This is a genomic window from Microcoleus sp. CZ3-B2 (assembly GCF_036705055.1).
Classification (GTDB): Bacteria; Cyanobacteriota; Cyanobacteriia; order Cyanobacteriales; family Microcoleaceae; genus Microcoleus.
On sequence record NZ_JAUBTN010000016.1, the window covers coordinates 57,672 to 113,927 of the forward strand.

The 56,256-nt window shown below is 45.0% G+C and carries 43 protein-coding genes; 20 read left to right on the forward strand and 23 right to left on the reverse strand.

The window, feature by feature from the left end; translation table 11 throughout:
- Positions 1-133 precede the first annotated feature (133 nt).
- Together QUA97_RS09955 and QUA97_RS09960 are read left to right on the forward strand one after the other, a co-directional pair.
- On the forward strand, positions 134-877 hold the full coding sequence (locus tag QUA97_RS09955) for a winged helix-turn-helix domain-containing protein (RefSeq protein WP_194067669.1): 744 nt from the start codon (positions 134-136) through the stop codon (positions 875-877).
- A 63-nt stretch (positions 878-940) separates the two neighbouring features.
- Positions 941-1,072: a hypothetical protein gene (locus QUA97_RS09960; RefSeq protein ID WP_333194517.1), complete on the forward strand. Its 132-nt coding sequence runs from the start codon at positions 941-943 to the stop codon at positions 1,070-1,072.
- A gap of 553 nt (positions 1,073-1,625) precedes the next feature.
- On the opposite strand, the gene QUA97_RS09965 is transcribed toward QUA97_RS09960, so the two are convergent.
- The 4 genes from QUA97_RS09965 to QUA97_RS09980 form a co-directional block, all read right to left on the reverse strand.
- Positions 1,626-2,381: a 4'-phosphopantetheinyl transferase family protein gene (locus QUA97_RS09965; RefSeq protein WP_194067670.1), complete on the reverse strand. Its 756-nt coding sequence runs from the start codon at positions 2,379-2,381 to the stop codon at positions 1,626-1,628.
- Positions 2,382-2,506: 125 nt separating this feature from the next.
- Complete coding sequence (locus QUA97_RS09970) at positions 2,507-3,823, reverse strand: dihydroorotase (RefSeq protein ID WP_333194518.1); 1,317 nt, start codon at positions 3,821-3,823, stop codon at positions 2,507-2,509.
- A 256-nt stretch (positions 3,824-4,079) separates the two neighbouring features.
- Positions 4,080-5,441, reverse strand: a complete 1,362-nt coding sequence (locus tag QUA97_RS09975; protein ID WP_333194519.1) for a histidine phosphatase family protein — start codon at positions 5,439-5,441, stop codon at positions 4,080-4,082.
- Between the two features lie 33 nt (positions 5,442-5,474).
- Positions 5,475-5,606, reverse strand: coding sequence for a hypothetical protein (locus tag QUA97_RS09980; RefSeq protein WP_333194520.1), 132 nt, complete (start codon positions 5,604-5,606; stop codon positions 5,475-5,477).
- A gap of 293 nt (positions 5,607-5,899) precedes the next feature.
- On the opposite strand from QUA97_RS09980, the gene QUA97_RS09985 reads away from it, so the two are divergent.
- From QUA97_RS09985 to QUA97_RS10015, 7 genes are all read left to right on the forward strand, one after another.
- Positions 5,900-7,492: a CPBP family intramembrane glutamic endopeptidase gene (locus tag QUA97_RS09985; RefSeq protein ID WP_194067673.1), complete on the forward strand. Its 1,593-nt coding sequence runs from the start codon at positions 5,900-5,902 to the stop codon at positions 7,490-7,492.
- 186 nt (positions 7,493-7,678) lie between these two features.
- On the forward strand, positions 7,679-7,891 hold the full coding sequence (locus QUA97_RS09990; RefSeq protein WP_194009087.1) for a hypothetical protein: 213 nt from the start codon (positions 7,679-7,681) through the stop codon (positions 7,889-7,891).
- A 67-nt stretch (positions 7,892-7,958) separates the two neighbouring features.
- Positions 7,959-8,306 (forward strand): NINE protein, encoded by a 348-nt coding sequence (locus tag QUA97_RS09995; RefSeq protein WP_194009086.1) that lies wholly within the window; start codon positions 7,959-7,961, stop codon positions 8,304-8,306.
- A 214-nt stretch (positions 8,307-8,520) separates the two neighbouring features.
- Complete coding sequence (locus QUA97_RS10000) at positions 8,521-9,225, forward strand: helix-hairpin-helix domain-containing protein (protein ID WP_194067674.1); 705 nt, start codon at positions 8,521-8,523, stop codon at positions 9,223-9,225.
- Between the two features lie 217 nt (positions 9,226-9,442).
- Positions 9,443-9,925, forward strand: a complete 483-nt coding sequence (locus QUA97_RS10005; RefSeq protein ID WP_194067675.1) for a DUF29 domain-containing protein — start codon at positions 9,443-9,445, stop codon at positions 9,923-9,925.
- A gap of 296 nt (positions 9,926-10,221) precedes the next feature.
- The gene (gene chlG, locus QUA97_RS10010) at positions 10,222-11,232 is read left to right on the forward strand and encodes a chlorophyll synthase ChlG (RefSeq protein ID WP_333194521.1); all 1,011 of its coding nucleotides are present in this window, start codon (positions 10,222-10,224) and stop codon (positions 11,230-11,232) included.
- 157 nt (positions 11,233-11,389) lie between these two features.
- Complete coding sequence (locus tag QUA97_RS10015) at positions 11,390-13,921, forward strand: transglycosylase domain-containing protein (protein WP_333194522.1); 2,532 nt, start codon at positions 11,390-11,392, stop codon at positions 13,919-13,921.
- Positions 13,922-14,043: 122 nt separating this feature from the next.
- On the opposite strand, the gene QUA97_RS10020 is transcribed toward QUA97_RS10015, so the two are convergent.
- From QUA97_RS10020 to QUA97_RS10035, 4 genes are read right to left on the reverse strand one after another with little or no spacing between them, the layout of a single operon-like run.
- The gene (locus QUA97_RS10020) at positions 14,044-15,237 is read right to left on the reverse strand and encodes a tetratricopeptide repeat protein (protein ID WP_333194523.1); all 1,194 of its coding nucleotides are present in this window, start codon (positions 15,235-15,237) and stop codon (positions 14,044-14,046) included.
- Entirely contained in the window at positions 15,234-17,096 is a 1,863-nt protein-coding gene (locus QUA97_RS10025; RefSeq protein ID WP_333194524.1) for a CHAT domain-containing tetratricopeptide repeat protein, read from the reverse strand. The genes QUA97_RS10020 and QUA97_RS10025 overlap by 4 nt, the downstream gene beginning before the upstream one ends.
- Positions 17,097-17,126: 30 nt before the next feature.
- Positions 17,127-18,266 carry a DUF1822 family protein gene (locus QUA97_RS10030; RefSeq protein WP_194067680.1) on the reverse strand — a complete coding sequence of 380 codons (1,140 nt, stop codon included), beginning with the start codon at positions 18,264-18,266 and terminating at the stop codon, positions 17,127-17,129.
- Positions 18,263-19,042: a helix-turn-helix domain-containing protein gene (locus tag QUA97_RS10035; protein ID WP_333194525.1), complete on the reverse strand. Its 780-nt coding sequence runs from the start codon at positions 19,040-19,042 to the stop codon at positions 18,263-18,265. The genes QUA97_RS10030 and QUA97_RS10035 overlap by 4 nt, the downstream gene beginning before the upstream one ends.
- A 465-nt stretch (positions 19,043-19,507) precedes the next feature.
- Between QUA97_RS10035 and QUA97_RS10040 the strand changes: the two genes are divergently transcribed.
- A complete protein-coding gene (locus QUA97_RS10040; protein ID WP_333194526.1) occupies positions 19,508-20,617 on the forward strand; it encodes a hypothetical protein in 1,110 nt (369 codons plus the stop codon).
- A gap of 239 nt (positions 20,618-20,856) precedes the next feature.
- Here QUA97_RS10040 and QUA97_RS10045 read toward each other — a convergent pair whose 3' ends face one another.
- From QUA97_RS10045 to cobU, 3 genes are all read right to left on the reverse strand, one after another.
- A complete protein-coding gene (locus tag QUA97_RS10045; protein WP_194067685.1) occupies positions 20,857-22,929 on the reverse strand; it encodes an ABC1 kinase family protein in 2,073 nt (690 codons plus the stop codon).
- A 407-nt stretch (positions 22,930-23,336) separates the two neighbouring features.
- Complete coding sequence (locus tag QUA97_RS10050) at positions 23,337-23,759, reverse strand: hypothetical protein (protein WP_194069084.1); 423 nt, start codon at positions 23,757-23,759, stop codon at positions 23,337-23,339.
- 278 nt (positions 23,760-24,037) lie between these two features.
- Complete coding sequence (gene cobU, locus QUA97_RS10055; RefSeq protein WP_333194527.1) at positions 24,038-24,610, reverse strand: bifunctional adenosylcobinamide kinase/adenosylcobinamide-phosphate guanylyltransferase; 573 nt, start codon at positions 24,608-24,610, stop codon at positions 24,038-24,040.
- 410 nt (positions 24,611-25,020) lie between these two features.
- Between cobU and QUA97_RS10060 the strand changes: the two genes are divergently transcribed.
- Positions 25,021-25,992, forward strand: a complete 972-nt coding sequence (locus QUA97_RS10060) for a glycosyltransferase family 2 protein (RefSeq protein WP_194069086.1) — start codon at positions 25,021-25,023, stop codon at positions 25,990-25,992.
- A 1-nt stretch (position 25,993) separates the two neighbouring features.
- On the opposite strand, the gene QUA97_RS10065 is transcribed toward QUA97_RS10060, so the two are convergent.
- Positions 25,994-26,206, reverse strand: coding sequence for a hypothetical protein (locus QUA97_RS10065; RefSeq protein WP_333194537.1), 213 nt, complete (start codon positions 26,204-26,206; stop codon positions 25,994-25,996).
- On the opposite strand from QUA97_RS10065, the gene QUA97_RS10070 reads away from it, so the two are divergent.
- Entirely contained in the window at positions 26,133-27,050 is a 918-nt protein-coding gene (locus tag QUA97_RS10070) for a glycosyltransferase family 2 protein (protein WP_333194536.1), read from the forward strand. The two genes, QUA97_RS10065 and QUA97_RS10070, sit on opposite strands and share 74 nt — an antisense overlap.
- Before the next feature lie 279 nt (positions 27,051-27,329).
- On the opposite strand, the gene QUA97_RS10075 is transcribed toward QUA97_RS10070, so the two are convergent.
- The gene (locus QUA97_RS10075) at positions 27,330-28,130 is read right to left on the reverse strand and encodes a cation diffusion facilitator family transporter (RefSeq protein ID WP_194069088.1); all 801 of its coding nucleotides are present in this window, start codon (positions 28,128-28,130) and stop codon (positions 27,330-27,332) included.
- A gap of 55 nt (positions 28,131-28,185) precedes the next feature.
- Here QUA97_RS10075 and hpsU point away from each other — a divergent pair, with 55 nt between their 5' ends.
- Complete coding sequence (gene hpsU / locus QUA97_RS10080; RefSeq protein WP_194069089.1) at positions 28,186-28,914, forward strand: hormogonium polysaccharide biosynthesis acetyltransferase HpsU; 729 nt, start codon at positions 28,186-28,188, stop codon at positions 28,912-28,914.
- On the opposite strand, the gene QUA97_RS10085 is transcribed toward hpsU, so the two are convergent.
- Both QUA97_RS10085 and QUA97_RS10090 read right to left on the reverse strand, forming a co-directional pair.
- The gene (locus QUA97_RS10085; RefSeq protein ID WP_194069090.1) at positions 28,883-30,211 is read right to left on the reverse strand and encodes a hybrid sensor histidine kinase/response regulator; all 1,329 of its coding nucleotides are present in this window, start codon (positions 30,209-30,211) and stop codon (positions 28,883-28,885) included. The genes hpsU and QUA97_RS10085 overlap by 32 nt on opposite strands.
- Before the next feature lie 5 nt (positions 30,212-30,216).
- Positions 30,217-33,588 (reverse strand): PAS domain S-box protein, encoded by a 3,372-nt coding sequence (locus QUA97_RS10090; protein ID WP_333194528.1) that lies wholly within the window; start codon positions 33,586-33,588, stop codon positions 30,217-30,219.
- 265 nt (positions 33,589-33,853) lie between these two features.
- On the opposite strand from QUA97_RS10090, the gene QUA97_RS10095 reads away from it, so the two are divergent.
- A complete protein-coding gene (locus QUA97_RS10095; RefSeq protein ID WP_228050166.1) occupies positions 33,854-34,006 on the forward strand; it encodes a hypothetical protein in 153 nt (50 codons plus the stop codon).
- A gap of 574 nt (positions 34,007-34,580) precedes the next feature.
- Positions 34,581-36,116 (forward strand): mechanosensitive ion channel domain-containing protein, encoded by a 1,536-nt coding sequence (locus tag QUA97_RS10100; RefSeq protein WP_194069092.1) that lies wholly within the window; start codon positions 34,581-34,583, stop codon positions 36,114-36,116.
- 209 nt (positions 36,117-36,325) lie between these two features.
- Here QUA97_RS10100 and QUA97_RS10105 read toward each other — a convergent pair whose 3' ends face one another.
- Complete coding sequence (locus QUA97_RS10105; RefSeq protein WP_194069094.1) at positions 36,326-36,820, reverse strand: hypothetical protein; 495 nt, start codon at positions 36,818-36,820, stop codon at positions 36,326-36,328.
- A 292-nt stretch (positions 36,821-37,112) separates the two neighbouring features.
- Here QUA97_RS10105 and QUA97_RS10110 point away from each other — a divergent pair, with 292 nt between their 5' ends.
- Together QUA97_RS10110 and QUA97_RS10115 are read left to right on the forward strand one after the other, a co-directional pair.
- Positions 37,113-37,616 carry a hypothetical protein gene (locus QUA97_RS10110; protein WP_333194530.1) on the forward strand — a complete coding sequence of 168 codons (504 nt, stop codon included), beginning with the start codon at positions 37,113-37,115 and terminating at the stop codon, positions 37,614-37,616.
- 108 nt (positions 37,617-37,724) lie between these two features.
- Entirely contained in the window at positions 37,725-38,222 is a 498-nt protein-coding gene (locus tag QUA97_RS10115; protein ID WP_333194531.1) for a tetratricopeptide repeat protein, read from the forward strand.
- A gap of 242 nt (positions 38,223-38,464) precedes the next feature.
- Here QUA97_RS10115 and argZ read toward each other — a convergent pair whose 3' ends face one another.
- The 3 genes from argZ to QUA97_RS10130 form a co-directional block, all read right to left on the reverse strand.
- Positions 38,465-40,579: a bifunctional arginine dihydrolase/ornithine cyclodeaminase gene (argZ, locus tag QUA97_RS10120; protein ID WP_194069099.1), complete on the reverse strand. Its 2,115-nt coding sequence runs from the start codon at positions 40,577-40,579 to the stop codon at positions 38,465-38,467.
- Between the two features lie 283 nt (positions 40,580-40,862).
- Complete coding sequence (locus QUA97_RS10125) at positions 40,863-44,072, reverse strand: PAS domain-containing protein (RefSeq protein WP_194069101.1); 3,210 nt, start codon at positions 44,070-44,072, stop codon at positions 40,863-40,865.
- Positions 44,073-45,284: 1,212 nt separating this feature from the next.
- Positions 45,285-46,220: a glycosyltransferase family 2 protein gene (locus QUA97_RS10130; protein WP_194069103.1), complete on the reverse strand. Its 936-nt coding sequence runs from the start codon at positions 46,218-46,220 to the stop codon at positions 45,285-45,287.
- 340 nt (positions 46,221-46,560) lie between these two features.
- Here QUA97_RS10130 and QUA97_RS10135 point away from each other — a divergent pair, with 340 nt between their 5' ends.
- The gene (locus tag QUA97_RS10135) at positions 46,561-47,763 is read left to right on the forward strand and encodes an argininosuccinate synthase (RefSeq protein WP_194011473.1); all 1,203 of its coding nucleotides are present in this window, start codon (positions 46,561-46,563) and stop codon (positions 47,761-47,763) included.
- A 438-nt stretch (positions 47,764-48,201) separates the two neighbouring features.
- On the opposite strand, the gene QUA97_RS10140 is transcribed toward QUA97_RS10135, so the two are convergent.
- Positions 48,202-48,825: a DedA family protein gene (locus QUA97_RS10140; protein ID WP_194069111.1), complete on the reverse strand. Its 624-nt coding sequence runs from the start codon at positions 48,823-48,825 to the stop codon at positions 48,202-48,204.
- A gap of 326 nt (positions 48,826-49,151) precedes the next feature.
- On the opposite strand from QUA97_RS10140, the gene QUA97_RS10145 reads away from it, so the two are divergent.
- Positions 49,152-49,499 (forward strand): STAS domain-containing protein, encoded by a 348-nt coding sequence (locus QUA97_RS10145; RefSeq protein ID WP_194069106.1) that lies wholly within the window; start codon positions 49,152-49,154, stop codon positions 49,497-49,499.
- A 336-nt stretch (positions 49,500-49,835) separates the two neighbouring features.
- Here QUA97_RS10145 and clpB read toward each other — a convergent pair whose 3' ends face one another.
- The gene (gene clpB / locus QUA97_RS10150) at positions 49,836-52,451 is read right to left on the reverse strand and encodes an ATP-dependent chaperone ClpB (protein ID WP_194069107.1); all 2,616 of its coding nucleotides are present in this window, start codon (positions 52,449-52,451) and stop codon (positions 49,836-49,838) included.
- 1,006 nt (positions 52,452-53,457) lie between these two features.
- Positions 53,458-55,173, reverse strand: a complete 1,716-nt coding sequence (locus QUA97_RS10155; protein WP_333194532.1) for a sensor histidine kinase — start codon at positions 55,171-55,173, stop codon at positions 53,458-53,460.
- On the opposite strand from QUA97_RS10155, the gene QUA97_RS10160 reads away from it, so the two are divergent.
- Positions 55,172-55,312: a hypothetical protein gene (locus tag QUA97_RS10160; RefSeq protein WP_333194533.1), complete on the forward strand. Its 141-nt coding sequence runs from the start codon at positions 55,172-55,174 to the stop codon at positions 55,310-55,312. The two genes, QUA97_RS10155 and QUA97_RS10160, sit on opposite strands and share 2 nt — an antisense overlap.
- Before the next feature lie 233 nt (positions 55,313-55,545).
- On the opposite strand, the gene QUA97_RS10165 is transcribed toward QUA97_RS10160, so the two are convergent.
- Complete coding sequence (locus QUA97_RS10165; RefSeq protein WP_194069110.1) at positions 55,546-56,067, reverse strand: hypothetical protein; 522 nt, start codon at positions 56,065-56,067, stop codon at positions 55,546-55,548.
- Between the last annotated feature and the right edge of the window lie 189 nt (positions 56,068-56,256).

The following is a 56,256-nucleotide window of genomic DNA, read 5'->3' on the forward strand; positions in this document are numbered from 1 at the left end:
CAAGCGATCCTCTTCGAGGGCTTCGCTAACGAACAAATGGCGGTCGTATAGGCGATCGCAGCGCGAGAGGCCTCAGCTACTGAAGAAGGCACCTCACGCTAGCCACATACAAACATAACTCCCACTGATATTTATGTCTTCTGCTGAATTAAGCGAAAGTCCTTCAAGGTTGGCTGTTGGACAAGCCGGCCGCATCTTGTTATTGGAAGGTGAAGACCTGTTGCGGGAAATGCTAGCTTTAGCCCTTAAAGAACAGGGCTATGAGGTGGTGGTTACTAGCGACGGGCGTAACGCTCTGCCTACTGTGCAGGCTTCCTCGTCATACCACGGTGAATTTGCCTTTAACCTGTTAATTATGGATTCAATTAACGGTTTGGATCTGTGTCGAATGTTACGGCACCAAGGCAATCCAGTTCCTATTTTAATTATCGGCGCTAGAGGAAGTGCGAACAATTGCGCTTTTTATCTAGAAGCCGGCTCGGACGATTATCTAACCAAGCCTTTTGGGATGCGGGAATTTATCGCTCGCTGTCGGGCGCTGATGCGTCGCCAGCGCCTCGTCGGTCAGTTGTCGCAACCGGTGATGCTGCAATATAAGAGCATAACTTTGTATCCCGAAGAGTGCCGCGTATTGGTTCGCGGCATAGAAGTAAAATTTTCTCCTAAACAGTTTCGCTTACTGGAACTATTTATGAGTAATCCCCGGCGAGTTTGGTCTCGCGATCGGTTGTTGGAAAAAATTTGGGGTCAAGATTTTATCGGAGACAGCAAAACAGTTGACGTTCACATCCGCTGGCTGCGCGAAAAGTTGGAAATCGATCCCAGTCAACCGGAATATATCATTACGGTACGGGGATTCGGCTATCGATTTGGTTAAACTTTTAAATCTGCTGTACGGTTGCAAGTTGCAGCCAATATCACGTAAGGACACAACATAGTTGTGTCCTTATTTGTACCTGTACGGTACGCAAGTTTGGCGTGCGATCCACTTTCCCGCGATCGGGCTGAACCCGGAAGGAAAAAAACAAACATTTTTCGCCCCAAGATTCAAGAACAATTACCATCAATTTAGTTTCGATCCTGCGGATGCTCAGTCGTCAACCTTTGCTTAAGCTGTGACTGTCAAGCGTCGAGAATTCCTACTTTTCTCAAGTGCAACAGCAGGTAGTTTGCACTCAATTCTTGCGAACAAAAATTTGTCATATCCTTTCCGGTTGTATCAGAATGATTGAACCGGCGCTAGGGCGCAGAGAAGACACAGGAAGAAAAGAGAGATGTGAATACAGGACGATCACGATTCGGCGGTTGAAACCGGCAGAAAGTCAAACAAAGTCGGCCTGCACCGACTGGTTCATAAAGAATCTCCAAAACCCTGATTTGCTATTATAGAGCATATTCCATGTAGATGTAGAGAGCGAGAAACCGGGTTTCACAGAACAGAATCTGTTTATAGGCGAGAACTCTAAAGAAACCCGGCTAGGAGAGTGTGCACTTCATAAACCTGGAGTACGCTGTATTTTATACTTTGTATGGGTCGGAATATTGTCTAGACTTGCATTTTTTCTTGAAGTGTTCTCTGTTGAGTCGAAGCCCAAATTGTCTTGGACAATAATACGAACCATAACTCAACACTCTGCCGTCCACTGCCAACAATCAAGTTGGTGGCAATCCCCTGCAACTGCAACAGCCGCAACCATATCTGAATTGGAAATTAATTCAATTAAAGACCATTTTGATGCTTCATCGGGGTTTGCTTTGACATTTAACAGCGCTGCTGGTTCTCCAGGTGCGAGGGTGACATCAAACTCATTTAAAGGAAGAGAAAGTCCTTTGCCTACTGCCTTGATATAAGCTTCTTTGCGAGTCCAACAGGTGAAAAAAGCTTTCGTCTGGAGATATTCTGGCAGCGAACTGAGTGCTAATTGTTCTAATGGTGAAAAAAATCTTTCAGCAATTTCTAAACAAGAAGTTTTGGGATTTATGGCTTCAATATCCACACCAATTTCTCGATTTTTGGTTATAGCAATTAGAGCTATTCCCCTAGTGTGAGACAAATTAAAACGCAGGGTATTTCCACCTTGGGCGATGGTGAGAGATGGTTTGCCGTAGGGATTGTATTCAAAGCATAGAAGGGTGGGGTTTATGTGCAGGTAGCGACTCAAAATCGCTCTCAGCGCACCGCGACTTACAATAAATTGATCTCGATCTTTGGGAAAATGAAAACGCTCTGCTTTTGTCTGTTCATCGGTTGAAAGAGTTTGTTGTAAACTCTGCAAACAATTTTCTGTTTGAGCCAAGAAGACGCGCCAAACATGAATTTCGTTGATGTCTAATTTCAGGTTTTGCGGTGGGGAATTCCACGAAGGAACGAAAGCAACCATATATTTACCATGCCTTATCCAAAGCTTCCAGTTACCAAATTACCGCTCCTATTCTCGATCTTCTTTCTCTTCCTTAGCGCCCTTTGCGCCTTCGCGGTTCGTTAAATAAATCCTAATTCCAACGGTCAATTAATCCAAGTTTGCACAACCTTACCTGCTAATTTTTGTCCCAACCAAGGCGTATTTGCCGATCGCGACTTCAGACTGTGCGCCTCAACCGTCCAAGTCATTAGCGGGTCAAACAAAATCAGCTCAGCAGAGACTCCCGGTGCAGCCGTGGGGGGCGTTTGTCCGAGACAAACGGCGGGGCCTGGGCTCAACACTCGCCACAGTTGTAAGGCCGAAATTTTGCCGGTTTCTACCAGTCCGTGCCAGAGCAAAGGCAAGGCTAATTCTAAGCCGATCGCCCCAGGCGGACTATCAGCAAAAGCCACAGTTTTCTCCTCATAGGTATGCGCGTTGTGGTCGATCGCGATCGCATCAATCACCCCATCTTTCACAGCTTGAATCAGCGCCAATTGGTCGCCCAGATTGCCCAGCGGCGGTTCTAGATGTAAATTTGGATCGTAAGCAAACGAAGCAGTCAGAGCATTTTTCCCGCCTCCAGAATCTTTGGCGTTACCTGAAATTGCCCCAACATTCAACAGCAAGTGCATCCAAGTCACACTCGCAGTCACCGGCAAACCCCGCGCCTTAGCATCCCGAATCAATTCCACGCTGCGCGCCGTAGAAACGCGCATGATGTGCACTTTCGTGCCCGCCGATGCCACCAACTCCAGGATGGCCGCCAAAGCCGATGTTTCCGCAGTCGCAGGAATTCCCGGCAAACCCAAACGCACCGACACCGCACCCTCCCTCGCCGCGCCATTTCCTGCCAAAGTTCGATCGCACGGCCACAAAGCCACCGACTTGCCCAAAGGCTGGATATATTCAAGCAAACGCCTCACCAGAGCCGGATTGCTAAGCGGTAAACCGTCGGCAAACCCCACCACCGCAGAGGAGGCCAGCTCGCCCAACTCAGCCATCTGCTGCCCTTTAACGCCCGCTGTCAGCGCGCCCCAAAAATACAAGCGGGGCAGCCCCGGCGACAAATTGCGGATATGTTGCTGCAACAAAGCTAAACCGGCCAAGTTATCCGCAGGCGGCGACGTATCGGGCAAAATAGCCACCCGCGTAAAACCGCCAGCCGCCGCCGCCTGCATCAAGGATTCCAGGGTTTCCCGTTCTTCAAAACCCGGTTCTCCGCTGTGACTGTAGATATCGACCAATCCCGGCCCTAAAATTAGTCCCTGAGAATCTCGTACTTCGGTGTCGGCGGGAATCTCGGTAATTTTTTCTTCGATTGTTTCGATCTGATTTTCTTTAATTAGAATATCAGCGATGCGATCGAGCTTTGAAACTGGATCTAACACTCTTACATTTTGTAGCAGTTCGCGACTCATATAGTAGCAGAAGGAAGTTCGGGAACGAGCAATGTACGGGATTTAACGGATGTAACGGAGGTCGGGAAGAGGGAAGTACGAACCGCGAAGGCGCTAAGTACACGAAGGAAGAGGTAAGAAGGAATAAGTAATAAAAGCAAGGGTTTCAATTATTCAGAATGCTTGGTGGTTGTGATCGGGGTTCGGACATTTGTTAGGCGGGGGAATTGTAGCAGAGGGGATTTTCTCTGCTACACTTTGCCGATCGCCTTACAAATTACAGTGCTCCGGCTGCTGTTTTGTCAAAAATGCCGCCGCTTAAATGAGTTGTGATGTTCATCGCCTGCAATACTGGCAAACCGTCGGGGCCGTGGGGATAATCGATGACGCTAACGGCCCCATTTCCTTGTTTGAATTGCCAAAAATGTTCGGGTTGCAAATTGAACAGGTGGCACAGAAGGGCTTTGTTGACGGCATCGTGAGCAACTACAATTCCTGTACCAGAAACCGATCGTACAATTTCTTGCCAAGCTGCGATCGCCCTTGTCCAAACTTCCTCCAAATTTTCTCCTTCGGGCATTTGTACGTTTTCTGGAGATGTTTTCCATTCATCCAGCAAACCCGGATAGGATTGTTCTATTTCTGATTCAAACTTTCCTTCCCAAAGTCCGTGACTAATTTCTCTCAATTCGTCGCGGAGTTGTAGTTGCAAACCGCCGTGATGTTTGAGAATAATTTCCGCAGTTTCTTTCGGTCGCAGCATGGAACTGCTAATCGCAAAATCTAATTTTACATCTTTGAGAAATTCTGCGGCTTGCCGAGCTTGTTCGCGACCGTTATCGTTGAGAGGTACGTCTATTTGTCCTTGAAATTTACCTGCTTTATTCCAATCTGTTTCGCCGTGACGCACCAGCAACAAGCGCGGGCCGCTGTGTCCGTCCCTCGGTTTCGGGAATTTTTCTCCGGTATGGGCGGTTAAATTCAGCGATTCTAATTGAACGGCAATTTTCTTATTTTGCTCTTTTTTTTCATCACCACCTACAGGAGAAGGCCCAAAATTGATGACGCTAATCCCGCAATTTGACTGCTGAATAGATTGATAGTAATTCGGAGAAATTTCCGAGGCTGTAGCGATGAGCGCGCGGTTGATTCCGTTGTGACCTACTACTAAAATTGTGCCTTCAGGGTGCCGAGAAAAAAGCTCTTTCCAAAAATTGCGGGCGTTAGCAAATATTGCCAATACTGGAAAGTGTTCGACTTCTCCTTCGGCTGAAGGTAGTTTCATGGAAAATTTGTCTGGCTGTTTTTGCCATTGCTGATAGGCGTCGGGGAATTGGTCGATCGCATCTTGACGCAACATTCCTTCCCACAGAGGTAAATCGATTTCCATCAATTTATCGGTTGGTTGCAGTTGTGGCGGATTTGTCAAGCGCGACAGGATGATTTCGGCTGTTTCTTGGGCTCGCTTCAGGGGACTTGTATACGCAGCATCGAAGGCGATGGTGCTGAGTATGTCGCCTACTTGAATCGCGCCGCTGCGCCCTGCTTCTGTCAAAACTGATTTGTCGAGGCGGCCTTGGATGCGGCGCTCTAGATTGTAGGTGCTTTTGCCGTGACGGACTAAGATAATGCGAGTCATTCGATTTTAGATTTTAGATTTTAGATTTACGATTTACGTTGCTGTCGAGTCTTCGTCGGCTGCTTGTGGCGCACCTTGTGCGCCACACATCGCTGCACAGTACACTAATCCTCTCGCGCGCGCTTTCGGTGCGTCGCGCGCGCTTTCGGTGTATACCTTACGCATAAACGGCGAGTCGAAGATTTGTGGCGCAAGTCCTGTTGAGCCGAGTCAAAAAGATCGGCCAGTGAAATTTTACCAGTTGTGGGGCTACTCTCGACTGGAACGACATATGGGGAGCATCTGGGTTTTGCAGCGCCGCATTTTTTGACTAAGCGTGCGAACACCTCAAGAGCTCGCGTATTGTACAACTCGTTCTTTGGGGACAGCAGTATAAATGCCAAACTTAGATGCTCCCGACATATGATTAAAGACGGACAAGACTTAGCCACGGATTTGCGCGGGACGGAAAAGCAGGAATGACACTGAAGCGGATAATTTTAAGTATTTTAACGGCGATCGCGATCGCCCTAGTCGGTTTATCTTTAGTTGGTAGTTGGAACCAGCCGCAAATTCAAAGCCGGCTGGAACTCTACCAGACAAATTTGCTGCTTCACGCCTCGGAGTGGCAACCACAAAACGGTGGCGATGCTAATTTAACTTCGGCACGCAACAATATTGTCGGTACAGAGCCTTTAAATACGGCTTTGACGCAGTATCGAGAAGCGCGAGATTCGACTCGAAAAGCTATCACAACAACTCGATCGCAAATTAAAGATATTCAGTCTGCCATCGCAGCTAAACCTGATAATAATACTCAGAATTTGGCTCAAACAAAGGTTTTGTCAGAGTCGATCGAGCAACAGTTAGCGCTGCAAAACGAAATTGACTTGCGCGTCGGAATTTTGCAGGCAAGCAATGACAAAACTGAGGCGGCAATCCAAACTTGGCAAAATTTATTGGAGCGGTACAAAACTGAAAGCGATGGCGATTCTTCGGTAGCAACTGCTAGAGTTTTAACTGGAATTTGGAGCGATCCGGCTCAACTGCTGCCGGATGCCGAGCCGCGCATTCAAAAGTCTTTGGAGGGTTGGTTTCGCTATCGCGCTCTCGCTCAACTTTACAAGCTGCAAGAACGTTCTAAGGAACTAGCAGCCCTGCAAGCTACGGAGCAAGCAACGGCTGAAAAAGCTATAGAAAAATTGGCACTTATTGTAGGCATTCCGGCGATCGCGCTTTGCATCGGTACGGTTTTGCTGGTTGGTTTGACTGTACAGTGGCTGTTGCAGCGGCGGCAGTTAGATAAGGCAGATTCCGGGCCGCTGTTGGCGCGAAATGGGAGTTTGGCTTGGGATGTGCCTTGGGATGGCGAGATTGTTTGGCAGGTGCTTGTAGTCGGCTTTTTCTTTGTCGGGCAAATCTTGATTCCCTATTTGTTATTGCCAGTTTCTCTGGCTGTTCTTAAGCTGAATCCGGCTACTTTTGACCCGCGCGAAAAGGCTTTTTATATCTTTGCTACTTATTTGTTGCTGTCGGCTGGCGGGCTTTCGGTACTGTATTTTTCAATTAAGTCTTTTTTGCCTTTGCCTGATGGTTGGTTTCGGCTTAATTGGCGGGACAATTGGTTTTTGTGGGGGTTGGGCGGCTATTTTGTGGCTTTGCCTTTGGTAGTTGTGGTGTCGCTGATCAATCAGCAATTATGGCAGGGACAAGGTGGCAGCAATCCGATTTTGCCGATCGTCCTTGAAGGTAGGGACAACGTGGCTCTGGCGGTGTTTTTCGGCACTGCTGCGATCGCCGCTCCGGTTTTTGAGGAAATCGTGTTTCGAGGCTTTCTGCTGCCTTCTCTGACTCGCTATTTGCCTGTTTGGGGGGCGATCGCAGCTTCGGCTTTCTTGTTTGCTGTGGCTCACTTGAGTGTCTCTGAGATTCTGCCCTTGGCGACTTTGGGTGCGGTGTTGGGCTTTGTGTACACGCGATCGCGCAATCTCCTCGCTCCCATGCTTCTCCACAGTCTTTGGAACAGCGGAACTCTCCTGAGCCTGTTTCTTTTGGGCGGCGGCGCGAGTTAAGTCGCGCGGTTGTTAATAATTGTGAATTCACCTTGCTTTTTTCGCAGGTTTGAGAAACTGCCAAAAAAGCAGGTGCGCCACCAGCCCGCGATCTTCAATCTAGTCCCAAATTGGGAAGCTAAACGGAAAAACTTGTTTTAACATAGAAGTAACATCTTGTCCGGTTTTTGTAGATGGATCGCACGAATGAGCAATTTCAACAGCCGCAAGTTAGAGGGAGCACCGAATTGGATGCGTTTCGCACCCTACGCAGCTCTAGGCATTTTAATATTTTCTCTCAATTCAGGCAGCGAACTAAATTATTTCATGAGAGGCTACTTGGTCATTCTACAAGCTCAAGCCGGTATAGTTCTGCTGTATTTTGCCATGTCTAAGTTTCGCAAAAACCCTAATAAATGAGTAAAAATTAGTAATACTGCTTAGCTCGATCGCACAAGTTAAAGTAAAAAAACTGGGGAAAGGGAAAATGGTAAAAGATAAAACCGTAGCAGTTGTGTTAGCTTTTTTTATTGGAGGTTTCGGAGGACACAAATTTTATTTGGGAAATAACGTAGCAGGGCTATTATATTTGCTTTTTTCCTGGACGTTAATTCCCTCACTGATCGCATTTTTTGATTTTCTCGGCTTGCTGCTGATGTCGGAACAAGCTTTTCAGGTACAGTACAATCACGGATCGTTGCCTTCTGGGTATATGCTCAGAGGGGCAAAAGATGTGACAGGGGCGATCGCCGAATTGAAAGGACTTTACGATATGGGCGCAATTACTGCCGAAGAATATGAAGAAAAACGCCAAAAACTGCTCCGAGAATTGTAATTAAGAAGTCAGTAGTCAGTAGTCAGTAGTCATTAGTCATTAGTCATTAGTCATTAGTCATTAGCGTTTTGTAGGGGCGGGCTTAGAAGAAAATTTATGATACAAATGACTAAATAAATGGCAAAACCCGCCCTCTCAGCTCAGCTATGACTGTATGAAAAAGGTGGGATTTAAACAATAGTCAAATATAAAATAGATCGAGGATAAAACTAAAGTGTCTCAAAATTTATACTGGCTGCGTCAAACTCCCAACTGGGTGTGGTATTCTTTTATTCCCTACTTCGGCGGATTGGCGATCGCCTATGCAGGGCAAAAAACAAATATTCGCAGTTGGATGGGATGGGGTGTTGGCATTACTTTAGCAGCACTAGCGGTATCTTCTTCAACTAATTTGGGGACGCTGGTTTGGATAGCTCAAATTGTCACTGCTTTTGCCTTGAAAAAGCGCTATCTTATCAAAACCGCACCCAAAGGCTTACTCGTTCCTGCAACTGCGACAAATGCCCAAGAACTGGCAAAAGAGCGCGGCAAAATAGATATTAATGAGTGTACCAAAGATGATTTGGTCAGAATATTGGGTTTGCCGATCGTCTACGCTAACGATATTGAATCTTTGCAAAACGAAGGCTACATTTTTACCCACGCCGAAGAGTTATCGGAAATCGCCGGAGTTCCAGAAAGTCACGTCAGACGCATCGCTCCGATGATTTGCTTCAGCTACAATTATCAAAAAGAATCACAATTTAGTTGGAAACGGTTAAATATTCTGTCGCCGGAAGAGTTAATTCAGAGCGGTTTAGATCGGGTTGTGGCTGAAACAATAGTTAGAGAAAGGCAGATCAAAGGTGCATACAAATCAGTTGTTGATGTCAAGCGGCGCACGGGACTGCCTTTTGATTCCTACCGCCATATTTGTTGATTTGTTAATTGGTAGTTGTTAAGCTGTTGTGGATTTAATTTTTATTGTGAGGAAGGGCTAGAAGCCTACCCCACAAGAGTTTGATGCACGCAGACCTCAGAAACCCGGTTTCTGACTAGATTTCTCTTGACTCGACCCAAAACTCGTAGAAACCGGGTTTCTTGCTCCCCATGCGTCAGCAATTAAAGTGTCCAAATTGTTGAATTAGGAACAGCTTATGACAACAAAATTAGAAGTTGACCGACATAAATTGTATGATACCGATTACCTCAGATGGATTGAAACCACTGTGGAAAATTTGCGGGTTCGCGACTACTCAAATATCGATTGGGAAAACTTGATTGCAGAAATAGAAGACATGGGCCGAAGTGAACGCAGGAGTTTGGAAAGTAATCTTGTGGTAATTATCCTGCACTTGCTGAAGTGGCAATTTCAACCGAATCGAAGAAGTGGTAGTTGGAAAGGCAGCATTGTTGAACATCGCAGACGCATTCGCCAAACTCTAAAAGATTCCCCCAGTCTCAAATCATATCTTGAAGAAGTATTAGTTGAATGTTATGCGGATGCAGTAGAACAAGCAAGTGCTGAAACTGGATTGTCTGTAGAAACGTTTCCGCAATCATGTATCTATTCTGCTGTCGAGGTTCTAGATTCTGACTTTTGGCCAGAGTTTTTGCCCGATGAGACGATCGAAGAGTAGTATGGCAAAAAGCCCGATCGCGCATATCCCAGTAATTTACCTTAAATGAACCCGCTAGCTAACATCTCCAACAGCAGGCCGCTTCAGCTAAATTATCAAAAAAAAACTCTTGACACTCTTGACATTTGCACCAAATAATGATATTAAACAATATTGGTAAAAATGGTAATTTTCCCTAGCATCAACTCCAATCCGGGGTAAGTTTTCCAGACATTGCCTTAAATATCAGTTGTATACTGTCAGAATTATTATTCAAACGCACAACGACACAGTAGCAGTACCGCTAACATCAAATTATGTCTGACTCTCCTCCATCTCAAATCTCCCCAGAAGCTGCACCGGAAAGTGCTGCTACCGCAGATCGCAGTGCCAAAACTCGGCAACTGTTGGGCATGAAAGGCGCTTCTAGCGGGGAAACTTCGATCTGGAAGATTCGCTTGCAACTGATGAAACCGATTACCTGGATTCCCTTAATTTGGGGCGTGGTGTGCGGGGCTGCGTCTTCTGGAAACTATGTTTGGAATTTAGAGAATTTCGCGATCGCGGCAGCTTGTATGTTGATGTCAGGGCCTTTGCTTACTGGCTACACTCAAACTTTGAACGATTTTTACGATCGCGACATCGACGCTATTAACGAACCCTACCGCCCGATTCCCTCCGGTATCATCTCGATTCCCCAAGTAGTAACGCAAATTTTGGTATTATTAGCCGCAGGCATTGGGGTGGCTTATGCTCTAGACTTGTGGGCTGGTCATGAATTCCCCACAATGACTGTTTTGACTCTAGTCGGCGCGTTTCTAGCTTACATCTACTCTGCGCCACCGCTGAAACTCAAGCAGAATGGCTGGTTGGGAAATTATGCCCTGGGTGCTAGTTACATTGCCCTGCCTTGGTGGGCAGGTCAAGCTTTGTTTGGTACACTAGATCCGACCATTATGATTTTGACCCTGTTTTATAGTTTGGCAGGGCTGGGAATCGCGATCGTCAATGATTTCAAAAGTGTCGAGGGCGATCGGCAATTAGGGTTAAAATCTTTGCCAGTGATGTTTGGTATCAGCACTGCAGCTTGGATTTGCGTGTTGATGATCGACATCTTTCAAGCTGGGATTGCAGGCTACCTGATCAGCATCCACCAAAACCTTTACGCTGTCATTCTGCTACTGCTGATAATTCCCCAAATTACTTTTCAGGATATGTACTTTTTACGCAATCCCCTGGAAAATGATGTTAAATATCAGGCTAGCGCTCAGCCTTTCCTGGTTTTGGGTATGCTGGTAGCAGCCTTGGCACTTGGTCATGGGAGTTAAGAAGAATTAAGAGTGGGGAATTTTGAGTTAAATAGTTTTTAATTCAAAATAATTAACTCAAGACTGTTCGCAGTGTTGTTGAATAAAAAATGTCAAGTTAAAAATTAAAAATTGAAGGAGGCTAGCCTTTTTGATTTTTAATTTTTAATTGAAGTTGATGAGGTTTGAAGGTCTGAACGTGGCAGAATTTTTCTCAAATATCAAGGATAAATTGAGCAAAGTCACTAAGGCAGCAAGGGGTAATTCCGATCGAGAATCGCCAAATGCTGCCAATAGCACGGGGCTAAACTCGTCACCGTCCCTGCCTGAATTGTATCCACAGGCAACGGATGAGCGATCGGAGTATGTGGTATCAGAAGATGCTGAACCTCCAGAAGAGTCAGAATTAGCATCAGAATATTCCTACCCAAAAGACGGTGAATATCCAAGAGTCCAGCGCCATTGGCAAGGGTTGAAGCGCTTAATCGTTTGGTTGGAAATTGAACCTCAAGTTACTATGCTGCAAGCAAAGGGAAGAGAATTGTTGCAGCCGGTATTCGGTAGGCGCAGAACGAGATCGTCAAAAAAAATCAAGAGGTTCGATAGCAGCAAACTACCGGAAAATAGCGGCTTGCAGAATACCCAACTGCAAGTAAATACTGAACTACCGGAAAATATCGCGCTGCCGAAAAATAGCAAACTACAGGAAAAGTTAAAAAAGCTACGGTCCCGCCGCCCGCGATTTTGGATAGCCATAGGTGTTGTTAGTGTGGGCAGTGGCGCTTTAATATACGGTTTATGGATTTTGCACACCTTAAATAAAGGTTTGCCGGATGTTAACGATTTGTCAGCGTTTAGCCGCGATGGAACGCTGACAATTAAGGCTGCAGATAATACGATTTTATTGCAGTCGGGGCCCGCAACTAGAGATAAGCTAAAACTTAATGAAATTCCAGATTTGTTGAAAAAAGCTTTTATTTCTATCGAAGACCGCCGTTTTTACGAACATGGCGGGGTGGATTATCAAGGTATTGTGCGATCGATAGCTTCTAATTTGGTAGCGAGAGATTTGGTGCAGGGCGGCAGTACAATTACCCAACAATTGGCTCGCGTAGTTTTTCTCAATCAAGAAAGAAGTCTTAAGCGAAAAGTTCGGGAGGCTCTTTTAGCTCAGAAAATAGAGCGGGAGTTGACTAAAGACCAAGTTTTAGAAAGATATTTAAATTTGGTTTATTTGGGTTCGGATTCCTACGGAGTCGCAGATGCGGCTTGGGTTTTTTTTAGCAAAACTGTCGATCAATTAACTTTGGCAGAGATGGCAACTTTGGCGGGTTTGCCGCCTGCACCGAGCGAATATTCGCCTTTGGTTAATCCGAATATTGCTAAGGAACGCCGCAATATTGTGCTCAAACAAATGCAAGACGCAAAGGTAATTACAGAAGCGCAGGCGAAGGAGGCGATGGCAGAACCTATGACTGTCAAACAAAGTCCGCCGAAGCGATTTAAAGTAGTCGCGCCTTATTTTGCTAGTTACATTCGCAAGGAATTGCCGCGCTATATTTCTAAGGATGCTTTGGAAGCTGGCGGTTTGACTGTCGAGACGACGGTGGATTTGAAGTGGCAGAAAATAGCGGAACAGGTTGTTAAAGATGCGATCGAGGTTGATGGCCGCCGTCAAGGTTTTGAACAGGCTGCTTTAGTTTCTATGGACACTAAAACTGGGGAAGTTAAGGCGCTAGTCGGTGGCGGAAATTTTAAGGAAAGCCAATTTAATCGCGCTACCCAGGCTTTGCGACAACCCGGATCGACTTTTAAGGGGTTGGTTTATGCCGCGGGGATAGCAGCCGGTTTTTCGCCTTACGACAGCTATCAAGATGAGCCAATTATTTTCGACGGCTATCAACCGAACAATTACGGCAAAAAGTTTAGTGGCTGGCGATCGATGTCTGATGCTTTGAGGGCTTCGGTGAATGTGGTGGCGGTGAAGGTGTTGGTTGATGTCGGCTTTGAGCCGGCGATCAAATTAGCCCACGATATGGGAATTAAGTCTAAATTAAGTCCGATTTATTCCCTGGCTTTGGGCTCTTCTGAGGTGAATTTGCTGGAGTTAACTAATGCTTACGGTACTTTAGCCTCCCAAGGTAATTTTATTGAAGCGCACGGAATTACTAAGGTGATAAATCAGCGGGGAGATGTGATTTATAAGGCTAATTTTAAACCAAAGCGGGTTTTGGATAAAGATAGTGCTGCGATTACTACTTGGATGTTGGAGGGTGTGGTGACTGGGGGTACGGGCGGGCCTGCTGCTTTAAACGATCGCGCTGTTGCCGGCAAAACTGGTACTTCAGAAAACGTGCGGGATTTGTGGTTTATCGGTTATATTCCGCAGGTGGTGACTGGCGTTTGGCTGGGGAATGATGACAACTATCCGACGTGGGGAACTAGCGGTACTGCAGCCTACAATTGGCGCGATTTTATGAGTCAAGCTGTCAAGGGAATGCCGGTTGAAGAGTTTCCGAAGTTGCCGAAGTTGGAGGGCCGCAAAGGCAGTATTAAGGCAAAACCGGTGCAGCCTAATAGGATTATTCATGGGATGATTGTGAATGATGATGGGGCGATCGTACCTTACAATCCCAATCCCGAACCCCCCCGCCGCGAGTGGCAAGAACCAGCTTATCAAGAACCTGCTTATCAAGAACCGGGATATTAAGTGATTGGTGGGGCGGGTTTATTAAGATTGTTTGTGGGTGACAAAATCCATTGCGAACCCGCCCCTAAAAAGTCTGGTGATTGCGACGTTAATTTACCCACAATTAACTTCACAACGCATTACTATTGCCGATCTTTCCTCCTTTGGGCATCTTGTAATTGCTTGCCTATTTTTTCCACCATTGATAAATCTCCCAAACTTTGATATCCCTCTTGTGACAACTTCAAATACTGTATCGCTTCGGGATAGTTCCGCATAGATAAATAAACTTGTGCTAAACCGTAACTAGCCTCGGTTACCTCCTCAGTCTCATCGGGTTTAGCTGTCTCGATCGCCTTTTTATAATATATTTCAGCCTGCGGCATCAATTGCGATCGCTCCCGATACAGTTCCCCCAACTTGCGGTAAATTGGCGCTGTTTCTACTCCGGCTTTTGGTAAAGTTTCTAAGGTTTCTATTGCTTCGGCATTCAAGTTTGTGCTAAGATATATCTGTGCTGTTGCTAATTTTTTAGCCGCTGGATTCGATAGTTGTTTGTCGATCGCCCCCACAGCCTCCTTCACCCCTTCAACTGCTTTCTCATCCAACAAATCAAACTCTGTATCTTCCTCTAACAGCGGACTTTCCGAAGAAACCCCCGTATTCGTTTCCACAATCAACCTGTACTTAACACCCGGTTTCAGCGCCGGTTCCCCCGGATACACAGCCTCAGTACTGCTAACCGTCATTTCCCAATTTAACTTCCCATTATTTTCGAGGAGGCTCAACTTATAGCTAGTCGCACCCGCAACCGGATTCCAACGCAAAGTCGGTTTGCTGTCGAGCAATTGCGTCCGCCTCGGACTGATTGTATAAGGAATTGGCGCATTATTCCAAGCAATTCTATCATCACCTCGATCGGGACATCTAATTAAATTTTTATTGCAGTCAGAATGCGACTTATCGCTAGCCAACAAACAGCTATTTAATTGATTTTCCCCCGCTTTAATTGACTTAATTCCTAAATCCGCACATTGGAGCGTAATTTGTCCGTTTTGTGAAGTTTGCAGTTTGTCGCCCGGATAAATTGGCGTACCGATTGTCGGGCGAATATTTCTGCCATCTTGACGCTGTAGCTGCACTTCGCCGCTAATATTCAGGATTTGTCCGTTGGGTATTCTTTGCGTTGCTGCGATTGCTGGGGAAATTATCGGATTGTTGGCCAATATTTCGCGGAAGCCTGGGCCATTTTCCCAGGAATCAGGCATAATTTCGATCGCAATCAATGTAAATGCGATCGCGCTTGCGCCTATACAAAATACCGTCTGTTTTTTCATTTGCTCTTTCCTAGGATTTGTAAACGCTCCTTTGCCATTTCGAGACATTCATCTTGTTCTGGAATGCTATAATTCGCATGATTAAGGGTTTCTTGCCAATATTTTAGTGATTCTTGTACTTTACCTTTAGTTTCGAGGACTTGCGCTAAAAAACATTGAGCTTCGGGACTATTACTGTTAAGAGATATTGCTGTTCTTAAATCTGCTTCCGCTGAATTGTATCGCTTTTGAGTGAATCGCAACCAGCCACGATTCTTGAAACAAGCTGATTTGACTCCATCGTATTTAGTAGTTTTTAAGCAAAGTCCGATCGCCTTTAAAACATCTTCAGGTTTATTTTCCAGCAAGAAGGATTTGGATATTTGAGCGTGAGCTTCTGGAAGTCCCCGCCAGACGGCACTTTGCATTGCTTCTCGCTCGCATTTGCGATCGCTTAATTGTTTACAAAGTTGAGATAAGTTATAGTAAGGCTCGCCGTTAATAGGATTGATTAATGCAGCTAGATTGTAGGAAATTTTAGCGGCTAAAAATTGATTTTTCCGGTGGTTTTCCCGCCCAAATGCGTTGATGGCATTTGCCAGATGGGGGCCCATTAATATATAGCCGATCGCCAAAACAGCTAAACTGATGCTGGTACGCTGCATAAATTTAGTTGAAATTGTAAATTGGGGGCGGTTTGGGCGAGGTGCCGCACCATCCGCTGCTAAAATCACAGGTTTAGCTGTGCCGCATCCCGGTAACGTTAATTCCTCAAAGTTTCGATGCTGACATAGCACCGGAATCCCGCTAGCGCCCGGAAATCGAGATTCCCAGCGCTGCAAATCATCCTTAGCTTTTCGCATTGCCAAAAACAAAGGATCTCCCTCCGCCAAGTATCTAAGCAAAGACTTCACAAAATCGTGAGCAATTTGATCTGGAATTGGCGCGCGCATCACAATTATTGACGGCAAATGATGATTCTGAGCCACCAAATCCGCTGCTAATCCAAAACTCGAACAGGAATTAAAAATTAGCAACTGCAAGCCTTTAAAACTCGCTTGCTGTACACCTAATTTTAAATCCTTTACTGTGACAGTATTGTTGGTAGGATTTTGATTGATGTGCAGCCTTCCGTTTGTAGCATTGTCATCGCTGTTGCTGTGTCCGGCAAAAAAGAAAATTTGCCAGCCTTTTTCATCAAAAAGGCGATCGTTAAAGTCTTCCGGTGTCGGGTTGTCTAAAAATTCTAATTCGCAGCTATCGCCCAAACTTTTTTCGATAATTCTGCGATCTTTTGTAACATTTATTCCCTTACTGTTACCTAAAACACATAAAATTCTGCCTCTAGAAGGTAGATATATTCCTACTTGTGTTTGCTGCCGCTGCAGTATTGTATACTCGGACGAACTGCGGATGATTTCACTCTGGCGGTATTCTTCCCGAAAATTCCACGCATCCCAAGGCAACTCGGAAATCTGAGAATCATCGCACTCTAGAAATATTTGAACGGCAGCTTCCGAGGGATTGCCGATTCGTGTCCTCAGCTTAACCTCAATTTTGCTGTAAAATTCGTCTGTTTTCAGCCACGATTGTATCTCTTTTTTTAAACCTTCATATATAGCGCCCGGATTGGTTTCAGAAATGTGAGTCGTGCTGGCATAATTGACTTTTATTCGAGCATCGCTTCTGCTAGATTGTAGTCCTGTACAAGCAGCTTTCCATCTTCTGTGCAGCACCTCAATATCTGGTGCTGGTGGCAAGCTTCCTTTGAATTGTTGAATACTGATAGATCGGGCTGGGTTTTCCAACTTCGCCGTGATGTGAGGAAATCCTTCTTGAAGATTTCCCGACCCTAAAGCCAATATGACAGTCCAAGTCATAAATTTGCTGTGGTAACAGTAATCACAAAATCATACCATAAAGTTTTCTGTTACGCTCAAATCATCGATCGCAAGTCGAATACTAAAACTCTCTCCGGGTTCTACCTCAAATTCCAGTGAAATGCACTGCTGTTGAACAGTCGATTCAAGCTCATCTAAAACTTGGCCAGCATCGGATATTAACGACAGTTTCAGGTTACGAGGCAAATAACGATCGCCAATCGCCGGATGCAACTGGGCGTGAACTCTGACAGTGCGATCGCTTTGTTGGGCGATCGCCACCAACAAAGCAACAGTTGTCCTCCCCAAACGCATTCCCAAATCAATCAACTTGGCCCTAGTAACATCCGCTTCCGGGAATGTCTGACGGATAGTAGTTTGATTCCCTGACAACGGAGATTCCGATCTCGAAGTTCCACCACTTCGGAATGCAAAATCTGGATTTTTATCAGGGAAAATTACATCTTCTAAACTTTTTTTACCTTGCTCAATATTCTGCCAGCCTGTTTCAAAAACATTTTTAAACCAATTGCCCAATTTTGACAAAATCGGATTTTCAAATTCGCGGGGCGAAGTCTGCGGCTGCGGGTGAAACACCGCCTCAAAAGGTTGCCACTCAGAATTAAATACATTTAAAAACCACTGATTTAGGTCAACTTTAGCTTCACACAAATGTTCTATATGTACTAAGAAATCATCAACAGAATGTAATTTGCTCAATACTAATTCGCCTGAAATCGCCGTCGGAGAAAACCCCAACAATCTCGCCTCCTTTTCCTCTTCATCAATTTCTACAACTATATAACCGATGCGTTCCTCCCTGGCTTCCAACGGCACCGGGTAAATATCAGGTGTCTGAGACGATGAATTTTGAAACCGATTTATAATCGGGCGGCATTCAATTTTACCTAATCCTTTAATATACAAATCTGCCGCATTTGCAAACAAGCGCATTGCGGGATTCCAGCTATCACATTGAGTTAAGTCAGTTTCAATACTCAAAATTGTGAGGTAATCGCGAACTGCCAGCACAGCCAAAGTATTTAAATAAACTTGCTCTTGTCTTTGTGGGTGACGTTGTTGGGATGAAAAACGTCTAGCAATATGCAGTGAGTTTTGAGTAATTGGCATGGGCAAAGAGTCTATTTCTGAGAGGTTATTCGAGTTCATGGTTTTTGCAATCCTGTTATGTTAAAAGTTTGATATCCTTGGTTTTCCGAAAATTTCTGCAGCAGGTGGCGGCAGTCGTTATTGAACAATTGATATACAGTGGAGGGGGCGCAGCCAAACTCTTTTGCTATTTCTTGAATGCTTTGACCGTACAAACACTGCCGCTGCAATAAAAGTTGGCAATTGAGCTGTGGTTTACCTCTAACGTGTCTGCTTTTTAACTCATTATTGGGATCGGTTTTTATCCATTCTAGAAGTTCGTCCAAATAGAAAGTTACATCTGGATCTGCGACGAGATTGTTGCTTGAATTGATAGTGTCTTCTTTGATTCCGTCTAGCCAAACTATGCGATCGCTGCTTTGTCTTTCCCTTTCCTGTTTTTGCTTCAGATGACAATCTAACAGTCGCTTTTTGAGATAGGGATTTAACCAACTCGTAATCTGGCTTATTTCGGGATTGTAAGCTTGTTTTGCTGTGGTAGCTTCACATAAATTCGCAGATAAATAGATCCATGTCTTGTGCAATGCCTCTTCGTAGTGAGGTGTATTTTCTTTCCAGAGTTTGCCGGATTTGAGAATCTCTCGAATGAGTTTACCCACAAAGTAACCTCGCCGGGGACTGCCCAGGGGATGCTTGCAAGCTTGGGTGACGAGTTCGAGGATTTGCTGCTGGGCGGAATCTCGATCGGATAATTTCGATTTTCCCCCAGCCCCAACAGCATCGGAGTCGTCGGATAAGTTGTCTTCCCCCTTGGATGGGTTGGATTTATCGTTCATAGTTAAGTGCGGCCGCAACTTTTTTCCTACATTTACTTATCAGGATGAGTTGGGACTTTTTTTGCGAAATTCTGAAACTTTTTGGTAGCCGATCGTTGAAAGTATTGCTGTGCGGTCGATGTGGCTGTAAAATTAGATGTAAATTTTTGTAAAGACTTGCGCGCCAAGCTCAAGAAACCGGGTTTTTGGCCGCATCTTCTGGTAACAGCGAATAATTTTCGCAAAAAACCCGGTTTCTTTGGTCTGAGTTACCCATGAATGACCAGAAACGGGATTTTTTACGAAAAGACGCGTTGCAGTCCACAAATTCGGTAAAAACCCGGTTTCTTCGATCGGAGTTGATAAGTTCTGTAATGAATCGAACCCCAATGTAAAATATTGTTATAAATTACTTGACACCTGGAACTAAATCTCTATTATCACTGACTATAATTAGATAAAAAATAATTTCCTAGGGAAAAATTCATGCAGAAACTAGCTAAAAATTTATTCGCTACAGCATTAACCCTAAGTATCTTGTGTTTTCCCACAGCCGCTTTCGCCAAAGCTAAAATTCAGATTGCCATCCTTTTAGATTCTAGTAATAGCATGGATGGACTGATCGACCAGACTCGTACTCAACTTTGGCAAATTGTGAATTTTTTAACTAAAGTCACCAAAGATGGCGAAGTGCCAGAGTTAGAAGTTGCTGTCTACCATTATGGCAATGACAGCTTACCTTCCTCGGAAGGTTTTGTGAGATTATTAACTGGATTTACTCCAGAATTAGATTTAGTTTCCGAAAAGCTATTTAGTATCAAAACCAACGGCGGCCAGGAATATGCTGGCTGGGTAATTCGCTCGGCAATGCAAGAATTAAACTGGAGTAAAAATCAGGAAGATTTTCGCGTGATTTTTATTGCGGGTAATGAACCATTCGATCAAGGCCCAATAGTTTGGACGCAATCTGTCAATCTAGCTGTTAAAGGAGATACTATCATTAATACTATCTACTGTGGTTCAGCGGAAAGTCAGGAGCGACAACTTTGGGCATCAGGAGCTACAGTAGCAAAAGGCAGTCACTTCAATATTAATCAAAACCAAGTAATTGTGGTAATTAAGTCCCCTTACGATGACGAAATTTCTAGTTGGAATACTAAACTAAATCAAACCTACATTCCCTACGGTAGAGAAGGAAGAGTAGGACAACAACGTCAAGAAGTTGAAGATAGTAATGCTGGCAGAAATTTGCTGATGCGTGGTGTTTCCAAAGCCTCTGAATACTATGATAATGCTTCTTGGGATTTGCTCGATGCTCTTGAAAACGGAAGAGTTACGCTGGAGTCACTATCAGACGATGCTTTGCCGGAAATTATGCGTGTTATGAATCTAACAGAAAAAAGAGCATATGTAGCTGCCAAGAAAGCCGAAAGAGAGAGCATTAAAAAGACAATCCGCGACTTATCTCAAAAGCGAACCGAATATGTTGAACAACAGCGCCAATCTAGTACCAATAGAGGCGAGAATACTCTAGATAGCGTAATAATTCAAAGTCTCCGCCAGCAATTAGCTGCTAAAGGATTTAAGCTTCAGTAGTTCCCGAAATACCCTAACAGATAAGTAGAAAGGCGTAAATATTTGTAGTTGGGATGAGGCAGAAGTCAGGAGACAGAATGCAGGAGGTATTGGGGTTTTAGCCTCATTTATCTTTCTTAACACAGTTGTGTTTTTCCCCACCGACTTACTTAAACACAGATGAACGCAGATCAAATCCCATCTGCGTTCATCTGTGTTTATCCGCCAACATCTGCAGCCCAAAAAAATGCCCAATCCAACTACTTCGCAGCAGGCAAAGATAACTGAGGCGAAGGATGAGAATAACTACCATTTTCCGCAATCACCACAGGCGGTTCCTGCGACAGCAAAAACTCGCGAATTAATCTAGCGACTGCCCTTTGCGCTAAACCGCCTACGACTTGCTGGCCCATGTTCTGCACTTCGCGTTTCAGCAACAATTGCGGCAGTAACTGCAATACTTTCGCGGTGTCAAAACCGGGCGTTGATTGCAATATTCCCCAAATTCGCTTGATGTGTTCTAGGTTTTTTTGTTCAGTTTGTGAAACTACTGGTTGATTTGCCTTGACTCCAAACCATTCGCCTACTACTGCTTTGGCGTTAGCAAAGGCATTGCTGGAAATTATGTCCAAATTTTTCACTAATTCGGTGACGATGCGATCGCGAATAAAATCTCCCCTTTCAGAGAATAAATATTCTAAGGCTTGATTCAGGATTTTGCTGACATCGTAATCGTCACTCTCGCGGGCATTGTTCAGCAAGTTTTCTAAGCGGTTCCAGCGGAATTCGCCTTGTTTGAACAGCAAATCTTTCAGAGATGCTCTCAATTCCGGTGCGGGGTCGCTCAACAGCCGTTTTGCTACGTAAGGATAGGCTTTGCTGAGCACTTTGAATTCGGGGTCAACGTTGATGGCGATGCCTTCTAGGGTGACGAGCGATCGAATAATCAAAGCATAGTAAGCTGGAACTCGGAACGGATATTCGTACATTACGGCGGAAAGTTCGTCAGTAATGCTTTTGAAATTGAGTTCGGCAACACTAGCACCCAAAGCATTGTTAAATACGCCCGCCAAAGCTGGAATAATTGGCGTTAAATCGGTATCCGGTGTCAAAAATTCTAACTTGACATAATCTCTAGCTAAACCTTCAAAATCGCGGTTGACCAAATGCACTACAGCTTCCAACAAGCCGTATCTCTGATAAGGTTTAACTTCGCTCATCATTCCGAAATCGAGATAAGCTAGTTGACCGTCAGGAGTTGCCAAAAGATTGCCGGGATGCGGGTCTGCGTGAAAGAAACCGTGTTCTAGCAACTGTCTGAGAGAACACTGCACCCCCACTTCAATTAAGTAAGGAGCGTCGATTCCTTGAGCTTTGACGGCTTCTAAATTAGTGAGTTTGATGCCGGTGATCCACTCCATTGTCAACACGCGGCGGCGGGTATATTCCCAGTAGATTTTGGGAACGTAAATATCTTTGAGATTTCCGTATAATTGGGCGAAGCGTTCGGCATTTTGTCCTTCGTGGGTGTAGTCCATTTCTTCGTAAATGCGTTCGCCCAACTCGTCCATAATTCCCGCTAAATCGCTGCGAATTATTTTGAAGTTGTTTTGTGCCCAAACTGCAACGCGCCGCAGGATGTAAATATCTAGGCCAATGTTCTCGGCTAAACCCGGCCGCTGCACTTTGATGGCGACGGTTTCCCCGGTTTTGAGTTTGCCTTTGTAGACTTGTCCGAGGGAGGCTGCTGCGATCGGATCTGCAGTGATTTCGGCGTAAATTTCGTTGGGGTGTGCCCCTAATTCTTCTTGTATAAATTGATATGCTACTTCGTTGGGAAACGGTGGCAATTGGTCTTGCAGGGTTGTTAGTTCTTCTAAATATGCCGGCGGTACTAAGTCGGGACGAGTTGAGAGTGCTTGTCCGATTTTGATGAAGGCTGGGCCGAGTTGGCTGAGAATTTCCCGGAGGCGCACGGCGCGGCGCTTTTGGTTGGCTGCGGTGCGCCCTCTTTTTTTGTCCCACCACAAACTGAAGGCAAAGCTAAAAAATGTCCAAACAACACTCGACAGCCGTCCCCAGACTTGCAGGGGGCGATTTCGGTATTGGGCTGCGATCGCCGCTGGATCGTAGCGCACAGCTTCTCCGGCCAACTCGTAAGCGATATCTTTGGCTGATTTGAGCGGTTCGGGAGTAACCGCCACTGTCTCTAGTTCTACTTCTACTGCTTGCAGGGGAACTGTTTCTATCTCTTGGAGATTTTGCAGTGTAGTGTGAGTCCCTGAATTTGAGTAAGTTAGTGGGGTGGCTGGCGATACTGTCTTGACATCCATAAACTCAGACCTAGTGTGAAGCATTGTAAACTAATTGTAACAATTTGTCGCCTTCTCACCACTGCTTTTAGATAGAGAAAACCGAATTCATTGGTCATTGGTCATTGGTCATTAGTCATTGGTCATTGGTCATTGGTCATTGGTCATTAGTCATTAGTCATTAGTCATTAGTCATTAGTCTATTGGTCATTAGTCCAAGACTTGTGCGCTATGACCCAAGAAACCGGGTTTTTTAGTGGATCTAGGGTCGTAATGCGTCTTTTTGAGAAAAACCCGGTTTCTGACCGCCCCCTCTCCCACTCTCCCCCTCTCCCAATCTCCCAATCTCCCAATCTCCCCCTCTCCCAATCTCCCCCTCTCCCAATCTCCCAATCTCCCCCTCTCCCAATCTCCCCCTCTCCCCCTCTTTACTCCCCCCCGGTTCTCTGGAGTCGATCGCGAATACCTGAAAGTTGCGATTTTGTGCTGACGGGCGATCGAGGTTGGGGCATTTCGGTATCCGGCCAGTTCGGTAAGTCGTTACAGACACAGGACTCAGGTGGCATTCCGGCTTGGTGGAACACTACGGGCATAGCGCAGCGCGCGCAGGGACTGACTTCCCATGCTGGTGTCAGCAGTTGGGCAATTGTTTCGTTTGTGCCTTGCAGGTAGCAGTCGCCGCTGTCGGGGGAGATAATTTTTTGCCAGCATTCTTCAAATTCGCTGCTGTAGCGATCGCCCGCAATTACCGATTTTGGCAGCAGCGCTTCGGAACCGTTGCGAATTAATACTTTTTTGCCTAACTGAAACCAGTAAGCAATATATTTTTTTACTTCAGTATTTGATGCCATAATTTTTAGTCAACCCTTCAACTAATTGATGATTTTAGACTTTAAATTTGAAATTAGCCCTCTTTCTCAAGAAACATTTTATCTTTTACATTGTTTCAAGATTTGGCTATTCCTCATATCAAATTGTTGTGCTATTTGCCCTAGGGAGTATGTTTTTTGACTAATTTATGTGACTCTTGAGTTTTCAATCTTCGTTAAAATTATACCTGATTTTCAGTTAAAATTTTATGTCGGGAAACCGAGATGTTTTCTCCCTTGTCGATCGCCCTTCGGGGCTGTTAATTCTTGGCTGGCGGCAGCGGCGTACCCAAGGCGCTCAAATTCAAGGCGTAACCTCCGGTGACGAGATAAACAGAATCGGCGATCGCCCCGATGTGCCGCACCAGAGTGCCGAGGCGATCGCGAAACAGCCGCCCCGCCGGATAAGCAGGCACAACCCCCCATCCGGTTTCTTCTCCTACCAAAATTACATCGGCCGCTGTTGACTCCAAACCGGCGAGCAAATCTTGCTGCGTAGTAGCCCAAACCTGCGCTTCTTGTTCCAACAGATTCGCCGTCCAAGTTCCCAGGGAATCAATCAACAAGCATTCTGACGATTGAGCCGATCGCACAACTGCCGGTAATTCGATCGGCACTTCGAGAGTTTCCCAATCAACCTGACGGCGATTTCGGTGCTGTTCGAGGCGGCTCATCCACTCCAAATCCGCTTCATCAACCAAGCCGGTAGCCACATAGATTACTTGTTTTCCCGAACCTGCCGCCAGAGTTTCAGCCCATTCACTTTTGCCGCTTCGGCCCGGCCCAGTTACTAAAATTAATTGTCTCAATTCCGTTGGTTCTAAGTTAGTCATTTGTTATCTGTTATTTGCTATTTGTTATTTGTTATTTGTTATTTGTTATCTGTTATTTTAGCCGAAGAGCGAGTTGTCCGGTGGCGAAGCCGAAGCAAGTCGAAGGCTAGTCATCGATCGCATCATTAGACAAGCGAAAAAAAACCTAGTATTTGGTAGGAGTGAGTTGAGCTGAATATCACTCCTATACAATCCTGTCTATCGAGGCAAAACCGACCATCCCGATCGGCGTGTTTATTTGTAATCAGCTATTTACAAAGGATTAAACATAATTAGCAATTACCCATTACCAATTACCCATTATGATTTAAACTGCCAACGGTTAAATGCTTTTTAAGCGATAATAGCATCGATCGCAGAAAATCGGAGTCAGTCGATCGAGAACCCCAATATTTCCTCATCTCTCAATTATGTCAGATAGTCCTCAGATATCAGCAATAATTTGCACCCACAATCGCGCGGCCTATTTAGCGGGGGCGATCGACAGCTTGCTGGTACAGGATTTTCCCGACAACTTTGAAATAGTAGTAGTGGATAACGCCTCTAGCGATTATGCCAGTCCCGAAAGTTCCGCTTCGCGCACGCGGGAGGTAGTAGAAGCCCGATTGGGCGATCGGCGTCTCAAGTACGTCTGGGAACCCGAAATCGGTCTGTCAATCGCCCGGAACACCGGCGCTAAGCAAGCTGGCAGCGAAATATTAGCTTATCTCGACGACGACGCTGTTGCCGATCCAAATTGGCTCAGGGAACTGTACAGCGCTTATCAAAGCAATCAAAAACTAGCCGTAGCCGGCGGCAAAGTTAACTTGCTGTGGCCTTGCGGAATCAGCCCGCCCGCATGGCTGTCACCAGGATTGGCCCAAAACTTAGGAGAATACGATTTAGGCGATACTTGCCAGTACGTGACTGCTGCCGGTTTGACTCCCAGGGGTGTCAACTACTCGATCCGGCGCGCTTTTCTCGAACAAATTGGCGGCTTCGATGTCAAACTCGGTAGAGTCGGTAAAAAGTTGCTGTCAAACGAAGAATTGCGCGCCACAGAATTAGCATTAGAGTTAGGTTGGCAAGTTGTTTATCTGCCGTCTGCCCTAGTGCTGCACAATGTCGCCCCAGAAAGGCTTAACAAAGCTTGGTTTCTAGAGCGCGGGTGGTGGCAAGGCATTAGCGAGTGTTATCGAGAACAATTGTCGGATCGAGCCGGTATTGCTCAGCTTGGGCGGGGGGGTGAAAGAATATTGAGGGGTATCTGGAAGTCTTTTAAATACATTAGAGATCCGGCGCTGCGCTTTGAAAATTTCGTTTTTGCCTGGGGTCAAATCGGTTATTTGAGTGCAGCCCTCCGCGGCATGATTTTTCTACCGAAATCGACCAGCAGGCCTTAGGCTATAAGCAATATCCCTCGCCGATCGAGTCGTCGGCGCTACCAGGCCGATCGCACTTCAACCACAACAACTCCACCGCATTCAGGTTCAAGCAATCGATTATGACCTCTAGTTCATCCAAGATTCCGGTTTCGGTTCTCATTCCGGCAAAAGACGAAGAACTTAATCTACCTGCGTGTCTGGCCAGCATTGCTAGGGCGGACGAAGTTTTCATGGTTGATTCCCAAAGCAGCGATCGCACGGTAGAAATTGCCATCAGCAGCGGTGCAAAAATAGTGCAGTTCTACTTCAATAATCGCTGGCCCAAAAAGAAAAATTGGTCTTTGGACAACCTGCCCTTTCGCAACGAATGGGTCTTAATTGTCGATTGCGACGAGCGCATTCCCCCGGAACTTTGGGACGAAATCGCCTGCGCGATCGAAGACCCCAATTTTGAAGGCTACTACCTCAACCGCAAAGTCTTCTTTTTAGGTCAATGGCTGCGTTACGGCGGCCGATATCCCGACTGGAATTTGCGTTTGTTCAAGCATCAAAAAGGCCGTTACGAAAATCTCGGCACCGAATCCGTCCCCAATACAGGTGACAACGAAGTTCACGAACACGTCATTTTAGCCGGTCAAGTCGGCTACTTAAAAAATGACATGATCCACGAGGATTATCGCAATTTATTTCACTGGATCGAGCGTCACAACCGCTATTCTAATTGGGAAGCTCGCGTTTATTACAATATTCTTACAGGTCGCGGCGACAGCGGCACTATTGGCGCTAACCTATTTGGAGATGCCGTGCAGCGAAAGCGATTCCTCAAAAAAGTTTGGGTGAGGCTGCCTTTTAAACCAATGCTGAGATTTATTTTATTTTACTTTATTCAGTTAGGCTTTTTGGATGGAAAAGCTGGCTATGTTTATGCAAGGTTATTGAGTCAGTACGAATATCAAATTAATGCCAAACTTTATGAATTGAGCTGCTGCGGCGGCCAGTTGAATGTGGCAGAATCTGAGCCTCCCTTACCTGCGCCTGTAATAAGAAGTCAGGAAACGGAAGTTAAATCGCCTTAATATTTGGCCGGTATTTGTAAAGTTGGCACTGATTGGCTTGAGTAATTTTGAGATTTTTTGCCTAAATCTTTGATTGATTGATATAGCCTTTCGAGCTCTCATATGAGGTACTATCCGGGATAGACCCGCGCCGGCCCGCGCCGGCCCGCGCCGGGCATCTTGCCCCCCGAGCGAAGTCGAAGGGTGGGCATAGGGCCTAGGGCTATCCTCACCACGCGATCGAACCGCTATAGGCGCAGATAATTTCCTGATTGAAAAACGGATAAAAGAGAGATTCTTTTATTTAATAAGTTCTTCTAGTGAGGGGAAAAGTAATTTTTCGGCGCTGATTTTTTCGCAATCGCAAGGCTGTTGATTTGCGGATATTTCTGAGACTTTTCCCATCAGCAATTGGATGCTTTCGATTAGCAATGGTAGAGTTAATAAAATAATTGATGCAGAGACTAGCAAGCTAATCAAGCCGTCCGCCCAATTCCAGTGCAGCCACGCCACGGCGATCGCAGCTAAAATTACTCCAACCGACGAAAATATGTCGGCCACGGCGTGCAGAAACGCGCTTTTGAGGTTTAAGTCGCCGTGACAGCAGGAATGCAAGCAACAAGCATTGATCGAGTTGATGCTTAAACCGACTGTGGCGGTAATTAACATCGGGAGTCCTTCTACTTCGGAGGTTGGAGACTGCAAGCGGGCGATCGACTCTGCTGCAATCCACAGGGCGACGGCCACTAAACTGATACTATTAATTACAGCGGCAATGATTTCTCCTCGTTCCGGGATTGGCGATCGGGCGATCGCACAATCTACTGATTTACTTTTGCGTTTGACTGAAGAGTACCAAGTGGCTGTCAAAGTTATTGCTAAAGCTGCTACATCTGAAAAAACGTGACCCGCATCTGCTAATAGGGACAAACTATGAGAATTAAGTGCAGCGATTAACTCTGCTACAAAAAAGCTGCTAAGCAGTACCAAAGCTATTTGTAAAAGTCGCACTTTGTTGTCAATTCTGGGAGTTTGATTTTCGCACAGTGCCAGATCCTTGGCCTTTTCAGAGTGTAAATTGTCCCTAACTGGAAATATCATGCAGCAGTCCTTAAGCTTAAACTAGATTTTTAATTAAACATTAAATTAACTATCAATGACTTATAATATACCAACTCCGCACCAACAACCGGAAAATCCGATCGCAAATTCCCCAAATCCTGAAATAAACCCTAGTCCAATTAGCGATAATCACCCAAATACTTTGACAGGTGAATCTTTAATTGATTTGCGACTGTACAACCAGTCAAAGTTCGATCGCGGCCGGCCTGGTTGGCTAATTTTGATTTGGTGGTTCGTACAGGCGATCGCATTTCCCCTCACTCCACACCCTTTTAACGGCATCAGAAGCGGCTTGCTGCGGTTATTTGGCGCGAAAATAGGTTTTGGCGTAATTATCCGCCCCACGGCTCGTTTTACCTATCCTTGGAAAATAGAAATTGGCGATTGCAGTTGGATCGGCGACGATGTTGTATTGTACAGTCTCGATCGAATTGCGATCGGCAAACACTGCGTCATTTCTCAAAAAAGTTACCTTTGCACCGGCACCCACGATTCCCAAGACCCAGCTTTCGGCTTAATCACAGCATCTGTTATCATAAATAATGGCGTTTGGATTGCCGCCGACTGCTTCATTGGTCCCGGTGTCGAAATCGGTGCCAACGCTTTAATTGGAGCTCGCAGCAGCGTCTTTAAAAATATGCCAGCCGGCTTTGTTTGCACGGGAACACCCTGTCGTGCCCGCTACCTGCGAGAAATTAACCAAAGTTCAAAAGAGACATTGCACCGAGAAACTAAGCAGCTTGACAAGCTTCCTGCCGAATAGGAATTTCAATAACGAATTCTATTCCCTTTTCTTCTGTAGGTTGGCAGTACAATCTGCCCCCATGCTTTTCAACGATAATTTGGTAACTGATAGATAACCCCAATCCAGTTCCCTTACCGATCGGTTTGGTAGTAAAAAAGGGGTCAAATAGTTTCGGTTGTAGACTTTCGCAAACTCCTCTACCGTTGTCACCAATATGAATCGCCACCCACTCCTCGTCAATTACTTTTGTACTAATCTGAATGCGGTTCGGGTGTTGTTTGATTTCTGAAAACGAACGCTGCTGATTAGATTCATTTAAAGCATCAATGGCATTGGCAAGAATATTCATGAACACTTGATTTAATTGTCCGGCATGGCATTCTACTGGTGGAAGCTGACCATAATTTTTTATTAGTTCAATCTCAGGATGCTCTGGTTTTGCTTTTAAACGATGATGCAGGATAGTGAGTGTACTATCAATTCCTTCATGAATATTTACTGCTTTCACCTCTGCCTCATCTAGGCGAGAAAAGATTCGCATAGACTTGACAATCTCTTGGATGCGCTCCGTTCCTAAGTTGATTGAGTTAAGAACTTTGATAAAATCTTCCTCTACAAAGTCTAGTTCTATTTCATCCATTGCTGCTTGAATCCGAGGGGTGGAATTTACATAATCTTCTTGATATAGATGTATAAGTTTTAGCAAGTTATGAGCGTACTCTTGGGCATAACCCAGATTGCCAGATATGAAATTTATCGGGTTATTTATTTCATGAGCAATCCCAGCCGCCATTTGCCCTAAGCTGGACATTTTCTCGTTTTGGATTAACTTAAGTTGCATTTGTTGTAAATTATCATAGGCTTGGCTGATTTCTACAACTTTTTCCTCCAATAACGTATTTTTTTCCTCTAATTTGTCAGCTAGAATATGAAGCTTTAAATGCAGCTTGACGCGAGCTAATACTTCCTCTTGTTGGAAGGGTTTGGTAATATAATCTACAGCCCCAAGCTTAAACCCCTCAACTTTATTGGCCGTATCCGAGAGCGCCGTCATAAATATAATGGGAATCTGTTTAGTTTCTGGATTAGCTTGTAATCGACGACAGGTTTCAAATCCATCAATCTCTGGCATCATGACATCTAACAAGATTAGATCGGGGAGAGCATATTTGACTCGCTCTAGTGCCATTTTGCCAGATTTTGCAACCCGAACTTCAAATCCTTCTTGGCTTAAGGCATCAGATAAGACACCCAAGTTAGCTGAATTGTCATCAACTATAAGAATCGTACCCTTTGCTTGAATTTCTGAATTCATAAACCTTACTTGTAGGACTCAATAAATGTTAAAATTTCTTCGTCTTGAAAGTCTTTTGCCATTTGATACAATATTTTAGCAAAGGGAATGTATTTGGGATCTATTTCTTCCAGTAATGCCGCCTGCTTAACTATTTCTAGGAAATTTCCTTGCATAGCCAGCTCGTATAGTATTTCCATTTTTGTAGCAGGCGGGGCAATTAGCTCGTTGGTGTCTGAGGATCTCGCCAGTGGCTCTTCATTAGCTTCATAAACCCATTCCAAACCAAGATACTGTTGCAATTTTTGTAGTAGTTCCGTGGCTTGAACAGGTTTGGGAATAAAGGTGTTGCCTCCTGCTTCTAAACTTCTGTATTGATCGGTTTCAAATACGCTCGCAGAAGAGACAATAATCACGATGTCTTTGAAGTTTGCCGATTCTCGAACCCGCTTAATGAGCTCGTAGCCATCTAGTTCGGGCATTAGTAAGTCGGTAACGATTAAATCTGGCTGCAACTCTATAATTTTTTCCCAGCCTTCCTGCCCATCGTTGGCTTCAGACACCTCAAAGCCGATCGGACTGAGCAAATTGCTAATTACCGAACGGTTAGCCCATTTGTCATCGATCACCACAATTTTAGGTTGGCGGTCTTTGATGCCAATAATCTGCCCGTGATGGTCGATTTGAGACGTTTTTACCCATTCCTCGGCTTGAGACAGATTGACATCGAACCAGAAAATACTGCCAACATTCATCTCACTTTGAACCTCAATGGTACTGCCCATTAGTTCTACAATCCTTTTGCTAATTGCCAGTCCCAATCCCGTACCTTCCGTCTGCCGTCTGCGATCGCCTACCTGCTCGAAGGGCTGAAAGATAGCTTGGAGTTGATCTTGGGCAATGCCGATACCTGTATCGCGTATTTCAAAGCGAATTTTTGCTTCTGTGGCAAAACTGACTATAAAAGTAACAGTGCCCGCATCCGTAAATTTAATAGCGTTGCTCAAAAGATTAATTAACACTTGTCGCAAGCGTTTTTCATCCGCACGAATACCGATCGGGAGTTCGGGGCTTGATGGAAAATTAAACTGAATTCCCTTTAGTTCAGCTCGGATACGACACATTTCTGCGACACCTTGCAGGAACGCTGGGAAATGAAAATCGGTGGGCATGAGTTCCACTTTCTGTGCTTCAATCTTCGACAAATCGAGAATATCATTGATTAAGGTCAGTAAATGGGAACCGCACTGATAAATGACATCAATGCGCGATCGCTCTTCTTCTTTCAAGACTTTAGAACGCTGAAGAATCTGTGCGTATCCCATGATGCCATTCAGGGGAGTTCGCAACTCGTGGCTCATGTTAGCAAGGAATTCACTTTTAGCCCGACTAGCAGCTTCTGCTGCTTCCTTGGCTTTTGACAGTACGAATTCTGCTTGTTTGCGATCGTGGATATCGCTGCAAGTGCCAACCCACTCCCGAATGCTGCCATCTTCATTCAGAATGGGCACCGCTCTAGCTTGAAAATAACGATAGTTTCCATCGGCTCTGCGGAGTTGATATTCTATCTCAAATAGGCTTTTCGTTTGCACTGCTTCCATCCACACCTGAACTGTTCGTTCGCGATCGTCCGGGTGAATTGCATCTAACCAGCCAAAACCAACCACCTCAGCCTCGGTTTGTCCGGTGTAAGCTCTGAAAGTCGGTGTATCCTGGCATCTTCCTTCAGCATCCGTTATCCAGACCATTTGGGAGGTAGCAACGATTAGCGAACGATAGCGTTCTTCGCTTTGTTTGATCGCATCTTCGGCTTGTTTGCGATCGCTAATGTCTCGCACCACAGATAACGCATACAACTTGTCATCCTGCCAATAGGGGCTTGCTGTAACTTCCACATCAATGCACTTGTTATCCTTGCGGACATCAATGGCATGACAGAAGAACTGCTTACCGGCCTTCACAGTTTCTAAGAAGTCCACAAATAGGTGGTAACTATCTGGGTGTATGAAGCCTCCAGGTGGTAGTTGAGCGAACTCCTCAGAAGTGTAGCCGTGGATTCTGGCTTGCGCCGGATTGATGGCGACTAAGTTTCCGGTTTCTAGTTCTGTGATGATAATGCCATCGTTCACAGACTCAAAAATACTGCGATACTGAGCTTCTTTATGTCGCAACGCTTCTTCCGCTTGTTTGCGATCGCGAATATCCCGCGTAATAGTGGCAATTCCTATCGGTTCATTAGTCTCTGGATGATTGACCAAAAATAGGGTGTAGTCTACCGCGATGGGTTGACCTGTCACGAAATGTCTCAACCGGAAATCACTTCGCCAATTTCCCTCTTTCATCAGCACAGGCAGGATATACTGCTGTACAAAGTCTAAATCTTCTGGCATGAAGAAGTCGGTAATGTGTTTGGTTTTGGCTTCGTCCACACTACTCAGTCCCATTAAATCCATGCCCGCTTGATTTACCAGCATCGGCCGACCATCCATTGAAGCAACGCCAATAAAGTCACGGCTGTTCTCAATTGTGGTAGCAAGCAATTGCCGTTCTTCCTCTGCTTTTTTGCGATCGCGCAGGGCAGCTTGTTGTTCGCGAATATCCCGCGCAACAGTCGAAATAAACTCGACTTCGCCCGCTGCAGTTTTGTGAACGATCAAAACCTGGGAGACTGGAATTTCTTCCCCATCCCGTGACAAAAATAGGATTTCACCAGCCCACCTACCCTCTCGCAAGGCGGTGGGAATTATTTCGTTGTGGAACTTTGCTTTTGCCGAGGGAGCTAATACAGAATCTATACTAAATGGCGATCGTGCTTCTTCTGGGGACATCCCCAGCATTTCCTGTCCGGCTTGGTTGAGGTAGACGCTATGCCCAGTCGCATCCGTAACTCCTACTAAGTCGGAAGTTGCTTCCAAAATTGCCGTCAGTCGTGCCTGCTTTTGTTCTGCCCGCTTGCGTAAGCGAAGCTCGCCGTAGGCATCGCTAACTTCAATCACAATCCCACCAAGACCAAATACCTTGCCATTTTCATCCAGCAAAGGATAGTAAGATGCTTGCCAGTAGCGCAGGATGCCCGGTTCTTTCGGCGTTTCACCCACTAATTCAAGGTCAAGCATCGGCTGGCCCGTATCCAGAATGCCTTGCAGAATTGGTTCCAAAGTCGGAGCCAATTCTGGCAGCACTTCACGCACTGATCTGCCCATATGGTCGGCCACACAAACGCAATTTATCTGGGCCATAACTTCGTTAATTTGGACATAGCGGAGTTGGTGGTCTAAAATCATCATTCCGACATTAGCTCCCGCAAAAAAAGCGTCGAAGTGAGTCTGTCGCAATGCCTGTGCTGTTGTGTCCTCTTGCTGTTTCGCTTGGTTTTTATCGGGTGGGAATTTGCTCATGTTGGCTCGTGCATTTCAGCTATAATTCTAGAATTTCTTTCCAATCGGGCGATCGCAAGGTTTTCGTTGCCTCCAATTTAGGTACTGAAAAAAACTTTCAGTAGGGCGACCATTAGGTTTTCAATCGGGGATATATTGTACCCCTTGTGACACTATTTCCGTTAATTCTTCGGATGTATCGCCAAGCAGTTCTATTATTCATCAATTCTATTGCTAATCAACCCTATCGGTAGAACATTGGTGACAACCTAAGCTAGGGAAGCATTTGTCAATCAGCAATTATGCTCAGCATTTACTCAGGTTTTTGGTGGAAAACTTAGATTTGGGCGATCGAGCCATCATGTCTCGCACCATATTTATTTCCACCCACCCCCAAATCGCCAATTTTCCACTCCTGAATAAGCCGTGTTTTCCGTAATTTTACTGGTTGACAAATGCAATTAAGTTATAGATTGTCCCCAGGTCGGTAGAATGCCAAGTATTCTTGGAACCTTATCAATTTTAGCTAGATTCATTAAATTTTCAATGAGATACTCTTAGATATACACAAGACGGACTCAAATGTTACAGTAATAGCAATATTTATCCCACCAGTTCAACTCATTATAATAATATTCGGATATTTAACTTGTCCCCTTAAACAGTCATTCCATAATCCCTGCTGAATTTTATAACATAAAGTCAACAATAAATTAGCCAACATTATGATAAAATCCCAGATAGTTAACCTTGACTAAAGTTAGTATGGAGATTGGCATTAATAATATATAATTAGGCTATTTGGGAAAAGTGGCACACCGCAGGCCTAGGAATCAAATATATCCTAGAAATTGGTAACACGGATAACTGCCTAGTCTGAGTAACCACAGATATATGTCACCAATGCAGTCTTTTACCACGAAAATAGGTCAAAAATTTGTAATAACGAGTTCAAGATTTTATTGCCAGACGGTCAACCAACAACTTTATTCCTTACTGCCAACGGCTTAAAAATGGAAACACAAACAAGATCATTTCCTGAAGTCAACTTGAACGAAATTCCAGAAGACTTATTAACACAACTCTCCCAACTGTTCACAGCAACCCTATTTAAAATAGGTGATAATCCTGTATCGATGCAGTCACTTGTGGAACTGATTGTATTGTTCATGGGTATCCTGATCGTAGCCCGCTCTTTTACCAATTTCCTTAAAGAACGCTTGCTAGTTAAGTTGGGAATTGACGAGGGAAACCGGGAAGCAATCGCCGTAATTTTGCGATACTTAATAGTCGCTTTTGGAGTGATATTCGCCATCCAAAGCATCGGCGTTAACCTTGCTTCTTTGGCAGTCGTTGCAGGGGGATTGGGAGTCGGAATTGGCTTCGGAATCCAGGATTTAACAACTAATTTTGTCAGCGGCTTAACGCTGCTTTTAGACAGACCGGTGAAAGTCGGAGACTTTGTGGAATTAGAAGGATTGATGGGAATCGTCAAAAAAATCACGATTCGCTCGACCATCGTCCAAACCACTGATGACTCCAGCGTTATAGTTCCAAACAGCACTATAATTAGCAACAAAATTGTTAACTGGAGTTACGAAAGCTCGTTACTTTGTCTGCGACTATCCATAGAAGTAGCCGAGAATAGCGACCCGCTATTAGTGACAGAAACTCTATTAAATATTGCTTACGCGGAAGCGGGAGTTTTGTACGAACCGACTCCGAAAGTATTGTTTGTTGAGTTTGGCGAGGATAGTTTTAAATTTGAGCTTTTAGTTTGGACAGACAAACCCGTAGAAAGAGAATTTATTAAAAGTTCTTTGAATTTTGCCATTCAGTACAATTTTCGCCAGCAGGGAATTGACTTTCCTTTCAATAACCGAGACTTGTATTTGCGAAATCCCGAAGTTTTATTGTCGCTGTTCGATCCAAATAAAACAGCAATCTCCACCGCTGAAAGTTTCCCTAAAAACGATCGAAAATCCCCGGTTGCGGTAGGAGAAGAAGTCAAAACGCAATTGTCCCTTACCTCTTTGCTGCGAAAGGTAGAATATTTTGAACATCTGACGGATTTAGAATTGCGGCAATTGATTGAAGTGGGATACCGCCAACGGCTGCAACCACAAGAATTTTTATTTCACGAAAACGATCCGGGAGATGCTTTTTATTTGATTCTTTCAGGTTCGGTGGAAGTTTTTGTGGAAGCTATTGACAAACACCTGAATTATCTCAGTGTCGGTCAGTTTTTGGGGGAACTTTCTTTGATGTTGGGAATCCCCAGAACTGCTTCGGTGAGAGCTTTGGAAGAAACTATTTTGTTTGGCATCAATAAGGAAGGTTTCCAGAAAGTTTTAACTGAAAGACCGGATTTATACGAACAGATTATTGAGGAGATAGTCAAGCACAAAGAAGAGTTAAGCCAGAGACAGCAACTGTTGCGAGAGATGCAGTTGGTAGAAGCATCGGAAGAAGATGATGATGAAAATCCTGTAGAGTGGGTGAGAAAACGGCTGAAAGATTTATTTGGTGTTGAAGCAAAAGATGGCTAAATCAACAGCGTGCAATTATGTTAGGATTGAAAACTTAATAACTTCAACACCTCCTACAGTCCTCTCTCCTGTAAGTTGCCTTCCTCAAAGGAGGCTCTTCCTCCGCACCTGCATTACCAGGCTCTTCCTGGTAACGAGCAAAAATATCAACCAGCCAGTAACGCAGTACATTACTGCCCCTGTAAAGTGCGCCGAGGCGCACCCTACTTTTACTCCTCCGAGTCTACCTGCTTAACTTCCTCCAAAGTTAGCCCCAGCAACTCTGCTATTTGCTCGTCTTTCAAGCCGAATTGGCGTAACTTAGCAACCATTTCAATTTTGGCTTGATACTGGTCTCGCTGAAAGTCAGGAGTCGCAGGCTGGCTTTTATTTGGGGTAGGAGTGGGGCGATCGGAGCAAATATTGATATAACCCATAATGTTGTTATCGCCAAAACTAATATTGAGATTTCCTTTCCGTTCTAAGACCGATTTAAGATTGTGTTTGTCAACGGGTTCATCAAACACATCTGATAACATTTGCAAAAGCTCGTAACCTCTATCCTTAACGTGACCTTCCGAAAGACGATAACTATCGGCAATCTCAGCATACTTTAGTCGATTCAGAGTTCCCTCGATAATTCCACGCTGTAAATCATTGAGGTGTTTACCTGTCTTATCGTAGACAACTTGATCTACAAATTCGAGTACCTCGCGAATATCCATTATCAAGGCTGTGAGAAACTTCGATTATTATATCCGACTTTAACCGCGTCTATCCGTCTTTTTCCGACTTATAACTGAAAGGTTAGAAAGATCCGTCTTTTCCCGCTTTTCAGCTTAGGGGCGATCGCTATAGTATGTGGAGGAGTGATAAAGATGAGCTTGACATAAAGCGGTAGCTGTAAGCACAAGGCTATTCGAGAGAATTCTCAAAGCGCTGACGGAGATCGGTTCTAAGAAAAAAGCTGTAGGCTGAGCACTCAATACACTAGAACAGCTCAAGGAACCAAGTGTTATGACTAGAGTGAAACTTCTGCGTGTGGCGACTTCCCTTTCTGCTGTCGTAATTCCGTTTTTGCCTTTGGGTTACAGCGGTGCGATCGCCCAAGAGCATCCGGGCTGTTTCTGGACAGATCCCAAAACGGGCAACCACATATCCCTTGAGCCAGTATGTGAAAGAGGACGGATAGACGAGGCGATAAAAGCAATAGAACGAAATCAGAACCCCTTGATTGCTAACTTAAGATTATCATCAGATTTAAGAAAAGGATGGGAAAATATCGCTAATATTAAAGGTAACATCACAAACCGCAGCAGTAGACCCATCAAGATTGGTATCCCAAATCTTCAGATCGCTAAAGGCAATACAATTCTCTACACGAAGCCGGTGATAATTAATCAAACTTTACAGCCTGGTCAATCAGTTGCTATCAACGAATCCATTGTCAAAAGTTCGTTAGGAGTAAGTTTTATGAGTGGACTGGAAGTTAAAATTGAGGATTGGGACTCAAGCGACTAAGGATAGCTAAAATCATCTATGATCTTTATTTAATAACTCGCCCGAACCGAAAGGATAAAAAGCTTAAAAATGCGATCAATATACTTACATACACCCATCAATTTAATCATGAATTTTCTATACCAAGCTATCACCATCGTGGCAATTCCACTGACAATAGGTATAACCCCTAATGCTGCGTCTAGCTATGCTCCCGTAGTTATTATATCTCAATCGAGTTCGACAGACTTCTATACAAGGGGTGACGATTTTTTTAATAACAAAGACTATAAAGGAGCAATTGAAGCCTACACCCAAGCTATCAAACTCAATCCTAATTTTGCAGAAGCGCACCAAAGCCGATGTTTGGCACGACTTCTGATCGAAGACTATGTTGCTGCACTTGTAGACTGCAATAATGCCATCCGCATTCGACCGAATTATGCTGATGCTTACCGCATTCGGGGTACTGTTCGTCTTAACTTAAAAGATATTAGAGCAACAGTAACCGACTGGCAAACAGCAGCGAACCTGTATAATGCTCAAGGAGATAGAGAAAACTTTGAATACATGATGAATCGCCTCAAAAACGTTCAGCAAGAACTTCAGCGGATACAGCAGCGATGACTGCTACCATTGATTTTTTCCTCAATATTTATAGAAATTTCGTAAGGTTGGCATTGCCCGCCATTGGTGTCAACAAACAGGCTAAAACTACCTCTAAATCAGGGTTGTAGCCTAGTCTCGATCCCCCTAAATCCCCCTTAAAAAGGGGAGTAGGGGTTGACTTTGAGTGCTTCGGGTCCCCCCCTTATTAAGGGGGGTTAGGGGGGATCTCCAGGTTTCAAAACACACCCTACTCGCTACATCTACGCAGATTGAGTTACTTGATGGCGGCTGGTCAACTTATCCAATTGATTCACCAACAAACTCAGGAACAATCCCACATCGGTGACAACTCCCGTAGATTCGATCGACCCGCGATCGCTCAATTTCGTCACCACAGCCGGATTAATGTCCACACAGACCATCTTCACACCCGCCGGTGTCATATTTCCCACACCGATCGAGTGCAGCATAGACGACAGCATTAACACCATATCCGCGCCCCGTAACAGCTCAGTATACTCTTCTTGAGCCTTAACCATATCCATTTGCGTGTCGGGAAGCGGCCCGTCATCGCGGATCGAACCTGCTAGCGAAAACGGTATATTGTGCTTCACGCATTCGTACATCACACCGCTGGTAATTACGCCTGCTTCAACGACTTTAGCAATACTTCCATAACGCCGCGTGGTGTTAATCATTTTCAAGTGGTGTCGGTGTCCGCCGCGCACAGCAACGCCGCGTTTCATGTCAACTCCCAAGGAAGTTCCCATGCTCGATTGTTCCATGTCGTGAACTGCGATCGCATTTCCACCCAACAATGCTTGCACGTAACCTTCGCGAATCAAATGCGCTAAATGTTCGCCGCCGCCAGTGTGGATCACAACAGGCCCCGCCGTCACTACCACTTTGCCACCGCGATCGCGAATTTGGCGCAATTCCCACGCTACTTGTTCCACTACCAACTCTACCCGGCGCTCGCTAGAAACGCTACCGGACATAAAGCTAAATTCTTGAGCATTGCGCTGTTCCCGCGATTCTGTTTTGCGGATAGTGCGGATGCCGACCACATCAACAACGACTTTTTCACCTACTTTTAAATCGCGCAATAATTTGCACGTAGCCACCGGGCCTTCTGCGGTTTCAGTAATCGCAACTGCACCATCCATCCGCTGATTTCGTGCTTTCACCCACTGACCGTTTATCCGCACTTCCGTGGGATAAATTGTAGTAACATAAAAGTCATCCGGGCCGACACCATCTTGGACGACATCTTCTAAAATAGCGTCGCAAATCTCTTGCGGTGGCGGCACTGCACCCAAGTCGATCAGCAATCCCATGATTTCTTCCATCACTTCGTGGGAAGGAGCCGAGACTTTCACATCTGCGGATGATGTGCTTTGGCGCTGTTCTCCTAAATTGAAATTGAGCACTTGGAAACTGCCGCCGTTTTCGACAATTAAGTCTAAAGCACGGCTGATTAAACCGGCATCGAGCAGGTGGCCTTCCATGCGAATTGCACGGCTTTCTACCATCACGTTTGCCGATCGATCTTCTTGCACCGGTTCCGTTACCCTGAGCGTCAAACACTTACAAGCACCGCCCGCTTTCAGAAATTCGCTCATCGGCGTTTCAATGACTTTGAAGCCTGCTTGAGCGATCCGCGTTTTCAAGCCTTCGCTGACCTTGTTCATTACCACAGTTTTGTCAATATTGACGGCATTGCAGGCAAAATTGGCGGCATCTGCTTCTTCAATGGCAATGCGTTTTTCCGGCGCAACTCGCATTTCAATTAAGCGGTTGGAGTAGGAGTCAAATGCTGCTGGATAGTAGAGCAAATAGCCACCTGTTAGGGGACAAAAACAGGTATCTAAATGATAGAAACGTTCGTCTACAAGACGCAGCGAAAGCACTTCTATGTTGAGCCATTTTGCTAGCAACGGGTGCGAGTCGAGTTCGGAACGGAAGCCGTATCCTGCCCACAACCAGCGTCCTTCGCGATCGAGCAAAGCGTCACCAGCACCTTCAAAGGGCAAATCTTTGGGGAGTTCGTGCACGGTGAAACCTTTGCTTTCAAACCATGCTTTGAAATAAGGTTCTTCGCCTTGGCGTTCTTTGTGATAGAAACGGCTGAGGACGAAAGTATTACCCAAAAGCAAACCTGCGTTGGCGGTGAACACCATATCCGGCCAGCCTTTTTCCGGCGGTACGAGGTCTACAATTGCGTTGTCTTTGAGGACGCTGTAGAGTTTTTCCCACTGTTCCACAGCGCGATCGCGCGATGATTTGTGGACGTTTCCCTCCATCCAAGGGTTAATTACATAATCGACATCGTAGTGGTCGGGAGCGCACATCAGAAAGCGTATTGAATCAGTCATAATTCAGTTAAAATGTAGTAGATGCTACAGACGCGAGTTGAGATAATATGCATGAAATCAACTGTTAAATTCATTCCCAAGAGGAAGAGTTTAACGTCTAGCAGCATAAAAATTAGGTTTTAATTCTATCACGATTAACATAAGATCCAATTAGACCACAGATGGTTTCCATGAAATATCGAATCAAATGTCAGGGTTTGATGTTATTTGTCGTCAATTAGCCTTAACAAAAGGTTTGATCGTTCGGACTTTAGTCCGCTGATTTATGCGACTAAAATCCTTACTACAAACCTGTTTTAGTTTTTACTTTTTGCAAAATCGGCAGTTCGATCGCAAATTCTGTTCCCCGCCCAACCTCTGAATGACACTGCAACTTACCGCCGTGGGTGTCTTGGACAATTTGGTAACTAATCGACAACCCCAAACCAGTACCGCTGCCGATCGGCTTTGTAGTGAAAAACGGGTCAAACATCCTTGACTGCACCTCTGCAGGGATACCGGGCCCGCTGTCAGCAATCCGCACAACAACTTGATTGTCCCTATTTATTTCAGTGCTAATGCGAATCTGAGGATTTTGCTCAAACATTTGTCCAGCATCATTTGTAACTGTTGAAATATTGTTTGCTAAGGACGAATGACTGATGACTAACGACTCTTCCACAGCATCGATCGCATTCAACAGCAAATTCATAAATACCTGGTTTAATTGCGCCGGATAACACTCGATTTTTGGTAGTTTGCCGTAATTTTTAACAACTTCAATTTCCCGACCTTTTGAATGTGACTGCAATCGGTGCTGTAAAATCACCAACGTGCTCTCTATTCCTTCATGAATATCTGTTAATTTGATATCTTTTTCATCGAGTCTCGAAAAATTTCTTAAAGAAACCACAATCTGCTTAATTCGGTTAGCACCTCCCTGCATTGAAGCCATGATTCTCGGAAAATCTTCAGCTATAAAATCTACATCTACTTCTACCAATTCTGCCGCAATTTCTGGAACTGGTTCAGGATAGTGCTGCTGGTATATCTCGATCAACTTTACCAACTCGCGGGCGTACTGTCGGGCAGGAATAATATTGCCGTAAATGAAGCTGATCGGGTTGTTAATTTCGTGGGCTACTCCCGCTACCATTTGTCCTATACTTGACATTTTTTCCGCTTGAATGAGATGGGATTGAGCGTTTTTTAAGTGTTCCAGAGTTTGTGCTAACTGTTGAGCTTTTTCTCGTTCTCGCTGTTCGCTAAATTGCAAATCTACTTCTGCTTGTTTGCGATCGCTAATATCGATATGGGTGCCAGTCATCCGCAAAGGATTTCCCCCATCATCCCGTTCCATAACCGTTCCTTGAGCCAAAATCCACTTCCAATCGCCGGATTTTGTCAACATCCGCAATTCCACTTCGTACATGGAACTTTTGCATTGAAAGTGAGTTTCTAGTGCTGCTAGAGCCTGGGGTAAATCCTCTGGATGTAACAGTTGCTCCCAAGATGTGAACTTATTTTCTATCTCGTCTGCTTCATATCCCAACATCGTCTTCCAGCGCGAATTAAAATAGACTTCTCCCGTCACAAGATTCCAATCCCACAACCCCATCGCACTGCCTTCAAATGCCAGATAAAAACGTTCTTCGCTAAGTTGCAAGGCTGCTTCTGCTTGTTTGCGATCGGTGATATCCATGACTGTTCCCAACAGTTTGATTACTTCTCCGGTTTCGGTAAAAACAGATGTTCCCCTTGCTTCCACGTATCTAATTTGACCGCTAGAATGCAAAATCCGCAATTCTTTTTTGTAGGAACTTCCTTGCGAAATAGCGAGGCTGACAGTTTCTTTGAACAAGTCTCTGTCGTCGGGATGATACATCCGTAAAAGTTGGACGTATGTCGGTTCAGATGCAGTTGAGTCAAGACCAAAAATTCGGAATACTTCTTCTGACCAAGTAATCTTATTTGCTATAATATCAAATTCCCAACTGCCGATACGGGCAATTTTCTGGGCTGCTGCTAGACTAGCTTCGCTTTGTTGGAGTTTCAGTCGCTGCTGTTCGTCTTGTTCGAGAAGATTGGCTTGGGCGATCGCAATTCCCATTTGTGCCGCCACAGTTTTCAATAATCCGATATCATCTTGCGTCCACTGGCGGCGATCGTACTGGTGCAAGCACATCATTCCGTTGGGTTTTCCCTGGTAAGAAGTCCGCACGGCTATTATCGATTTCACACCTATTTCCTCGCACAAACCTCTGACATTTTCTAGTAGCGGTTCAGCAAAAACATCATCACAAACTACAACTTTGTCTTGGGACAATACAAGCTGAACGTGATCGTTCCCCTCCACAGGAATTTCTAAATTTACCAGAGATTTTGATTCAAATCTTGTGTAATGAGCGACACAAGGAAGGCGGGGACTTGGATCTTCTGTGTAGGTGTGAATCAAGCAACTATCGGCATTAAAAACTCGACATATTTGGGCTGCTGCTGTTTGAAACACTCGCTCCTGCTTTAAGCTATAGCGAATTTCTAGAGTAATTGTTTCTAGCAGAAATCTTTGCTTGATTTGCCTTTCCAAAGCAGCTAAAGCTGTTTTTAGTTCGAGTTCTGCTTGTTTGCGATCGCTAATTTCAGTAGCACTTCCCAGAATTTTCCAAGGTTGGCCATCCGTTGTTCTGGTAAACACGGTATCCAGGCTAAAAAACCAGCGATATTCACCGTTTTTGTGTTGAATTCGGTACTCAATCTCAAAGCTTTCACCGTCTTTTGCTGCCTCAATCCGGCTCATGTGTTCTGAGAAAGCTCCCAAATCATCAGGGTGGATTAAGTTAGGCAGAAATGCTGCTCCCATTTGTTGTATTTCTGTGATGGAATAGCCAAGATCCCTATACAGTTCGCGATTAAGATATAAAATCCGGTGTTCAATCACATCATAAATGTACAAAACATTAGGATTCATTTTAATTATTGCTGACAGCCAGTGCTGACTTTCTCGCAGTTCTGCTTCCACCCGCTTGCGTTCTTCTATTTCTGCTTGCAGGCGCGCATTTTGTTCTACAATTTGCTTGGAAAGACGACTGAGCAGCAGTTGATTTTGAATGCGGCTAACCACTTCTTCTGTTTGAAACGGTTTAGTAATGTAGTCTGCAGCACCAAGCGAAAAAGCTTTGACTTTATCAAAAACTTCATTTAAGGCACTGATAAAAATCACAGGAATATTTTTGGTTTTAGCGCAAGCTTTTAGCTGTTCGCAAACTTGATAGCCATCCATACCGGGCATCATGATGTCGAGTAAAATCAAATCCGGTGGAGTCGAGCGAGCAAACTGGAGAGCGAATTTACCATCCCGTGTCGGCCGCACTTTATATCCCTGCTTAGACAAAAATTGAGATAAAAGACGCAAGCTTTCTGGGTGGTCATCAACGATTAAAATGTTTTGTTTTAAGCTGTCGGTTTCTGATGCCTGTGTTGGTGTTTGTGCGTATTGATTATCAAGCTTTTTCACAACCTACCCTCAATTTATTATTTGAAAATTAATTTTAAAATTCAGCAAACTATCTAATATTTTGGTAATAAAATTATTAGCTTGCCGCAAGAGTCTTTCGTAAATGTTGCTTTAGGATGCGGATTTGAGCAATGCAAATTTTAATCAGATCCGGATCTTGTTTTTCGATCGCTGGCGGTCATTCGATGTTAGATTTGAGATTTTAGACTTCGGCTAACGCTCAGTCGAAGGATTTTAGATTGACAAGGACGGATGAATCTGGGAGGTTGAACGGTAGTCTAAAATTTTGGGCTGCTCCCGACAGCCCTGGGGAAGCTTGCATCCGTTTTTGGCCTGGTCAATGAGCGACTGTATCCTCTGCTTTTATCAGCTATACGAGCATAAATCTGACTCTCAGCCTTGTTTGCGTTTGAGGCGGTGGAACTGTTAGATCGATCGCCCAAATAGCTTAGCCCTGATATTTGTAATAATTGTATCAAAAATATTGTAAATTTTAAACCTTTTGCGGACAAAGTTATCCTAACCGATCGATTTTCACAGCCGATAATCCTCAAATCACTGCTAAATTCGGCAACTTTGATTAAAAGTAAAATCTTGACAGTGTTTTAAGCAAGCAGTGTTTTGCCTGTATTTATCGGGTTGTTCGGACTTCTGTTTGGGTGTAGCGATGGCGAGATTACTATAAAAAATACTTACTGCATTCCTTGAGATGCTCTATTTGTATTTTTTCGGTAGATTTACTTACTCTACACAGCAACTACACCAGCCCTGACAAGCTCTGACAATATCTACCAATCTGAAGATTTTACCCGTAGGAATTCAGATCGCGTGCGATGGATTAGCATAACAAAAACCGTTCCTAGTGCGGACTCGTATTCCGCACTACCAACCAATCTTATTGTTGTCAATCGACCGACATGATATCACTTCACCAACTATCTTTAATTCACATCTTAAATATTAATAAACTGCCCCCATCTATCCACCATAATAAAGGAACAGGTTGAACCGTATTTGCGATGGGGGCGGGTTTTTGAATTCTGCTATTATACGCTCTAAATTTCGGTGAAACTAACCCCCGATTTTTTGTTTAGGCGATCGGGATAATTTATGATATGGCGGTTCTCAAGCGTGGTGAGATATGCCCTAGGCCCTATCCCCTAGGCCCTATGCCCTATCCCAGATAGTACCTCATACCAGAGCACAGAAAGGCTATATCTTGCTATGAGCCGACAATTCACCGTAAGCTGCATAGACGGCTTTCACATTATACCAATTGAGAAAAATTCGAGCAATTTCCAAAGCTAACTGCGACTGACCTCGGTCAATCAGCAACTGCAAAAAAGGTTTCATTGTGCGCTCGTTCAGCATCCCGCCCAAAGATAAAACTCCCCACAGTATTTGGTGCAGAACAGTCATTTGAATCATCAGCCGCACGTTCCAACTAGGGTGTTTTTGATAAAACAAAACTCCCATTCTCCCGCGCTGAATTTCTCGGTCAATCATGCCTGGTATTTGCTCTAAATTAAAAGCTGGATGCCAGTGATAGCCGACAGCAGCCGGACATTTAATCAATTTTAAACCTAAATTTTTTAACCTGACGCCCAATTCTAAATCTTCCCATCCGTACAATTGAAAACGATTGTCAAATAGTCCCGCTTCTAGCAGCCAGTGGCGGGCGATCGCCACATTTCCCGTAGCAAAGTAAGCGGCTGAAAAATCTGTTATTTTGTAAGGTTCGGAGGTGGGATTGTCGAAATTGCAAGTATTAATCACGCTGCCATAAGTAAAAACCGCATCAGTATCCTTGTATGCTTGTATCAAAGCATCTGCGTGTGCTTGCAAAAAATGCTCCGTGACGACTAAATCGCTGTCAATAAAAATAATCGTATCGCCCTTAGCATCTTCCACGCCCAAATTCCGGGCGGCGGCGGGGCCTTGGTGAGATTGACAGATCGATCGCACGTGCGGCAACAAATCGGCATTTGCGGCCAACCACTCGATCGTCCCGTCCGTCGAACCATCATCGACTACAATCACCTCATAATCTGTCACGCTGCGATCGAACTGCTGATTTTCCAGAGCCAGTAGACATTTTGCCAAAATCAATTTACGATTGTACGTCGGAATCACAACACTAAAAAACACGGATCTTCCCCATCGCCACAGTTACCGTATCCCACGGTAGCAGATTTTTCGCAGCAACTTTCCCAGGAAATCGCCAAGTGTAGCAAAAAAAGCATATATAAATCTGTACTATTTCTGACAAGAATTAATCTGAATTAGGTGCATAATGAAAAGTCGGTTAAATTCCAATACGGTTGGGTTAAGCCAGATCGCCCTGGCACCCCCTTAAAAAAGGGGAGTAGGGGGTGGGACAAGAAATTGATCGAAGTCGGCCTTCTTAAGGGGGATGCTGCAAGGGATCTCTGAACAATCAACAGTCTTAACCCAACCGTATTAACTTAAATTCAGGATGTAAATAGCAATGAGTCGCGCTAAAAAAGTTGTGCTAGCATATTCCGGCGGAGTCGATACCTCTGTCTGCATTCCTTATCTGATGAAGGAGTGGGGAGTCGAAGAGGTAATTACTCTGGCGGCGGATTTGGGACAGGGAGACGAATTAGAACCAATCCGCAAAAAAGCTTTAGCATCGGGTGCTTCGGAATCTCTGGTAATTGATGCTACCGAGGAATTTATCAAAGATTATGCGTTTCCAGCGATTCAAGCTAACGCGCTTTACGAAAATCAGTATCCGCTTTCTACGGCGTTAGCCCGCCCGCTGATTGCTAAATTGTTAGTAGAAGCTGCCGAAAAATACGGTGCAGATGCGATCGCCCACGGTTGTACTGGTAAGGGAAACGATCAGGTGCGGTTTGATGTGTCGATCGGCGCGTTGAATCCTAAGATTAAGATTTTAGCACCCGCCAGGGAGTGGAAAATGAGCCGGGAGGAAACCATTGCCTACGGCGAGAAATGCGGGATTCCGTCGCCGGTGAAGAAGTCTTCGCCTTACAGTATCGATCGCAATTTGTTAGGAATGGCGATCGAAGCCGGCATCCTCGAAGATCCTTGGGCGGAACCGCCAGAAGAGGTGTTTTTGATGACAAAGGCGATCGAGCAAACTCCCAACACACCGGAATACATAGAAATCGGTTTCGAGTGCGGAAATCCTGTCAGTTTAAACGGCAAAGAATTATCACCAGTCGCCTTAATTACCCAACTCAACGAAACAGTTGGAAATCACGGAATCGGGCGCATCGACATGATAGAAAACCGCTTAGTGGGGATTAAATCGCGAGAGATTTATGAAACACCAGCGATTTTAGTGTTAATGCACGCGCACCGAGATTTAGAAAGCTTAACTCTGACAGGAGATGTGACGCGATACAAGCGCGGTATCGAAGAAACCTACAGCCAAATGATTTACAACGGTCTTTGGTACAACCCTTTAAAGACCGCTTTAGACGCATTCATTCAGGACACGCAAAAGCGAGTAACTGGAACAGTGAGGCTCAAACTATTCAAGGGAAATGCCACAATCGTCGGTCGCAAATCAGAAAATTCGCTGTACAGTTTCGACTTAGCAACCTACGGCGCAGAGGACGAATTCGACCACAAAGCAGCCGAAGGATTTGTCTATGTTTGGGGACTGCCCACACGCATTTGGTCGGAGAAGAATAGAGGCTAGAAATTCTTAGGTAGGGTGCGCCCCGCGCACCTTATTTCAAGATCGCAGCAGCTAAGAGTCGGCGATTGAAACCGCATCTATACAAGCAATTTCCGCCTTCCGGGACTGAAGAATCAATTACTTCTTCGCAAATTTCAGTTAATGCCGTCATAGTACATCCTCGTGCGAGCGTACTCGAAATTATAACCGTATTAGGTGTTAGAAACCGGGTTTTTTGCAAGAATTCGGCGCTGTACCCAGAGTTGTCAAAGACCCGGTTTCTGAGAGTCTTACGGGTGATGAGAAAGCGGGGTTTTTGCGAAAATTCGGTGCTGTACCCAGAGTTGTTAAAAACCCGGTTTCTGAGAGTCTTAGCAATACAAAAAATAAGGACAAAACAACGTTGTTTTGTCCTTATTTTGGTGGTATCGGAGTTGATGACACAACAATGTTGCGTCTCTACTTAGTCTTGTCCAAAGTCCGCGACTCTAACCAAATAGGAATTACAATCCAAGCAACTGCTAACAGCAAAGCAAATACAGCAAATTGAGCCGCCCAAGCTACCAACTTTTCTAAAGACACTACTTGTCCTAGGAAATATGACAAACTTACCATGACAGATGCCCAGCTTGCTGCACCCAGAATATTGAACAGCGAAAATTTCCAAAAAGGCATTTCGGCGATGCCCGCTAGGGGGCTGGCAAAAATCCGCAGCAGTGCGATGAAACGGCCTAAAAATACGGCTTTAGCTGCATTTTTGCTAAACTGTTCTTTTAGGTCAAACAGTTGTTCTTCCCGAAAGCGGAAAAATTGTCCTAGCTTCAGCAGCAGCGGCCAGCCGCCGTATCTGCCGATCGCATATCCGAAATTTCCGCCGAGAGTCGCACCGGCGATCGCGCTTCCGAGCACAAACCAGTAATTGAGTTCTCCGCTGCCGGCTAAAAAACCGCCAGCAATTGTAATTGTCTCGCCTGGAAGAGGAACTCCCAGATTTTCCAGCAAAATTCCCAGAAATACAGCCCAGTAGCCGTAATCTCGCGCAAATTCCTGAATAGTCTCTAACGATAAAAACTCAAAAGACATTTCGATACTGCCTTCGTAAACTTTTGCAAAGCTCAATACTTTTATATATTGGCTCGATTCCGCCAATAGTGCAATCTTTCGTTGTGATGAAGAACACACAAAACTCGCGATCGGCCGCCCAACAAAAAACTAGCCTTTAGGGCATTATAGATTAATCAGGATTGTTGCGGTTGCCGGATGCCGATCGCCAGCCAGTTTTCCTCCTAAATTTATCACAGTCGGGCGATCGTCCAATCCTTAAACCTTAGCTGAAATTCCCTGATGATCTCAACTTTGGCAGCAACCGAACTCACTTATTGATACTTGACAATCCGAGGATAACTGCTATGAAATTTCCCAACTTCAACCAACACATCATCCTCCAACCTCAAAATTGCCTCGACTCCCAAGCTGGGAATGTCCTCCAGCAACAGCTAGCCGAGATTTTGCCCGATCGCCACCAACTCTGGGTAATTGACATGGGCGACGTAGATTTTATCGACAGTTCCGGCTTGTGCGCCCTAGTCGGGGGACTCAACGCCGCCCGCCACCGGGGATGCCGCCTCGTCATCTGCAACGTTTCAGCCACTGTCAGGCTAATATTTGAAATTACTCAACTCGACCAACTCTTTGAAATTTTTGACAGTTTCGAGCAAATTATTTCAACAGAAACTCCTGCTTTAGTTGCTGGATAAAAATTCTATGCTGTCCCGTTAATTTCCAATCATTAGGTTCGACAGTTCGGAATGGGAGTCCAGTAATATCAAATCCGGTAGCATCGGAATTATGAGAGGTAGGATTTAGCAGGGAGAAATTCAGGGAAAAACCGGGTTTTCCATCGCCTACCGCGATCGATAAAAAAACAGTACACCTAAAAATAAGGTACACTTTGCACAGGCTACAACTGTTAGAGAAACCCGGTTTTTAAGATTTTTCAAAATTCCCCGAAACCGGGTTGAGTGGCGAGATATCTCGCCACCCAAGCTAAATCATCCGATAACCCGGTTTCTTAGACTTTGCCACAACTCCAATTATTTCGCAGTTACCAACTGGGCAGGCAGCCGCTTAAACGCCAGCCTTTCATTCTCGATATCCACAAAAATTGTATCGCCATCAACAAAATCTCCCCGCAAAATACCCTTCGCCATTTGCGTTTCCAACTCGCGTTGAATTCCTCGTTTCAGCGGCCGCGCACCGTACACAGGATCGTAGCCGATTTCTGCCAAGAAGTCGATCGCCGATTCCGACAATTTCAGAGACATTTTGCGATCGGCTAAACGTTTTTCCAAACGCTTGACTTGCAACAGCACAATCTGCCGCAATTCCACCTTACTCAAACCGTGGAAAATAATCATTTCATCAATCCGGTTCAAGAATTCCGGGCGGAAAGTTCCCCGCATCGCCTCCATCACCCGACTCCGCATTTCTTCGTTATCTCCCGCCACATCCAAGATGTATTGAGAGCCGACATTAGATGTCATAATAATCACAGAATTCTTAAAGTCTACCGTGTGACCTTGAGCATCGGTAACGCGGCCGTCATCCAGAATTTGCAACATGATATTGAAGACATCCGGGTGCGCTTTCTCAATTTCATCAAATAGAATCACGGAGTAAGGACGGCGGCGCACAGCCTCAGTTAATTGTCCGCCTTCATCGTAGCCAACGTATCCCGGAGGCGCACCGATTAACCGCGAAACCGCGTGTTTCTCCATGTATTCCGACATATCAATGCGGACGATCGCCTCTTCGGTATCAAAGAGATAAGATGCTAATGCTTTCGCCAACTCGGTTTTACCTACACCCGTGGGGCCGAGGAATATAAAACTAGCAACCGGACGGTTCGGATCGGCTAAACCCGCGCGCGATCGTTGAATTGCATCTGCAACCGCCGTCACCGCTTCATCCTGTCCGATTACCCGTTTGTGCAGTTCATCTTCCAAGTACAAAAGTTTCTGCATTTCCGATTCAACTAACTTGCTAATCGGGATTCCCGTCCACTTAGAAATAATCTCAGCAATGTCAGATTCCGTGACTTCTTCCCTGAGTAAAGTTTTACCAGTGGTTTGAGTTGCTGTCAGTTGAGCTTCGGCTTCTTGCAATTGTTTTTGCAACTCGGTTAACTTGCTATATTTCAACTCAGCAGCGCGGTTCAGGTCATATTTTAATTCAGCTTGTTGAATTTCAATATTCACCTTGTCCATCTGTTCTTTGATTGTTTGAATGCTACCGATGACACCTTTTTCTGATTGCCATTGGGCGTTCAAACCGCTTTGCTGTTCCTTGAGATTGCCTAAGTCTTTTTCCAGTCTTTCCAAGCGTTCGATCGAAGCTGCGTTGCTTTCTTTTTGCAGCGACAGCCTTTCCATTTCTAGCTGCAAAATCCGGCGGTCGATTTCGTCTAATTCTTCCGGCTTGGAAGTAATCTCCATTTTAAGTTTAGCGGCTGCTTCGTCCACTAAGTCAATGGCTTTGTCGGGAAGGAAGCGATCGCTAATATATCGAGTAGACAAAGTAGCCGCCGCCACTAGCGCGCTGTCAGAAATTTTCACGCCGTGGTGAACTTCATACCGTTCCTTCAAGCCTCGCAGAATTGAAATAGTATCTTCTACTGTCGGCTGGTCAACATAAACTTGTTGAAAACGGCGTTCTAAGGCCGCATCTTTTTCGAGATATTTGCGGTATTCGTCGAGAGTTGTAGCACCGATACAGCGCAATTCTCCCCTCGCTAACATGGGTTTGAGCAAGTTGCCGGCATCCATCGAGCCTTGAGTCGCGCCGGCCCCGACAACGGTGTGAATTTCATCGATAAATAGGATGACTTTACCGTTGCTGTCCATAACTTCTTTGAGCACGGCTTTCAAGCGTTCTTCAAATTCTCCCCGGAATTTTGCACCGGCAATTAACGCGCCCATATCTAAGCTAATTAATTGTCGGTCTTTGAGAGATTGGGGCACATCTCCGGTGATAATTCGCTGGGCGAGTCCTTCGGCGATCGCAGTTTTACCAACTCCCGGTTCCCCAATCAGTACGGGGTTATTTTTGGTGCGGCGGCTCAATATTTGAATCGTGCGGCGAATCTCGTCATCTCTTCCGATGACCGGATCGAGTTTGCCTTGACGCGCGGCTTCTGTCAAATCTCGGCCGTATTTTTCCAGCGCTTCGTATTTGCCTTCTGGATTTTGGTCTGTCACTTTGTTGTTCCCCCGGACTTGGGTAATGATATTTTTGAGCTTGGCTTCGTCTAGTTTAAATTCTTGCAGGAGATTTTTGCCGAAGCGATCGTCCTTAACGTAACCTAGGATCAAATGCTCGATCGAGATAAATTCATCGCCGTACTCTTTGCGATAAGCTTCAGCGCGGTCTAGCAGGGTGTCGAGAGAACGACCGAGATAGACGTTGCCGCCAGTTCCCGAGATTTTGGGCCCGCGGCTGATAAACTCATCAGTGCGATCGCGCAATTTGGCGATGGTCACTCCAGCTTTATTAAATAAACTGCTAGCCAGTCCCGATTCTTGTTCCAGCAACGCTTTCATCAAATGTTCGCTTTCTAGCTGTTGCTGCTGAGCTGCTTTGACGATTTCTGGAGTGCGGGCGATGGCTTCCCAGGCTTTTTCGGTAAATTGGTTTGGATTATTCGGTTGCATAAATTTTAATTCCCTGCATTAAAAAGCGATACTGTAGAGGCAAATACTCGATCGCCCGTACAATTATCATTGTAGGGAGTTACGGAGGGCGATCGGATCGGTGTTCCCCTATCTGTAGATAGGTATTTCCGCCCTGTGTTTCAGCTTCCAGTTAAATTATCGGAAATATCCAATCAAGTCGAGCAATGATTAATTAATCAGAATAGAAGTAATATCAGGTTTAAGAAATTAACCACAATAATACAGCATATTCCATGTAGATGTACAGAGCGAGAAACCGGGTTTCCTATCAAATTCTCTCTTCATCGGAATAGTAAATTCACTGTTGACTGTTGACTGTTAACAGTTAACATCATGTATGAGTGCAACCGGAATTGATATCACAGAACAGAATCAGTAATGCGAGATCTGTAAAAAAAAACCAGGTTTCTGGGGTATACTTCATAAACTTGGAATACGCTTTATTGGTAAAAGCTCGCTTCACCAACAATCTTTCATGTTCACCGACAATCAACATAAACGCGCCCGGACTTAGCGACTAATTGCATCGATATTCAGAAAATAATCGAAGTGTTAAGCAAGAATATCAGTGAGGATTCCTGTACGTGCTATCAGTCTGTTTTCTGCACCTTATTCAGCAGAAAAATTAGCTCTCAAAATGATTATTTTTCTGCTTCCTGATTGACAAAAAAGGGATTATCAGTAATTGAGCGGACATCATATAGCCTTTCTCAGAAAGATGAGGCATAGGGCATAGGCCAAACCGGGCATAGGCCAAACCGGGCATTGGGCATAGGCCAAACCGGGCATAGGGCATAGGCCAAACCGGGCATAGGGGATAGGCCAAACCGGGCATAGGGCATAGGGCATAGCTCACTTTTGTGATAACCGCTATATGACTTTCAACTACTGCCAACTGACTCCCAACTAATGACTAATGACTAATGACTAATGACTAATGACTACTGCCAACTGCCAACTACCAACTGCCAACTGCCAACTGAATTCAAGCCTGCATCACCACCCGTTCCGGGAGACTGACAATAAAAGTTGAGCCTTTCCCGTCCTCGCTTTCAACGCTAATTTCGCCGCCGAGAATTTGACACAAGCGCTGGCTAATTGTCAATCCCAAACCCGTGCCTCCATACTTCTTGGTAGTCGAAGCATCAGCTTGAGTAAAAGGCTTGAATATCTGTTCTAATTGCTCATTGGTCATGCCAATGCCTGTATCCCTGACTCGAAAAATCAAAACTTGAGAACTGTAGTTTGAACCAGAGTTAAAATCTTTATTTTTCTTTCTTTTCGTCTGTTTAACTTTTCCATTTTTAATTCTTTCGACCTCGATAGTAATAACCCCTTTTTCAGTAAATTTGGCAGCGTTGCTGAGCAAGTTTAGGAGAATTTGCCGCACTTTAGGTTGGTCGGCGTACATTGTGCCGAGTTCGCCTTGGGTTTTCAGCGCTAAAGCATTGCCTTTTTTCTCTACTAGCGGTTGAGCCGTAGTCATCACTTCTTCAATCATTGTCGCTACGTCGAAGTTTTCCAAATAAAGCGTGACGTGGCCGGCTTCTATTTTGGAAATGTCGAGGATGTCGCTGATCATGTCGAGCAAATGTTTGCCTGCGGTTTGAATTTTTTCTAAGTCTGGGAGAAAGTCTTCAGAACCGGAATCTTGAGCATCTTCTTGCAGCATTTCGCTGTAGTTGATGATGGCGTTGAGGGGGGTGCGGAGTTCGTGGCTCATGTTAGCTAGAAATGCACTTTTTGAGCGGTTGGCAGCTTCGGCTGCTACTTTTGCTTCGTGCAAGTCTTCTGTGTATTCCGCTACTCTTTGGATCAGTTCGTTGAGCGAAGTTGCTAGCATTCCCACTTCGTCGGAAGTGGTAACTGGTACTTGCAAGTCAAAGTTCGATTCTTCTGTCACTCGCTGAGCGATCAGGGTAGTGGCTTCTAAGGGGCGGGCGATCGCCCTGCTGGTGTATGCTGCAAGTATCGCTGCGATCGCCGCCGATAGGAACAGAGAACCTACGAGAATCAGGGTTCCGAGTTTTTCTGCTTTCTCGTAGGTTCTAAACGCCTCGTCTGCTTTATTGCCAAAAGTGTCAGCGAGTTTGGCTGAATCCTCGGAAAACTGTGCGAGTTTCAAAGCAGTTTCGCCATCCACAAAATTGTTCAAGTTCCGCCCGAAAGCCTGCCGTTGCTGCGGATTCAAAGCTGATACTTTCGCAGTCGCCAACAATTTTTGTACTTGTTGAAAGTATGATTCTACCGTCTTGCCGTTGACTCTAGCGAACTGTTGCAGCAGTTGGTAGTCTTTGGCAATCTCGGGATTTTTGGTCGGCGGCATGGTTTGCAGTTGTTCCAGGATGCCGCTCATCTGAGCAACGCGGGCGAGGAATTCCGATCGCTCGCGATCGAAAATTTCCGGTTTGTTCACCAGACTCGCCAGCTCTTTCTGGTGAATTCTGACTTCCTGCACCGTATTATTAAGATTAGTTAGGATTTCGGCTTTATCTCGGTCGATCGCCAGTTTTTCTCTAACTTGCTGTTTGTGATAGGATTCTACTCCCCGTCCCGCCACAGCACCCAAAATCGCAATACCAATGACCAAGGCGTATCCGCAGCCGATTTTCTGCCTGATACCCAAGCGGCCCAACAGACTTTTAAACCCTATTTGAGGAGCGTTTTGCAGTTGATTTTTCAAGGCTAAGGTTAAAGACATGGGGAATTTACTCGTCACCCTCAGAGGCACTATCTATATTCTAATTGATGCCTGCGTGAGGGTAAATAAAGTTATGACTTTCAACCGGAATTCGGCAGCTATGGGGTCTTTGCAAGGTTCCACAGCTCGATCGGCTTGACAGTTGGCAGCAGTTATGGTTCAGCCACTATAGCGGTTCTCAAGTGACTGAGGAATTGATCGATTAATCTAAAATTCCTCAATTCCCCAATTTTTCAATCTCAAATCTGTACCAGTACCCGATCGATCCGATACTGGGCTATATAAAAAGCGAGTTATAAGTTGCAAGTTAGCAGTTAAATTCGCGATCGAACAATCCACTCCCCTCGCAACCCACAACTTATCGCTGTTCCTCTACTGACAAAGTTTAAATTGTGCTATTTGAGCAGGAATTTTTGAAGCATTAGGTACGCTAGCAGAGGCAGGAACGAAGATTCCCATGCCGAAACTGCAACCCTCTGCAGTCGTGCATTCTCCAGGCTTAGCGGTGATTTGATATTCGCCTTGGGATGGCGGAGTAAAAGAGATTGACGCCAGTTCCCCTGTCTTTTGACTCGAACCGATTTCTAGACCGTTCGCATCCCTGAGAGTTAGGTTTAAATCCTGGCAATTTCCGTCGCAAGTCGCAACAAAAGTATACTCAGTATCGGGATGCAGCGTGGCTCTAAACGGAGACAAAACTTGCTTGCGAACTTGGCCGAACAATGGCACAAATACTAATTTTTGACCGTTGCTAGAGCGCTGGTCAAATTCTGTTTTTAAGCGACAAACAACCGTTTTTTGGCTTTCGGTCAGTTCTTGAGCGATCGCACTTCCTATAATTGCAGTACCGAGGAGCAAGGAAATGCCCGAAATAACCAGATTTTTGATTTTCATTGATGTTCCCTAAAGTGAATTTTTGGGTGATTGCAATAGACCCCTTTTGGTTGCTGTCTATTGAGTTATCTGGAGCCTATCACATATATTGGGAATTGGCCAAACAGGAAAGGGGGAATGGGGAATGGGGAATGGGGAATGGGGAATGGGGAATGGGGAATGGGGAATGGGGAATGGGGAATGGGGAAT

Coding starts and splice junctions, on each gene's coding strand:
- QUA97_RS10045 (WP_194067685.1), bottom strand. CDS start 22,929: ATGGATGTCAAGACAGTATCGCCAGCCACCCCACTAACTTACTCAAAT.
- QUA97_RS10030 (WP_194067680.1), bottom strand. CDS start 18,266: ATGAACTCGAATAACCTCTCAGAAATAGACTCTTTGCCCATGCCAATT.
- chlG (WP_333194521.1), top strand. CDS start 10,222: ATGTCTGACTCTCCTCCATCTCAAATCTCCCCAGAAGCTGCACCGGAA.
- QUA97_RS10060 (WP_194069086.1), top strand. CDS start 25,021: ATGTCAGATAGTCCTCAGATATCAGCAATAATTTGCACCCACAATCGC.
- QUA97_RS10155 (WP_333194532.1), bottom strand. CDS start 55,173: ATGTCTTTAACCTTAGCCTTGAAAAATCAACTGCAAAACGCTCCTCAA.
- QUA97_RS10035 (WP_333194525.1), bottom strand. CDS start 19,042: ATGAACGATAAATCCAACCCATCCAAGGGGGAAGACAACTTATCCGAC.
- QUA97_RS10140 (WP_194069111.1), bottom strand. CDS start 48,825: ATGTCTTTTGAGTTTTTATCGTTAGAGACTATTCAGGAATTTGCGCGA.
- QUA97_RS10135 (WP_194011473.1), top strand. CDS start 46,561: ATGAGTCGCGCTAAAAAAGTTGTGCTAGCATATTCCGGCGGAGTCGAT.
- QUA97_RS09985 (WP_194067673.1), top strand. CDS start 5,900: ATGACACTGAAGCGGATAATTTTAAGTATTTTAACGGCGATCGCGATC.
- QUA97_RS10085 (WP_194069090.1), bottom strand. CDS start 30,211: ATGAATTCAGAAATTCAAGCAAAGGGTACGATTCTTATAGTTGATGAC.
- QUA97_RS10040 (WP_333194526.1), top strand. CDS start 19,508: ATGCAGAAACTAGCTAAAAATTTATTCGCTACAGCATTAACCCTAAGT.
- cobU (WP_333194527.1), bottom strand. CDS start 24,610: ATGACTAACTTAGAACCAACGGAATTGAGACAATTAATTTTAGTAACT.
- QUA97_RS10090 (WP_333194528.1), bottom strand. CDS start 33,588: ATGAGCAAATTCCCACCCGATAAAAACCAAGCGAAACAGCAAGAGGAC.
- QUA97_RS10105 (WP_194069094.1), bottom strand. CDS start 36,820: ATGGATATTCGCGAGGTACTCGAATTTGTAGATCAAGTTGTCTACGAT.
- QUA97_RS10020 (WP_333194523.1), bottom strand. CDS start 15,237: ATGAAAAAACAGACGGTATTTTGTATAGGCGCAAGCGCGATCGCATTT.
- QUA97_RS10065 (WP_333194537.1), bottom strand. CDS start 26,206: ATGAAAACTTCGTCCGCCCTAGCAATGCTGGCCAGACACGCAGGTAGA.
- QUA97_RS09965 (WP_194067670.1), bottom strand. CDS start 2,381: ATGGTTGCTTTCGTTCCTTCGTGGAATTCCCCACCGCAAAACCTGAAA.
- QUA97_RS09975 (WP_333194519.1), bottom strand. CDS start 5,441: ATGACTCGCATTATCTTAGTCCGTCACGGCAAAAGCACCTACAATCTA.
- QUA97_RS10025 (WP_333194524.1), bottom strand. CDS start 17,096: ATGACTTGGACTGTCATATTGGCTTTAGGGTCGGGAAATCTTCAAGAA.
- QUA97_RS10075 (WP_194069088.1), bottom strand. CDS start 28,130: ATGATATTTCCAGTTAGGGACAATTTACACTCTGAAAAGGCCAAGGAT.
- argZ (WP_194069099.1), bottom strand. CDS start 40,579: ATGACTGATTCAATACGCTTTCTGATGTGCGCTCCCGACCACTACGAT.
- QUA97_RS10100 (WP_194069092.1), top strand. CDS start 34,581: ATGGAAACACAAACAAGATCATTTCCTGAAGTCAACTTGAACGAAATT.
- QUA97_RS10015 (WP_333194522.1), top strand. CDS start 11,390: ATGAGGTTTGAAGGTCTGAACGTGGCAGAATTTTTCTCAAATATCAAG.
- hpsU (WP_194069089.1), top strand. CDS start 28,186: ATGACTTATAATATACCAACTCCGCACCAACAACCGGAAAATCCGATC.
- QUA97_RS09955 (WP_194067669.1), top strand. CDS start 134: ATGTCTTCTGCTGAATTAAGCGAAAGTCCTTCAAGGTTGGCTGTTGGA.
- QUA97_RS10165 (WP_194069110.1), bottom strand. CDS start 56,067: ATGAAAATCAAAAATCTGGTTATTTCGGGCATTTCCTTGCTCCTCGGT.
- QUA97_RS10145 (WP_194069106.1), top strand. CDS start 49,152: ATGAAATTTCCCAACTTCAACCAACACATCATCCTCCAACCTCAAAAT.
- QUA97_RS09980 (WP_333194520.1), bottom strand. CDS start 5,606: ATGCGTAAGGTATACACCGAAAGCGCGCGCGACGCACCGAAAGCGCGC.
- QUA97_RS10050 (WP_194069084.1), bottom strand. CDS start 23,759: ATGGCATCAAATACTGAAGTAAAAAAATATATTGCTTACTGGTTTCAG.
- QUA97_RS09990 (WP_194009087.1), top strand. CDS start 7,679: ATGAGCAATTTCAACAGCCGCAAGTTAGAGGGAGCACCGAATTGGATG.
- QUA97_RS10110 (WP_333194530.1), top strand. CDS start 37,113: ATGACTAGAGTGAAACTTCTGCGTGTGGCGACTTCCCTTTCTGCTGTC.
- QUA97_RS09970 (WP_333194518.1), bottom strand. CDS start 3,823: ATGAGTCGCGAACTGCTACAAAATGTAAGAGTGTTAGATCCAGTTTCA.
- QUA97_RS10160 (WP_333194533.1), top strand. CDS start 55,172: ATGGGGAATTTACTCGTCACCCTCAGAGGCACTATCTATATTCTAATT.
- QUA97_RS10115 (WP_333194531.1), top strand. CDS start 37,725: ATGAATTTTCTATACCAAGCTATCACCATCGTGGCAATTCCACTGACA.
- clpB (WP_194069107.1), bottom strand. CDS start 52,451: ATGCAACCGAATAATCCAAACCAATTTACCGAAAAAGCCTGGGAAGCC.
- QUA97_RS09995 (WP_194009086.1), top strand. CDS start 7,959: ATGGTAAAAGATAAAACCGTAGCAGTTGTGTTAGCTTTTTTTATTGGA.
- QUA97_RS10005 (WP_194067675.1), top strand. CDS start 9,443: ATGACAACAAAATTAGAAGTTGACCGACATAAATTGTATGATACCGAT.